Raw genomic sequence first — 53,520 nt, 5'->3', positions numbered from 1 at the left:
GGCGCTACACCTCACCGATCACTGGCGAGGAGAAGGTCATCACCGCCGACAGCCAGCGCGACGATGTCATCTACCGCTACATGAAGACCAGCGCCCAGATCGCCGAGAAGAACCGGGAGACCGGGACTGAACGGATGTCTCGTGAGCTTCGCGTCTTCCGAATGGGAAACAAGAACGACCCCGAGCTGGAGAAGCAAGTCTCTGGCATCTTCCAGATGGCGAACGCCGGCATCAGCCAGGACCCCGAAGCTGAGAAGAAGCTGGTCAGCAAGCTCGAAGCCTACAAGTGGCTCCGCAACGAAAGCACCCAGTCCCTCCTGTCCCACGCTAAGGACGAGAAGGACCGCGACTTCGCTGAGACCTATCTGGCCGGTCAGCAGTACCTCGGCATGGACAGCTCGGAAGCCATCAACTTCGCCACAAGGGCCACCAAGATCAGCTCTGAGGGACTGCCAGGCATATCGCCTAAGCAGCACGAACAGGTCCGCTCGGCGGTCAACAGCCTGGGCTCCAAGCCGGGTTGGTTCTGGGGCACCAACGACACCAAGCCTGCCAATTCCGCGGTGGCCGAGCAGCGGGTCACACAGCTCGCTCTGGGCATCATGAACGCCAACGGCGTCCCGATGGACAAGGCGATCACCATGGCCTCTGAGGCGGTCAAGGCGACCTCTACAACGTACAACGGTGTCCTGCTCGATCTGCAGGGCATGCATGTCCCTGACAACTTCTCTGAGGTCTTGGACGAGCAGCTCGGCGACTACGCCAAGAACCGTCCCCTCGTGATGGAACGCAACGGCCTGTCCCCAAGCGACCTCGCAGTCATCCCCGCAGGTTCCACCAGTGGACCCTCAGGTGGCCGCTTCATCGTCGTGGAGAAGGACACTCTCAGCCCTGTCCTCGACGACCAGGGCAATATGTCGTTCGTCACCACGGGTCAGGTCCGACAGCGCGGTGCCGTCAAAGAGAACGACCGCAAGACCAAGGTGCTGCGAGACAGCGCCGTTGAGAGTGGTGCTGCCTCCAAGGGCTACACCAGACTGCCAGCAGTATCCGGCGAGACCGGGTGGCTGAACGGCAAGACCGGCGAGATCATGAAGTTCGACTTCCCTGACGGGGCATCAGCTCCAGTTTGGAAGTCGACTGGCAGACGCATCTCTTCCCCGCTCACCCAACGATAACTGACACGGCCCCGTTCCCTGCAATGCAAAGCGGGGCCATCTCACCATAACCCCACAAGGAGCCCCATGAGGCTGACAGAAGCTCAAGTCGTCGCTGGCCTTACCAAGCGCGGCGTACCTACCCACGTCGCCCAAGGCGTTGCGATGAACTTCCGCGACGAGAGCGGCTTTGACACGGGCATCGTTGGCGACAACGGCAACGCTATCGGGCTCGCCCAGTGGAATGGTCAGAGGAAGGCCAACCTAGAGAGCTTCGCTGCCTCTCAGGGCAAGTCTGTCGACGACGGGAACACGCAGCTCGACTTCTTCATGAAGGAGAACGCAGGCCCCGAGGCAGCAGCATGGGCGAAAGTCATGGCGGCACCCTCAGCTCAGACCGCTGCGGTCGCCTTCGTGAACCACTGGGAGCGCCCTCGGGCTGACCTCGGTGCTGCACGTGCGGCCAAGTACAACAGCGGCTCCGCTCCTGATCTCAGCTCGGCAGCCATGGAGATTCCTGAGGGTCCCGCTAAGCAGGTCCAGTTGCCCGACCCGGTCGCTCCCTCGCTATGGCAGACCACCAAGGACGCCGTGGCGACCAACGTCACCAACCCCTTCGCCGGCCGTACGGACACCAAGGAAGACCCAGGCTTCGTCCTGACACCCGACCGTATCAAGGCTGACTTTGAAGCTCGTGGCCTCCCGGTCGACGAGACCAATCAGGACTACATCAGCACCAGCCACTCCGAGGCCCACTATCAGGAGAACCTCAACGCAGCCTCAGTCAACAACGATAGGATCGTCCGATTGAGCCAAGCCGGGATGACCGGTGCTGCCCTTCAGATCACCGCTCAGATGCTCGATCCGATTGCCCTTGGCACCGACATCGTGGTGGGCTCATTGGCCCCTGAGCTGGTCCTGGCCAAGCGTGGCTACCGCATCGGGCGTGTCCTGGCGGGTGCCGTAGGTGGCGGTTTGGGTGCCCTGGCGTCGGAAGGCGTCAAGGAAGAGTTCAACCCGAACCACCAGAAGGCCGACCTCTTCTACGGAGCGGTCATGGGCATTGGCATCGGCGGCATGGCTGGCGGTCTCATGCGCAACGCGGCCACCGTATCAGAAGGTGCCATGGTCCAGCGCGCAGCGCAGCGTCAGGTCGCCTCCTACGAGGACAGCGTCTCTGGCTCGGCTCTCAACGCCGGCTCCGTCGGTGCTGCCAAGACCCCGCTCAACGACACCTTCCTCAAGGATGGCGCGTTCGAGTATCTCGACATCAAGGACATGCAGGAGACCGCCTTCGGGAAGGGCCGCGTGTCCCTCTCGGCTTACCTCCACAGCTCTGAGAATGTCGTGACGCGTGGCCTCGCTGGCCTCGTGCAGGACGGCGTGGGCAAGAAGGGTGGCGCGATCAACGCCATCGCCGCGTCTGAGGACAAGGACCGTCTGGTCACCTACTTCTCGACCAACCTCGGCCGCGTCGCTCATCCCCAGCTCAAGGCCTTCATCAAAGAGAAGGGCATCGGAGCGAAGGCAAGGCTTTCCGGCCGCGCTGAACATGACTTCGGCGTCGAGATCAACAAGTACCTGTTCGACAAGGGCAGCGACCGGGCCACCCGCTATCCCAAGTCTGTGGTCATCACGGCCAAGCGCATGCAGGAGCTTTATCACGAGACCCTCGGGCTCATGAAGAACCCCTTCGAGCGTGAGGGCATTGTTGGTAGACCGGTAGCCGGCGCTCTCGACATCAAGGCTGACGCCAACTGGTCTGGTCCCCGCTACTGGGACGAGCAGCGCCTCATCCTGGCCCACGGCGACTATGCTGATGGGACCATCGAGCGGCTCATTGAGGGTTCCATCAAGTCGGCCCAGGCTGACATTGAACCGGGCCTCGCTACCCGCCTCGCGGCTGGCTTCACCAAGGCCATCATCGGCCGCGCCCATGGCCTAGAAGCAATGGCTCACGGCAACGTGGGTCTCGAAGACATGGAAGAGCTGGTCCAGACCCTCATGAACCACGGTGGTCTCGACCGTGCTGACGCCGACGCACTGCTCGAGTCCTACAAGACACCCAAGAGCGATGTCGGCCGTGACGCAACGTTGAAGCGCCGCATGCTCCTCGACGAGACCTACAGGCTGGAAGGTGCCAACGCGCCTATGACCAAGCTGGGCACCGCCGACGAGAAGGGTCTCAGCATCATGGACCTCCTCTCGCAGGACGCCGTGGGCAACTTCAACCGCTACATCCGGCCGACCATGGGCCGCGTGTCGCTGTCCCGCTACCGCTTCAAGGACCCTGTGTCTGGCGAGCTACTGGTCAACGGCATCACCAGTGACGGCGAGTGGCGGCAGCTCATCGACAAGGCAGTCCAGAAGAACGGCGACCTCCGCAAGGCTGGCAAGATCACCCTTCAGCAGGGCGAGGCAGACATCAAGCGCCTGAACTTCGCCTACTCGTCGATCATGGGCCGTCCGGTCAATGACGTCGAGAACACCGCGTTTGGTCACTGGGGTCGTTTGATCCGCAAGTTCAACTTCGCTCGCATCATGAACCAAGTTGGCTTTGCTCAGGTCTCTGAAGTCGGAATGCCTATCGCTCACCTGGGCGTCAAGGCTTCCTTCTCCCAGATGCCGGCCTTCAGGCGCATCGTCAGCCAGGACGGCGAGACCATCCTACGGTCTGGCTTGGCTGATGACATTGAGGTCTGGTCTGGCTTCGGTGGCGAGCGTCTCACGGCAGCCGCTGAGTACCGCTTCGACGACCTGACGGGCATCCACGATGCACCCTCGGGGACCTGGAGAGACAAGGCTGAGCATGCCCTCAACGTGGCCGGAAGGTTCACTTCGGAGACCTCAGGTTTGACCACTGCCAACGTCGCCCTCAACAGGTGGACGGCAGCCTCCATCGTCCAGCGCTTCGCTGACATGGCGCATGGTGGCAAGACCTTCAGCGCCAAGCGGTTCGCCGACCTCGGTGTCGATACCGTGACCAAAGCCACGGAGGGCACATATAAGGGCCTGACGATGTCTGAGCGCATTCTCAAGTCGTTCAAGGACCCCGGCAACTTCGAGTACACGACTGGCCTTCTCACAAAGAAGAAGGTCGCCCGCGCTCACTTCGCTAAGTGGGCCGACAAGGAAGCCGCTGAAGCGTTCCGTCAGGCAGCCTACCGCCTCGGCACGACGATCATCCAGAAGAACGATATCGGCAACATGGCTATGTGGATGTCTCATCCCGCTGCCAAGCTGCTCATGCAGTTCCGATCCTTCATGGTCGGTGCCTACGAGAAGAACACCCTGAAGTCGATGCACATGCGCGACGGCACTGCCGCAAAGGCACTGGCCGCTACCATGGGCTTCGCCGGCCTGTCGTATGTCGTCCAGTCCAAGATCGCCTCAATCGGGCGCTCGGATAGGGACAAGTACCTCGACGAGCGGCTGGGCTGGGACAAGATCGGCGAGGCCGCGTTCGCAAGGGCTGGCGCGTCGTCCATCATTCCTATGCTCATTGACACCGGAGCCTACTTCACCGGGCAGAACGCACTGTTCAGCCACACCCGCACCACCGGTCAGGCAAGCAACATGATGTTCGGCAACCCTACGACGGGTGGCTTGGACGACATAGCGCAGGCCTTCCGTGGCATCGCCGGTTTGGCCGAGGATCGCGCATGGTCGCAGGAGGAAGCTCGGGCGCTCGCTCGGGTCCTTCCATTCGGCAACTCGCTGCCCGTCACCACTGCCATCAGCGGCATGGTTGGGAACCTCCCACGGTTCGCTCCACGCGACAGCAAATAGCTCCACAAACGGTCACCTAAGCAGGTCCTCAGGCTAACCCCTGGGGGCCATTTTCTATTCAAGGATCACAATGACCTCACCAATCAAGTCCTTCGTTTTCTATGATGCCGATGGCGTCACGAGGGACTTCACCTTCAGCTTCCCGTACCTCTCCAGAGACCACGTCAAAGTCTATGTCGATGGTGTCGGATATGGCGACTTCGCGTGGGTTGGGCCTTTCTCCGTCCGTACCAACACCACCCTTCCGACGCTCGCTGGTAAGATCAAGATCGCCCGCGAGACACCCGGCGACAGCCCCCTGGTCACCATTGGCGACGGCACATCTCTCCGCTCGGTGGACCTCAATCGTCAGTCCCTCCAAGCCATGTATGTGGCGCAGGAAGCGGCCGACGCAGCTCTCCTAGTGAAGTCCAGCGCTCTCGTGCCTCCAGACAGTGACGCAGGCCGCGTGGCGCTGGAGTTCCCATCAATCGAAAGCCGCAGGAACAACGCACTCGGCTTCGACGCAGACGGCCAGTTCCGCGCCTACTCCCCGGCGGACATGCCCAAGGGTGAGACCGGTGACAAGGGCGATGTAGGGGCCCCCGGACCAGTGGGTCCTCAGGGTACGCAGGGCCTTCAAGGTCCACAAGGTCCAGCCGGCGACAACTACTCCCCGGATGGCAAAGGTCTGACCGCAGGCCGCTCTGCGTTCAACGCTCAGGCCCTTGGCTTCTCCTATCTCGATATCGAAACGGGCACTCTCTACTGGAAGCTCAGCGCAACCTCAGGAGATTGGTCCGCAGGGATCGCCTTTGGTGCCGGCGCTCAGGGCATCCAAGGCATTCAAGGCCCAGTTGGTGCGCAGGGCGCGGCTGGTGCAACCGGAGCGGCTGGCACCCCAGGGATGATCTGGCGTGGCGCTTACGCAGGCCCGACCGCCTACACCCCGAAGGATGTCGTCGCCTACAACGGCGCGGCCTACATCAACATCCTGGCCTCGACTGGTAACCTCCCGACCAATGCGACCTACTGGAACCTCGTGTCATCTAAGGGTGACCAAGGTATCCAGGGTGTGCAGGGTCCCGTTGGTCCGACTGGCCCGCAGGGTCCACAAGGCACAGCCGGCACAGACGCTACAATAACCTCAGCCGCAGTCGGCTCAGCCATCGCTGGCATTGCATACGGCGCTGTTGGCTCGTCCGTGTTTGGCTACATCTACAACACCGGAATTACCGAAGGTGGGGCCTACGCCGGCTCCTCCATCCAGCCTGCTGGTCTGCAACTGAGTTCTTTCACCGCCATGACGGATGATAACGCTCCTTCGGGCGACCGTACCGTGACGAAGGGTGGGTCCGCTCTGTCTGGCACATGGCGCGCACTGGGTCGGTCTTCCTACAGCACTGGCACCAACTACGCCCGGTTCACTCAATTCGTGAGGATCGCCTAATGGAATACCGCCACCCAAAGTTCAACGCAGCAGGCTCCATCGACGTGGAGGTCAATCACCCAGTCCATGGGTGGGTGCCCTTCACTGCATCCCCGAGTGACCCTGAGGCTCTTGGCAGGCAGCTCTACGCCTCCACCAGGGCCATCGCAGCTCCGTATGCTTCGCCCCCTGAGCCGACGATTGAGGAGCGCCGCGCGGCGATGCCCTCAATCACCCCAAGGCAGCTTAGGCTGACCCTCCAGTCCATCGGGATCACCGAGGATGCCATCGAAGCTGTCCTCGTCAACGACCCTGAGGGCAAGATCGAGTGGAAGTGGGCAACCACATTCTCTCGCAAGCACCCACTCATCAACACCATGGGAGCCGTCTTCTCGATCACCCCCGAGCAGATCGACGACCTCTGGGTGTTCGCTAAGGCCATCTAATGGCTGCCCTCTCTCTCATCACAGGAACCACTACCTTGGACAACACCACAGCAGGCGTGGCGATCTCTGCTGTCGCGAGCCCTGTCTGGCTTCCCATGCTCCAGTCCGTATCTGACGGGGCCGCGATCATCGCCCCAATCCTGGGTACGATCTGGCTCGTTGTTCAGATCATCGGCCGCACCAAAGACATCCTCCACAAGGACCGCAAATGAAGACTGACAACAAGGCCCTCGCGGACCTGTTCGACGCTTTCGCTGGTGAGCTGAACAAGCTCATCACCGAGGGCAAGACAGTCATGGACAAGGAAGGCGAGATCGTTCGGCTAAGCCCCGACGCCGCCTCCTTGAACGTGATCCGACAGTTCCTCAAGGACACCAATACGACCGTCGTTCCGGGCACCAACAAGGTTCTCAACGACATCGCCGCGAGCCTCCCGTTCGACGGCTCTGAACATGACGAGCAAGCGAGACACTAAGTGAACATCACCACACAGAACACCTTCACCCCCGCTGTCCTAATCCAGTCCGGCAACATCTTTGACGTCTCGATCAGCGGCACATTCGTCGCAACAGTGACCGTCCAGCGGTCCAAGGACGCCGCTACATGGTTCGACATCGACAAGTTTACGGCTGCCGCTGAGAAGACGGGCGTGTCCGGCTCGGCTTGGTACTTCCGCGTTGGCGTGAAGACCGCAGAGTTCACGTCGGGCACCATCGTGGCTGCAATCTACTAATGGGCGTCCCTTACATGTTCTTCAGGGGCGTCCTAAGCGACGTCCTGTGGTCCTCTACCTCGGTCGCAGCTCCGTCCGAGCCACCTCCGGTCGTTGTCGATCCGACCTATCTGCCGGTCCTCTCGACAGCCCCAGCAGTCGTCTATGGAACGACGAGGCTTCTCGCCGCCTACTCAGGCCCAGCGATCCGGGTTCAGCGCGCCGTCGATGACGTTGAGCAGGACATCAGCTTCGGCTCGAAGTACTTCGACACCGCAGCCGCCACATCGTTCCGTGGTGCCAGCGCTCTTGGGCTTCGCAAGTGGTACGATCAGACGGGCAACGGCTTCCACCAAGAGCAGGCGACCAAGGTCAACCAGCCGGGCGTCTTCCCCGAGGTTCTGTACAATGGCGCGCCTTCGATCTCGTTCGACAGCTCCGCACTGGTCCAGAACCAAAGCTCGAAGTTCACGGCCTGCACCACCGGCCCGACCATCGCCAAGGAGAACTTCACCGAGTTCTACCTGCTCTCCCCGAACTTCTCGCTCAACGACAACTACTACGGCTCGTTCCCGGCAGACGCGACGACTGTGTCGTTGTTCACCACGACGGCAAACGTCGGTCTGAGGGGCAACAACACGACGCCCTTCAACGACACACGGACGGGTCCCCGAAAGGTACCGCCGCTGAACCAGTGCGTTCTCCGCTGGAGAGGTGGTCCGACAGGTAAGCAGTTCGGCGTCAACGGTTCTCTGTTCCTCGTGGGCACGGCCCCTGTGGCAGGCAACGTGACCGGCAAGGGTTTCGGCAGGTGGAATGCCACCACGCCGTCCAGCTACGACGGTGAGTTCGACATCATCGCCTACGTTGCCTATCCGGCAGCCCTGTCCGATGCCGAATGCCTGGCTGTCGAAGCTGCCCTCAAGGCCCAGTGCAACGTTGTCACCTCATCCACTGTCAAGGTCGTCTTCGACGGCGACAGCAGGACCGAGGGTTCTGGTCACTCCAAGAACCAGACGTGGACGAAGAAGCTGATCCAGTCGGTGTCAACGCCGATCTACGCGGTCAACATGGCCGTTGGTGGTCAGTACCTCAGCAACATGGTGACGAACGTCGCCGGTCGCGTGACCAACCAGTACGACGCTGCGTTCACCAAGAACATCGTCTGCATGGGTGGCCCAGGCATCAACGACATCACCAACGGTAGGACGGACGCGCAGCTCATCGCTGACTTCCAGAGCTACGCGAACGGCATCCACGCCAGCCAGCTCCTCATCGCCGCAACGATCCCTTACCGGGACACCGCGACCACGCAGCAGGAGACCTATCGGACCTCGTACAACACTTGGCTCCGCGCCAACTACGCGACGTATGCGGAGCGCCTCGTGGAACTCGACATCCCGCAGTTCGCCTACTGGTCCGCGAACTACTACATCGACATCGTCCACTTCAACGATGCCGGCCAGCAGCTTTGGGCAGACGCCTTCAAGCCTGCAATCGAGTCGCTCATAGCGGCTTAACGGACGCCTCAGGACGAGCGCTAGGTCGCTCAGCAACCACACAGCCCCCAAGCTCACAACGCTCGTCCTGAGCGCTCCCGCCGGCCTCTACGGCCCCATCCAACTACCGGAGAAGATGACCAAGAAATCCCTGACCTCCTCGACGCACCTGTCGACGGAGCGAGATCCAATTCGCGACGACTTCCGCAACTTCCTATTCCTCGTGTGGAAGCACGTCCTGCCCAATGCGGAGCCCACGAAGCTCCAGTACGACATCGCCTCATTCCTTCAGCACGGCCCGAAGCGCCTCATCATCGAAGCCTTCCGTGGCGTCGGCAAATCCTGGGTCACCTCGGCCTTTGTGTGCTGGCTCCTCTACTGCGACCCGCAGGCCAAAGTCCTCGTGATCTCGGCCTCCAAGCAGCGCTCCGACGACTTCTCGACCTTCACGCTCCGTCTGATCTTTGAGATGGAATTGCTGGCCCACCTGCGGCCAACAGGCGACGATAGGATGTCCAAGGTAGCCTTTGACGTCCATCCGGCCGCTGCCTCCCACGCCCCCTCTGTGAAATCCCTGGGCATCACGTCCCAGATCGCCGGCTCGCGCGCCAACTACATCATCGCCGACGACATCGAAGTCCCGAACAATTCAGACACCCAGCTCAAGCGCGACAAGCTAGCCGAGCAGATCAAAGAGTTCGACGCCGTGCTATCCCCCGGTGGCCGGATCATCTTCCTTGGCACCCCTCAGACCGAGCAGTCGATCTACAACAAGCTGCCCGAGCGTGGCTACGTCGTCCGCATCTGGCCAGCCAGGTATCCCGACGAGGAGCGCCGCGCCAAGTACGGCTCGAGACTTGCCCCGATCATCGGCCGAGACCTCGACCTCGACAGTGGGCGCGTGGGTGACCCAACGGACCCTCAGCGGTTCAATGACGTCGACCTAAGCGAACGTGAGCTGTCCTATGGGCGCTCAGGCTTCTCCCTGCAGTTCATGCTCGACACCAGCCTGTCGGACGAGGACAAGTTCCCGCTGAAGCTGAACGACCTCATCGTCATGGGGTTGAACCCGAAGAAGGCCCCCAGGTCCGTTGTGTGGGGCTCAGGTCCTGAACAGGTCCACGAGAAGCTCCCCAACGTGGGGCTGCCCGGTGACCGCTACAACCGCCCCATCTTCATCGAGAAGGACTACCTCGACTACGAAGGCTCAGCCATGTTCGTCGATCCCTCGGGGCGCGGCAAGGACGAGACCGCCTGGGCCGTCGTCAAGATGCTCCACGGCACCCTCTACCTGACAGCCATGGGAGCTGTGCGCTCGGCCGGCTACGGCGATGACACCCTGACCAAGATACTGACCACGGCCCGCGACCAGGGCGTCAACATCATCAAGGTCGAGCCCAACTTCGGTGACGGCATGTTCGCCCAGCTCCTCAGGGCAAAATCCGCGGTGTTCTACCCGGTCCTGATTGAGGATGCCGAATGGTCGAAGACCCAGAAGGAAGCCCGGATCATCGACACCCTTGAGCCGATCATGAACCAGCACAGGCTGGTGGTCTGCGAGACGGTGATCGAGAAGGACTACGCCAGCACGGAGAACCTCCCGGCTGACGAGGTCAACAAGACCCGGCTGTTCTACCAGATGACCAGGATCACCAGAGCCCGTGGTGCCCTAGCGCATGACGACAGGCTCGATGCCCTGGCCGGCTGTGTGGCCTACTGGCTGGAATGCATGTCTCGGAACACGACCGTGGCTGCTGACCAGCGTAAGGCTGAGCTGCTCGATGCAGAGCTGGCTAGGTTCATGGAGAATGCTCTGGGAGGGTCTGCTGTGTCTGGTCCCAACTGGATGGGGCAACGGTGAGGCTCGGCTAAAGCCTCGCTGTACCCCCTCAGATACCCTCAGATTGAATAGGGACACCACTAGCACTACCCCAAAGGTTCTCCCCCTTAAGGTGACCCTTAAGTGGCACCTGAGAGGGACCTTTAAGGGGACCCTTCAGTGCCACCTGATAGCCACCTGAGCCTGCCTTGGAGTTCTCCCCAGGGTGGGCTTAGGGGGCAGAGGGACCCAGGAGACCCTAGACATCAGGAAGGAACATCTTCTCCTCCTTGGCAGCAGCCAGGAATGCCTTACGGGCCTCCTCAGGGGGAACCTCATCGGCCAGTGCGGCCACACATACGCGCACCGCTAGATTCCACCTCGGGCCACGCTTGGTCCACTTGAGGAGATGCTCGGATGCACCCTCGACGTGAGTGATCCCGTACCTCATGCCGGGCCGATCACCCCTTACGCAGACCGGAGGGTAGAACCAATGGAGGGCCGCCATGAGACGTCCTAATCAGGAAAGAGCATACCCTCCTCCTCGGCAGCCTGCTCGAACGCGTGACGGGCCTGCTTTGGGGACAGCTTACCGCTGATAGCATCCACACAGACGTGCACTGCCTCTTGCCACCTAGGGCCACGCTTGGTCCACAAGACGAGTTCCTCAGCCGCAGAATGAACGTGGTGGACCCCGTAGCGGAAGCCTTTCTGTTCCGTCTTGACGTACACAGGGGGTGAGAACCAAAGGATAGCCATAGGGACCCTAATTGAGGTCGGGTAGTTGGTCAGTTTGGTAAAGGCTTCCGGGATTTCCGTCCAGCCCAAAGACCAGCCGCCGCTCCAAACACCGAATAGCAAAATGTCATTCCAACGACGCGCAGCGCTGCCTCCTTTGACCCGACGTGAAAATCCTCAGCTTGGAGCATTGACCAACCGAGGACCCAGCCTGCGACCCATCCGCAGGTCAGGGCCAAAGCGAACGCAACAGTCCCCCAAATCCATCCACGAAATCGGCGCATGATAAACCAACTGATCATGCCCGAGACGATAGCCGCTACGACATAGGCGACAAGCATTTCCATACCCCTTTGAAGCCACATCGCTGGGATAGCAGATTTCTAGGGGCACCGGAATGTTTGGAACAAAAGTCCGAGCGACCGATCAGATATACGGCAGCGCGCGATCCCCCCGTGCCCCCCTCTTGTGCCCTGTGGTGTGCCTTAGGTCGACCAATTGTCACACGCTTTGGCACATAGCATAGGATTATCCAATGAAATCAATGGTGTTCAAGGGATATAACATCTCATGATTAGCACGTAGGGCGGGACAGATAGGCATGTAGTCCTAACGTGAGGATTGTTCACATCCTTCCCTGCAAATCTATGTGTTTTGCTGTTATGGTATTACATGACGCATGAGCGATAGACCGGGCTCCTATGCATCACAACCATCAGCACAACCTAAGGCCACCTCTACAACCCATGAGGTGCAGCATGCAGGGGCTCGATCTGGCCCGTATATAGCACGAGCGCGGGCAGGCATGGTTTCCACGTAAGCCAAGCGCATGCCGTGGCATTGGTGATCGGCAAGGCACATCGGCAACGCACATCGGCAAGTGAAGCGCGCCGGGCTTGCAAGCCTAATTCAGCCCTAAAGCGGCACGATTTAGGCCACATCGGGCAATCTGTCCGTTTTCCCTAAACTTTGTTTATCAATGATTTCAGCAACTTAGCCTATAAACAGGCCCATAATCCATCTTTTTTCGTGTTTATGTGATTATCCCTATTGCGGGATCATATCAGTTATGAGACAAAGAGACACCGGAGCGGATGGCGCTTCGGCCGGGGCCAAGGGCCAGAGAGATCGCCGACACTGCCCACCAAGGGCTTACCTGAGGTTTGTCGCCTCGGACGCCGGGAAAGACCGGGGTTTACCGAATGGCACCTAAGACCATGAGGGATTGCATCTAGGCCTGTAAATGCTGGCCCGTGCGCTGAATAGTCCTTGAATTGGACACAGCCGAAGCAATCGGAAAGCATATAGCGGCCACCACGTTAGGCCAGCAACAAACACCTAAGGGGAACGCAAGTTTCCCTAATGGTGTTTCTTGGCTTGTCCTAAGGACATGCTTGGAAACATCTTAAGGACCAATCAAATGAAGCCTTTCCACAGTGCAACGGTTCGATCCGGTGGCAACGCCAAGACTATCAAGGGCGATAAAGCTGGCGAGTTTGTAACTGCCATTATGTACTTGGCACCGGCCCGCATGGCTGGCGGCGCTAATCTCTGCAGCATGGCCACGCTGGCCGGCTGTGATCCAAGCCATGGCGGCGGCTGTCTGGTCAAGGCCGGCCGCGCTTCCTACACGCCAAACATCAATCTGGCGCGCATTGCTAAGACGCAACGATACCTTGCCAGCCGCGAAGCCTTCCTAGCTGAATTGGTGCGGGATATCGGTCGCTTTGCCCGCAAGGCTGCCAAGCATGGTCTTAAGCCGGCCGTGCGCCTTAATGGCACGTCGGACATCCTTTGGGAAACCGCGCATCCTTGCTACCGCGACGGCCAGCGCTTCGCGTCCATATTTGAGGCGTTCCCTGAGGTGCAATTCTACGATTACACCAAGGTCTACAAGCGAGCCTATAAGTCGCTGCCGGCGAACTACTCGCTGACCCTTTCCTATTCTGAGGCGTCACCACGCTATCAGGACGCGGTCATTGCTGCGGCGAAAGACACTGGCACAAACATCGCTGTGGTCTACCGCACCAAGGCGCTGCGCGACATCCTGACAGGCGATCACCTCGAAGGCCAGACACGCATGATGAACCGGCCCGTCATCGACGGCGACGAAACCGACATGCGCTTCACGGACGCCAAAGGGGTCATCGTCGGCCTCTACGCCAAGGGTCCGGCTAAGCGCGATAGCTCCGGCTTTGTTATCGGCTAATCGTCCCTAAATCGGGACTGTCCTCTAATCGCCACGAAAGGCACCGCTATGGAAATCGCAATCGCTGCCGCCCTCTGGTCTCTCATCGCCGGCTTTTGTGCCGCCGCGTTCATCGCTGAGGTGCGGTCATGAGCAAGGGACACTTCTGCCTCGCCGTCTACGGCTTCAAGCAATGCAGCCCTGTCCACCTCGAACCCTACACCAAGGCCGACGCTGAGCGCGCCAAGCGCTGGCAGGGCATAGGGCCAGGTGGACAGGGCACCTACCACGTTGTCACAGCGCATCCGACCGAGCGTGGCACGTTCGTCTCAGTCGAGACCGGCGCGCATTTCCCGGCCAGCCGTATGGGCTGGACCGACGAGGCTTGGAACAACTTCCTCAACCGCACATGGGGTCAATCATGAACCGCCACCTATTCCACAAGGGTGGTCGCTCGGTCGCAGTCGGCGACGAGGTCACGTCATTCCGCGACGAGAAGTACATCGTGACGGGCTGGGAGAAGACCGGCCGCAACAGGGTCTACGTCAAGGCCGTGGGCGACAAATACGAGGCCGAGTTCTTCGTCAGCGTGTTCGATCTCTCGTGGGATCAGCCGGCATGAAGAACTGGCGCAACGGGGCGCAAGACGTCGCCCCACCACTCTCTCACCGCGACCTAAGGCCTTGCTACACGGTCCTGAGGTTTGGCCGGCAAGCCACCATCATCGGGCCGGACACGCTGGTCCACGTCACCCAGGCCATGGAAGAGGGCCGAGGCAAATGATCACCAAGCCCAACACCCCAACCATGGACGCGGTGGAGCTTTACCAGTTGCTCACCCGCGCCGCCGCGCTCGCCTCCGTGTCGACTGACACAGTCCTTCGGGAGGTCTTCGAGTGGATCAAGGCTCCAACCTTCGGGGCTGAAGACTTCGAGCGGAAGGCACTCCTCCACCTCATCAACGGGAACATCGGCACATGATCGTCTACAACGTCGCCCGCGCTTGGTTCACCATGAAGGCCGACGCCGAGGCGCACCGCAAGTCCCTCGGGCAGCCACCCAGCGGCACCGCAACCATCCGCATCGACAGCCGCGAGGAACTGGCCGGCCTGCTCAACGGGCTCATGGGGCTCGGCGAGATCGAGGTCATGCAGGCCAACACGGTCGTCGCCGGTCCCGCTCTGGTGCCCACCGAAGTCGTCAAGCGCGCCCAGATCACCAACACGCCACCTGACTGCGTCCCGCTGTTCCTCATCAAGGACTGGGAGCGCCGCAACAAGCGGAAGGCAGAAGACGAATGAGCAAATACGTTTGCCTGAAGCTCGACGCCCACACCGAGCGCGGGAATAAGTGGGCGCTCAAGGTCGAACACGGCGACGGCGGGTCATGCCTCCTCGGCTTCCATCGGACACGCAAGGCCTGCGTCACGGTCGCCCGGCTGCTTGCCGGCTGGAGTGGCAAGGTCGTGGTCCGCGACAAGCCCGTCAGGGTCACCGCGTGGAGGATCGACGCGTGATGCTGTTCAACGGGCGAGATACCGCAGGCCTGAGCCTATGAGTATCCCGACTAGAGCCCAGGCTGCCGCGCCAACCCAGACCGGGTGAGTTAGCCAAAAGCTGAAACTTAGTTCTCTGGCTTCAACGAAGTAGCCAACGAGCACCAACAGAGCCGCCCCGATGAGGGACGCAATCACAAAGTCGACAACGGCTGATTTCTGCATAGCCACGCACTGAACGTCAAAAACGAGAATTTCGCAAGGCCGATCCTCAAGCGTCCAACTCCAGCGGCTCGTGGCCCTTTGCGGCCATCTTCCGGGCCAGCACTGCCACCCCTTTTGTGAACCAGATTTCCTCGACTTCCCTCGCGGCCTCGCGCGGGGTGTCCTCGAACCCTGCGTGGCTGAAGCCTGTGTGCCCGATCATGGCATTCATCGTCCAATACCAGCGGCGACCCTGCGGCCCACCAGCCATTTTGTAGATGCGGCCTACTCCCTGCTCCTCGGCGAAGCCCGAGAAGTCGTCGGGATGGTCATCCCACGTCCGCCTCCACCTCAACTTCAACTCGATCTCGCTCATGCCAGGGCAAATAGGGCCTCGGCGTGAACGGAGCAAGAACAGGAGATCACCATGCACACCATCAACGAGCAGTTCTTCAACGAGGGCAAGGCCCTATCCTTCCTCCGTGGCTACCTTGACGAGTATCGGCCGGCCACCTACGGCACCAAGCTGACCAAGCGGCGCACCCGCTGCGGCCAGTATTGGGAAGTCGTCGGCTCCCGCTTCAACTGATAGTGGCACATTCCTTGCGTCTGGTCGGCTGCCCGGTTCGGGTGGTCTGCCGGCGTCCAAATATTCAGCAACTCTCAAAAGGCAACAGCACAATGTTCAAGCTCAAGAATGAATTTTTCAAAGGCCAGCGCATCCGCATCATCGAGCCGATGTGGGCCGACCATACCGATGGCTTCGCCACTGGCAGCACCGTGACCATCGCCGATCCAGACCTTAACGGGATGGTTGAAGCGGCCAGCTCCACGGGCACCACCGCCTATCTCTACCCTGACGAGTTCGAGGTGATCGACGCCAAGGAGCCGACCGCACCCATGACAAAGTCCGTCCTCGCTCTCCTGCGCCGCAAGGGTGCCATCACGTCGCTCGAAGCCCAGGGTGTGCTGCGGTGTCGCCAGTTGCCGGCCCGCGTCCTCGAACTGAAGCGCCTCGGGCACAAGATCATCACCGAGCTAAAGCTGGACCACACCGGCCAGAAGTACGCCCGGTATCACCTGCAGGTGGCATAGTAGGATAGGCGCGAGACCCTACGAAGGTAACCTCGCGCCTCCTAAATCCGTGCATTACGTCCTTCTAAAGGACCAGTGCAGGGATCACGCCAATGCCAAACATACCAGCCAAGGAAAGATTGAAGCGGGTGGCCGTTATCGAGTTGGTTCTCGGCGTAGCCGCAGAATTTGACAAGCTCGGTGATGGCCGCAACTTGCATCTCGTCCTGATGGCGATCCGCCTCGGGAACTACCAGAAACGACCAATGGATGTGACAGCCCTCGCTGCGGCAACGGGCCTGCCCCGAACCACTGTGATCCGTCACATTCGTGAGCTGGTGGAGTTGGATAGGATCAAGGTGGTGATTTCCGGTCGGCGAGCTATCCCAATCCTGATTGGCGACGACCGACCACTTGTCAAGGGCTTCTACACGAGGCTGGAACAGCTCATCATTCAAGCATCTTCTAACCTGTCCAAAGTGGACAGTTCACGCGTAGACACAAATGTTAACGAACGGTAATGAGCCGGCATGCGCCCCGCCGTGGTCGCTCGCACCCTCAGGAAAGAGTAGAATGATTACCTCAGCGCAGGCATTACAGTTAATTCACCATCTCAAAGAGATCGCGGAGGCCCTTAGCGTGATGTCCGGGGGCTTTATCAGCGCCCCTCCCGCGACGGCCACTGTGCCCACTTCACCTTGGGACAGCCCGAACGTTCCGGCCGGCTACGACACCGTGCTTGGCCATCTAAACAAGACCCACCCGGAAATCATCAGCCTGATGGACGAGCCAGTCTCGGGAACCCAGCGCGATGGCTACTGGTGTACGCATCAGGCGTCCAGGCGTCAGCTTGGCGTTGTCAAGGTCGACGCGCCGCCGTCGATGGTTGAGATGGGGATAGCCACCGTCAACGCCTATCCAATCGAGCTGCTCACCGAGCGCTTCGGCTAATCTCAAATATACAGCGGCGGGATGTTCGAGGGACCGTCCCGCTGTTGCAACTGATGCGGCGAAGAGTTAATCTCCAATTTGTAACTATCACTTGAGGAGGATCGCCATGAACGTTACATCTATGAAGTCCGACAACAAGACCGCTCGCCGCCTGCTCTCCTTCATTGAGGAGTTCCGTAAGCTGAGCCCTAATATCCAAGCAGGCCAGATCGCTGTGTTCCTCCATATTATGGGGGAGCCGGGCATCTCGATGAAGGACATCGAGCGCCGCACTGGCCTGTCGTCCACCGCCGTCAGCCGCAACGTGCTGGCCCTAAGCGAATGGTTCAAGCATCCTCGGCCCGCAGTGGGGGACCATCCGGCAGTCCCAGGCGAGCCCGGCCATGATCTGGTCGAGACCGTCGAGGACCCTGCTGACCGCCGCAACAAGATCGTCAGGCCCAAGCCGAAGGGCGTCCGCGTCTACAACACTCTCATCCAACTCCTAGGGAGCTGATCATGGCGGTCTATCCGCGAGGCAATGGGTTTCAAGCCAAGTTCATGCTGGCCGGCGTGGACCACCGTGAGCAGTTCTCCACCGAGGCCGAGGCCGAGAAGTGGGAGTTCGACACTCGGGCTGCAGCGAAGGCTGGAAAGCCCGCACCGGGCGCACCCTCGGCCGTCTCTAGCGGCAAGGATGTGTCCACCATGGGCGCGGTCATGAAGCTGGCCCGCAAGCGCCACTGGGACGCCCTTGAGGGCTCCAGCCGCACGGCCATGAACGCTGACCTGTTCGTCAACTGGGTGGGGACCAATGCGGTTCCCGCCCAGGCGCTGAGCGGCGACAAGATCAACGAGTTCGTCGACTATCTGATGGACGAGCGCGCCGTGGCCAACGGCACCATCAACCGCTACCTCTCGGCGATCTCCGTCCTGATCAAACAGGCCGGCGTCTTCAAGCCCGAGCTGCCGTGGCGCAAGGGCAAGAAGTCTCGCACCCGGTTCTTCACCGAGGATGAGGTCGCTCTGGTCATCCAGACGCTCAGCCTGTGGGGTCGCCACCGAGAGCGGGACCTGTTCATCTTCCTCGTCGACACCGGAGCCCGGCCATATTCGGAAGGAACCAACTTCCGCTGGACGGACCTGCGCGACCGGATCGTCACCTTCGACGAGACCAAGAACGATGTCACCCGGTCCATCCCGCTCACCACGCGTGCCTTCGAGGCCGTCGAGCGGCAGCGCCAGTACAACGATGAGGGACCATGGCGCGACATATCGCAGTGGTCGATCATCGAGTTGTGGCGTCAGGTTCGGGAGCATATCCCGGGCCTGTCAGACACCGTGGTCTACACCGCCCGGCACACATGCTGCTCATGGCAGGTGATCCGTGGCATCGACATCGCACGCGTCAAGATGTGGATGGGTCACAAGTCGCTGACCACCACCCTCGGGTACGCCCACCTCGCACCTAAGCACCTCCTCGACAACCTCAAGGCCCTGGAGGGTGGAGCCGCGCCGCAGCTCATGCTAATCAACGGCTCCAGCGTGTGACAAACGGCGTGACAATCGTGTGCCAATTCGTCACCGCGTGACAAAGCGGGCGTGGCGAAACTGGTAAACGCAAAGGACTTAAAATCCTTCGCCTTCAATGGCTTACGGGTTCGAGCCCCGTCGCCCGCACCACCACTCTTAGGGGACTTAAAATCCCTCGATCTCTGATCGTACGGGTTCGATTCCCGTCGTCCGCACCACATTGAAATCATTGATTAAAATGGCTTTTGGCGGCGAGCACTCTGGTGCGCCAGAAATGCTCTAGGGTACACGTGGGGGTACATGCCCCCGCTTTCCGTTGCCCTGCCGATCTGGCATCCTTGCCGCATGTCACCGCAGACTCGCCTCCGCGCCGTCACCGTCCCGAACCCGAATTTTGCACGCGCCCATGCCGCCGACGCCTCGAACCCGCCAACGGTCGCGGCTGTCGTCAACATCCGCGAAAGCGCGGTGACGACATTGGCGGCGCGCGGCCAATTGGATGCCTCCCAAGTCGCGGCGGCTGATCGCTTCCGGCGGCACTACGAGGCGCTCGGCGGACGAGGCGTCAAGGCGATCGATCCCGGCCGCTTCCAAGTCGATGGCGGCAAGCCACGGGACCACTTCACCGACGCGCAGATGAACGCCGGCCGGGAGCTTGCGAAATGCCGGGCGCTGCTCGGAGTGCGCGGATACCGGCTTGTGTCTTTGGTGGCCGGCGAAGGCAGATCGCTCTGTGAGATTGCGGCCGGAAAGCGCGAGCGGCTGACGGCGGCGGATATGTTGCGCTGGTTTTTGGACGATCTGGCGGCAATGTGGCATCTTGCATCGCGGCGAGTCGAAGGCCGCTAGTCATACGGGGTTGGCGATCAACCGGGGTTGGGGCATGAACGACAAGATTACACGAATACATACTGCATTTCTGGGTTTCGCAAAGCGTGCCGAAAAGGTCTCTTCCGATATCCTCAGTCACACCTTTGTCGACACAGAGCCATTGACCACTATTTTAGGAACCCGCAACAATCAAATCCTGTATGGACGGAGGGGGACTGGAAAGACCCATGCGTTGTTATACTTGGCAGAGTTGGTAAGAGGCCAAGGCGAAAGCGCGATTTATTTAGATTTGCGCTCGATTGGCTCTGACGGATCAATCTACAATGACCTGTCAAGGTCGCTGGCTGAGAGAAGTGTCCGGCTCGTTCTCGATGTATTGAAAGCTATCGGGAACGAACTCTATGGGATTGCCGTGGAGCGCATCGCAAGCTCCGATTATCCCGACCAACTGACCCTTAGACTAGATGATCTCGAGTCGTCATTTAGCGAAGTGCGGATTGTTGGCGACACCACTGCCGAGGAAAAGCAAACGTCAACCTCAAGCGCGTCTAAATCTTTCGGGGGATCACTCGTCGGCGCTCTTTCAACAGTCACCGGGACCATTTCAGCGTCGTCAAACGTGAGCGCAGGAGAGGAACGTCAGACGGGAAGGACAACATCCGGGCGTGAACAATTCTCGCTGCATTTCGGTAGGGTGCAGAGCGCCTTGAGAAGCCTGCTTGAAGTGCTCGGCAATCCAAGGATTTGGGTGCTAATCGATGAGTGGAGCGAAATTCCTGTCGACCTTCAGCCCCTTCTAGCCGACCTCTTGAGAAGGACATTGCTTCCTATCGACAATTTCATCGTAAAGATTGCTGCCATCGAGCACCGATCTTCTTTCTTCCTACCAAAAGGTCGCGGGGAATATGTCGGCTTTGAATTGGGCGCAGACATATCGACCGATCTAAATCTCGACGACTTCCTTGTCTTCGACAATGATCAGGGCAAGTCAGTAGACTTCTTTAAAAGGCTGCTTTTCAGACACCTAAAGGCCTCAGAGGCCGGGCCGGAATTCTCATCCCCGGAGGAGATGGTGCAAATTGCGTTCACGCAGGCGCCTGCCTTTGACGAGCTTGTGCGAGCTGCCGAAGGTGTTCCGCGCGACGCTCTGAACTTGGCAGCCAAGGTGGCGACAAAGTCGTTCGGCAAGGCGGTTTCGATAACAGATGTCCGCGCCGCCGCTCGCGACTGGTATCAACAAGATAAGGCTGCTTCCGTCCAAGCCAGTACACAATTGTATAAAGCTCTCGAATACATCATCGGCGAAGTCATTGGTAATCGAAGAGCGCGCGCTTTCCTGCTGAAAGCAAACACGAGAAATGAAGTTATAGATCGATTATTCGACTATCGTGTGGTCCATCTTCTGAAGAAGAACATTTCTTCACGCGACGACCCCGGCCAGCGATACGATGCTTTCAAGATCGACTACGGCTGTTACGTTGAGCTGATCAACACACAAAAGGCGACAGAAGGTTTATTTGCACTTGACGATGGCGGCCACACTGACGTGCCACTGGATGACTATCGATCAATTCGAAGGGCAATTCTCAATGTGGAGGAGCTACCCAGCTAGCTCTTTCATAGGGCAGCAGCCTCAGTCAGACACCGACGGCATATATCGGGACCAACCAAAGCGGCATCGGAGCGCGAACATGATCGCCTTCAGTGCTGTGCCATCATTGCCGCCGGCAATGCGCAGAAGGTCGCCGACAAGCTTGGCTTCGACCCGCGCGGCGCCCCGGCGTAGCTCAGGCCGATAGTGCCGATAGAGCGTCGATCGCGGGATTTCGAGCTCCTCGCAGATTTGCGCGATCGGGACGGCGGAACCGGCCAGCACCTCCACCGCCAAACGCCTGGCCTTGGTCGGTTCGTGCGGCGGTCGGCCGCGTTTGACTGGCTGTGTCGTCATTTTTCCATCTACGGTTTCCCAAAAATGCCCGGAAAAACCCTCGGCCGATTTTTTGGCGGCAGAAAAAAATTCCGCGCGTTAGGGCCGCGCAGGCCCGCCGGGGCGGCGGCATTGAGGCTTGACCCTCCCCCCTATGCCTGTTGCATCCAGTGCATCCAGCCGACTTCGAGCCAATCGGTCACAAGGAACGCGGCCGGCGTGATCGCCAATGGCAGCGTTGTCGACGCGCAGAACGTCTGGTCCTCGTCCGCGGTGTGGCCGTAGAAGAACACCGTGCGGTTGTCCTCGCAAAGCACCGCTTCGACCGCAACGATATCGGCGACCGTCGTCATATTTGCCTCCCTGCCGCCTTCACGCGCTTGGTAGGCTTTGCGCCTTTCGCGCTGAGTTGCCACGCATCCAGCGCTTTGCCCGGCTGTTCGCCTTCGGCTGTGTCGCGCAACGCAACCCACATGCCACCTGCGAAGGTGGTGACCATTCCTTTGCGGTAGGCCTGCGCGCGCTGATAGCTGCCGAGATATTTGATGCCGCCGGCTTCGAGTTCGACGACGCGAGCCTGAAGGTCTTTGACCTGTTTGATCAGCCATCCCGCATTACCACGACGAGGTCGGCGATCAGCAGGTGCACGAGGCGCCGGCTGGCCGGCTGCGCGAGCTGCTCAGCAGTGAGATCGCCTGCCATAGCTTTGGCGAGCGCGTCAATCCGTGGCTGGGAGGCCTTGAGAGCGGCGAGGATATCGGGATCGATATCATCCAAACGATCGGTCATGACGGCGCGCCTCCCTTAGTAGGCTGCACCAGTGATCAGCGCGACGCTGCCCGGTCGCGCAACCTGCCAGTTCACTGCGCGCTCGGTAAGGATCGCGGCGCTGTTCGCCTGGAAAAGCGAAGCCATCTCAGTGCCGACGCCAGTCGTGGCGTCTTGCACAAGAGCCGCATCGAGCATTTCGATACTTGCTTGCCGACTGGTGCGAATCTCGGCCTCGGCTTCGCCGAGCGCGATTCCGGCAGCGTCGGCCAAGACGATCGTGCCGGCCGGGGCCGAGCGGCTGGCGAGCACGGGAACGCCGAGCAACTCGCCGCCGCGTGCCCCGACGTTCGGCCGATCTGCGCTTGACAGCGAAGCACCAAGGGCGGGGCTCATGATGAAATAGGCGGTATCAAGATCGCCGGCAAAGGCGGCGGCCAGCGCCTTGAGGTCAGCGCCGGCGTCAGCAGTGGCAGCGATCGGAACGACGCCGTTGGTGATCGAGGCGGGAGAAACGTCAGCCACCCCGGCGTTCGCCGGATCGAGAAAGGCAACGTCGATCGTTTCGACGATCGACCGAGCCATGTCACGGCGAATTGCCATCTCAGAGTCGAGGTCGGGCGATTGCAGTAGCTCATGAGTGACAACGCTCAGACTGGCCACCTTGAGCGCCGCGAGTGTGTCAGCGGCATAGACCGCCTTGGACACTGGCTTCGGCATGCCTTCTCCGACCCAATACGCGGAAGAGCCGGAGACGGTGTTCAACAACCGGACGCGCAACGGCACTCTGCGAATCCCAGCCATGCGACCGACGACGGTCTGCTGAGCGACGAGGGCGAAAAATTCGGTCGTAGCAGCGGCAAACTCGTCGCCAACGTCCCCATAAGTGGCGGCTCCGATTGCCCGTAAGATGACTTCGGGCTGACTTCCTTGGCCCCACCGGCGCACTGCGGCGCTGCGTGCCGCCATGGCGTCATCTTCGGCCAATGCTTTTGCGATCGCGACACGGACGAATTGGAGGCCTCGCGGATTGATGTTGACGGTCATGGCGGTGGTCCTGATTCAGCTGCTGTATGCTGCCAGCGACCGTGACAATCGCGACAGTGCGTTTCGGTACGGGTCAGCAGGTTTTTTCGCGCTCGCAATCGAGGTAAGCGGCCAGATCGATAAGCCGGTAGCTGACGCGGCCGCCGATCTTCGCGAACGGAATCGGCTGATCGGCAAGACGCCGGTTGCGCAAGGTGAGCCTCGATCGGCAAAGCAATCGCGCCGCGTCAGCCTCGGTCACGGTCTCGTTAAACAGCAGCGGAATCGCGAGATCGGCACATGCCTGGCGCAATTGAGCGAGGGTGTTCTGTTCTGCCTCACCGGCCAGCGCCGCCCGCAGCACAAGCAACTGGTCGAGATGCCGGCGCGTGGCCTCGATCAACTGGTCGGCGATGGCGAGCAGATCAGCCATCGATGCCTATTTCCCTCCGCAATGCAGTAGGTAGACAACTCCTCCCGCGTGGCAAACGGAGCCGGCACGGACTAGGTGTCGGCTCCGTCCCCAACACGTCAAGTAGCCTCCCTTGCGGCAGCCGCCAGAACCGGCCTGTCGATCAGTTCGACGACGGCCACAAAGGCGGTCGTCCAGCCCTGCGGAGCTTGAGAACCGGCAAGCAGTTCGCCGGCCTGCGTTGGATCGGCGACAGTCTCTGCTGCGTTCTTGCGGACGTCGCCCGGTCCGCGCCATGTGACGGTAACTCTGTAGCTCATTTTGGTTTCTCCTCTTTTGTGCATGCTGCTCGCCACTTCTGCAGCAGTCCGCCGAGCGGTTCGGCGGTCACGTAGATCACCGGACCGCGCCAGTCAGGACTGCCGAACCATGCCGGCAGCTCGCCGAGATCGGCCAGCACACCCTTGCGGCTGACCACGTGCTGCCGCTGGCCACCCGGCATCCAGCCGTGGTATCTGGCAGTCACTTGCCACGGTCCCGCTAGAAAGGGATGGCGTCATCCGGCAGAGCACTGCTGCCACCATCGGCTGCCGGCGGCCTCGGCGGTGATGCGGGCTCGGCCTTCGGCGGCTCCTTCGGGGGCATCTCAACGCGGATGGCATCGACCATCCTTCCTTGGAAATTGACCTTGGTGGGATAGAGCACGATCTCATGACCCGGCCACTCGTCCGTCTCGTCCGAGATGGCCGCAGCCAGATAGGCACCGTTGGTCTTGTTGCACACCAACGCCTTCTGCTTGCCGCGGAAATACAGGAGGATGTGGTCCTCGCCGCCGATCGGCTCGGTGCCGACCGAAGCGATCACGACATGGTGTCTCTTGCCCGCCAAGTCGTCGGCCTTGAGGTAGTTGGATGCAAAATGTTCGCTGATCTTCATGGTCACTTTACTCCTTGGTTGCGGACCGAAACCGGCCGTCCGCGTCGCCGTTTTCTGAAAGGCGGCTCTCTCCCCCCTTTCAAAGTGTCCAAGTGTCACAAACCCTTGCGGGACAAGGGATTGCGCTGTTTTGCGAAGCGTCACAGAAGCGTCTCGTCGTGACGCTTTGAAAATCCCACAAACCCTTGCGCGATAAGGCTTTGTGACACTTGGACACTTTGAAAGGGGGGTGGAGGCGGCTTCTCATCATAAATACCTCCCGAAGGCTTCTTCGAAGTGCTCTCTCTTGAACCCACGCGCCTGATCGCGGTCATTACCGGGGCCGCCGAAATCCAACCGCTGGGCATGGATGCCGAACCGCCGCAGCAGCCGTCCCAGAGCGTGCTCGCTCATCGGCTTGCCGTGCCGCCACTCGCCCCAGTCACGGTCCGGTCGCTCATGCAGTGCGGCGAGCAGCACACTTGTTTTGATCCTGTCGTGCATGCCGACGATCTCGCGGATATCACCGAGCAGCGTGACAGCCGTGTCCTCTTCGTCCGGCTCGATATTGGAGAGCGCGAGCGCCGCCCTTTCGGCCTTCTGCTTCCAGCCGGTGGAGACGTTCTCGGCAATGGCGATCAATGGCCGCCAATTGTCAGCGGTGCGGTCATCCAGCGCAGCGGGCAGTTCCGGGTCCGCGTCGATCAGCGCTTCGCGGTTATCCGCTGCCCAGCGCGCCGCCCTGGCCGCGCAGGTCCGCAGATCGCCCGCGTGCCGCTCGCGCAGCCGCGCCTTTGCGGTGCCTTTCCGCTTCCTCTGAAGGCGAACGGCAATCGACCTATCGGTAAGCGTCGGCGGCAGATGGCCGATGCCGGCAATGGCAACGGCGCCATAGACGGGGAATTTCGCGACCGTGTGCTCGTCGCCGGTTGTGCGTAGCACGCATCCGCCCGGCCGGTGTCCGGCGTTCAGGATACCGCGCAGATCGTCACGGTCGGCATGGTCGCGTCCGGACAGGAAGCTGTCGGCCTCGTCGATCAGAATTGTCGGCTGCGCCAGCGCGATCAGCCGGAACAGCGCCGCAACGGAGGTGTTCTCCATTGTCTGCGGCTTCGGGACGAGCAGCTTGATGACGTTCAGGAGCACGGTCTTGCCGCAGCGCTTGACCGGCGAGGTCAGATGCAGGCGCGGACTGTGCTCGGCGACATCGGTGAGGTGGGTGTGCATCACCCAGAACGCGACTGCGGTTGCCTCGTGCTCTGTCAGATCGACATAGGTCAGGATGGCCCTGGTCATCTCGTCCAGCAGCGCGGCTCCATCAACCGCTTCCGCCGCTGGCTCGGTCTCGGCATAGAGCGGTGCCTCGCCGCCGCTGGCCGGCTTGCTTCCGTCCTTGCCCCGCTCCCGTTCCTGCCGCCGCTTGCGCCAGGCGCTGTCGATCGTGTTCTCGGTTTCCAGCCGATCCAGTCCAGCCTCGAGCGCCGCCTCGGTGAGCCTGGTCCTGAGTTCTTCGTCCTTGAGGCGGGCGGCAAAGGCGTGCGGGATCAGATTGTAGGCGGCCAGGCTGAGGGTGTCGTTGCGCTTGCCGGCCGGCGCGTTCACGATCTGCTCGCAGGCCGCGTCCAGCAGGGACTGATACTTGTCGCGGTTGAGCCGAGCCATGATCTCAGGCGGCAGCCGGGGCGCGTCCGGGAGCCGGTACCCGTTCAGCCAGTCATAGGAAGGCCGTTTCGGATCGAACCGGGTCGGCGGCAGGACACAGCAGCCGTTGCTGCCTTTCACGTCGATGCCGGCACCGAGGACGCTGGTGCCGCTCTTGACGGTGCGGCCCGGCGGCAGGCGGAAGAGATAGTTGTGACCGTTGGATTGCGTGACGACGCACGGCACGTGGTCGAAATTCAGGCCGTGTTTCTTCTTGAGGTCGCGCAGGCTCTTGAAGCCGTCCACGCCGTGGCCTTCGGCGCTATCGACATCGATCAGCACGAGGCCGGACCGCTCGCCGGTCAGCGCGGCAATGCCGGCGTGCGGGAACTGCTCGCCGAACCAGTGCCGTATCTGGTCGGGATCGGTCGAGGCCAGTTTCGGCCAGTCCTTGATGCAGGGTGTTTTCTTTCCGGTTTTCGGATTCCAGCTGATGGGGAGCAGCGGAAAGCCGGCAGCGGCATAGTCGAGGGCAGCGGCGAGGACATCCCGGCTCATGGTGCATATCCAAAGCGACGGCAGAGGTCGGCCAGCCAGGCGGCCTGTTTCTCGGTCGGCTGGCCGCGCCAGTCCTGCATGGTGGCGAGGAAGTCGAGGTCTTTCGGACGCAGGCGGCGCCAATGCCGCTCGATCAGCCACCCGGCGGCATCCCGGTGATCTTCGTAGAGATCGCCCCCGGCGTCATCAGAGCCGGACCTGCGCTCCGCCTTCTCGGCTCCGCTGTCAGTCAGCTTGCCGGCCAACCAGTGCCAATCGCGGCCGGACGTCGCGAGCACGCGGTTGATCGCCCGTGCAGCCGCCACCACCTCGCCGTCATGCTCGCCGCTAAGCATGAGCAGGCATTGGCGCAGTTTGGCGAGATCGCCGGTCATCCGCCGTCCTCCGCCAGCTCGCGGAGCTTGCGCCAGGCGTAGCCCGCCTCTCCTCGGATGAGGCTAGCCAGATCCTCGATATCGTCGATCAGATCGGCGACATCGGGCGGCAGTTTCTGGTGCCACTCGTAGCCGGCCCCACCCAAGGCGACCGTCGTCTCCTCGCGCAGCCTGTCGGCAAGGTTGACGATCTTCACAGCCACCTCCTTGACGGCGAGCAGATCGGAGCCGACGGCGTCGAGCTCGTCGGCGACATCCTCGGGCAGCACTTGCGGCTGGGCGGTGGATTTCGAAGTATCGGGTTCCATGAAAGTATTCCTTTCATTGGAGCCGACACGCCTGGTTGACGCGGGAAAGCGGAGAGACCATATTTCGGGTGGTTCCACCCCGAAAACACGTCCCTTCGAAGCCGCCGCGTCCCCCGTCGCGACGGCTTCTCAGGTTTCAGTGGCAGACAGCCGATTGGGCGCCTGGGTGTATCGATCGGATGCTGGGATTGGTTCCGGGCTTCGTCGATCGACGAGCGTGTCGGCGAGCCACATGCAAAACAGACTTCTCGGATACAGAACGATTTTGCCGCTGGGCTTCAAGAAGCTGGGTTCTTCGCCTCTGACGCGTCGCTGTTTCACCGAAGCCGGATCGATGTTCAGGATTGCCGCGACATCCTCCTGAAGCAGGTTATCTGGCAGTTCAGAATCGGCGGCAAGTGCGAGATACAAAGCGCGGCCAGTATGTCCCTGGCTCGTCCAGAACGCGCTGCGAGCACCGAAAAGCACGGCAGTGGGGGTCATTTGAAGAGCACCTTCCTCAACGGAAATGAACGGTGCTGATCTAGCTATGCCGAAAAAAACCCGCCTGAAAGACGAGAAAAATCATTCTATTTTTTCGTGGGTCGATAATCTCTGTGAGCTCGCGCAACCTTTTCTCGGGACCAACCCTTCTTTTTCGCAACCATTGCCCGCGCCTCCATCATCGGAATCCCTCGATTGATCCAGAACTCCACAGACCGGCCGGCCATTTGGTAGTCGGTGGATGGACGGCCGCGCGCTTTGAGTTCCAAACGATCGGGAAGAAAGTCGAGCAACCGGCGGCATACGTCCTTGATATCGTCCGGCTCAAGCTGTTTGAGATCGCCGCTGAGGTGCATGCGGCATAGCGTCGACAGAACTTCGTCGGGCAGCGGATGCTTAAAGCCGATACGATCACCGCCCATCACGGCTTGCCTATCGCCGCGACAACCTCGGCCGCTGGCCTGCCGAATATGTTGATCGCGCTTGCAGCCCTTTCAGCGCCGCGCCGTCCAAGACTCTCGCTTTTAGAAACGTAGCGGTTCGTCATGGCCAACGTTTTCCAGCCGAACGCTTCGCGCAATTCATGTGCCTGAGCGCCGCCAACTGCCGCCCATGTCGCAGCGGAGTGCCGTAGAACGTGTGGCGTGATCCCTTTGATCTCGGCGCGCTTGCAGACGTCCCCGAGCACTTCCCGCAAGTGTTTGTATGAGATCGGATAGAGGCCGGATCGGTTGGTGAAAACATAGCCGACGCGACCGTCCTGCCGGTCAATCAGGGCGGCGGCATCGGCCGCCAGCGACCGCGCTTGAGCGCCGGTCTTGGTGTCGCCAAGCTTGGCAACCAGCCGCTGAAGGTCAACCTCATCCCATCGTAGCAGCCGCGCCTCGGAAACACGCCAGCCCGAGACGGCAAGAAAGCGTATCAACTCGCCGGCCGCGCCCTCGACGTCGGTGAGGGCGGTGAGGAATTTCGGCAGATCATGCTCATCAAGCCAGTGATCGCGCGCCGTTTCGGAGTTGCGCTTGACGCCTCGGCAGGGATTGTCCTGTCGGATGCCTTCCTCGATCGCAAAAGTCATCATCGCGGAAAGCACGGCAAGGCCACGATTGGCGTCTGTCGGGTTGGCCCGCTTCTTGCGGTGAAACTCTTTCACCGTCGGCGTGGTAATGTCGACAACCCGCTTGCCCTTGAAGAAGGGCATCAGCACCCGGCGGATGCGCCCCTCATAGTCCTTTTGCGTGCCGGGCTTCTTCCTGTTGATATGGTGGCGGCGAAAATCCGTGACCAGTTCCTCGAATAACGGCTGCGCTTTCTTCGCGGCGCGAATCGCCGCCGGATCGTCTCCAACCTTGACGGCTTGGAGCATCTTCTTCGCTTCCTCGCGTGCGTCCTCGGCGGGGAAAGTGGCATAATCGCCAATAACGACCTTGCGCCGCTTGGGCTTGCTATCGGCCCCGCGCGTAAGGTGTGAGACGAAGAAGGTCTTGGCGAGCGAGCCGTCGGCCCGGCGGCGGACACGGAGTAGAAAGCCGGTGAGTTTGGTGTCGCGGAATAGCGCCTCGTCACGGCCTTCGAGTTTGATGCGGCGGACGAAATCCTCAGAAAGAAATGGCATGTGGACAAAAATCCCTTGAGTCGGCCAGGGTACACGTAGGGGTACACATTTGTTGTACCCGAATATGATTTTATATCAACTCACCCTTACAAAAATCCCTAGCAAAAGCCCGAATTTCCAAGGGTTTCCGACTATAAGGGTACATGAGCGAATACCGCTCGGAAAATTCTTAAAATCCCTCGATCTCTGATCGTACGGGTTCGATTCCCGTCGTCCGCACCAGATTGGTCTCGTTTGATATCCTTCGCCTCTCGGAGCCCAGGACGCTCAACCCAACTCCACCACCCTCACCCCCCGATCGGGTTCAGCTTCAGGTGCTGGATCAGGATGATGGTCTTGGCGTCGATGATGCTGCCGTTGTGGATGCCGGCCAGCGCCTCGTCGAGCGGCATTTCGAGAACCTCGATGTCCTCGCCTTCGTCATGCGCGCCGCCGCCGTCGGAAACGCGGTCGGCGGGCGAATAGCGGGCGACGAAGAACCAGAGCCGCTCGGTCACGCTGCCGGGGCTCATATAGGGCGAAAACAGCCGCTGCACGTCCTTCAACCGGTAGCCGAGTTCTTCCTCGGCCTCCTTGCGGATGCAGGTTTCGGGATCGTCTTCGTCGAGCAGGCCGGCGCAGGCCTCGATCAGTGGCTCGCCGTGGCCGGTGACATAGGCCGGATAGCGGAACTGCCGCACCAGAAGCACCGTCGAGCGCTGGGGATCGAAAGGCAGGATCACCGCGCCGTCGCCGCGATCGTAGGTCTGACGGGTGTGCGTTTCCCATTTGCCGTCGCGCCGGCGATAGTCGAAGACGGTCTTTTTCAAGACCGCCCATTCGTCGGAAAGCACTTCCTCAGAACGGATGCGAATGCGATCTTCCATGGTGGACTCCCTGATGCCGCGGCAAGGCGTAGCCGCGAACGGTGGTTCACGCAATCCGGCCAGCCATTGGTCTAGTGCGCCGGTTCACCCTCTCGTGTCTGGCGCATCTGCAAGTGGCTGCCTAAATAGCGGCAACCCTTTCCGGAGTTTTTTATGACCTCATCTCTTTTCCAGCCGATCACCCTCGACGGCCTCACCTTCCCCAACCGCATCGCCGTCGCGCCGATGTGCCAGTATTCGGCCGAGGACGGCTCGGCCAGCGACTGGCACCTCTATCACTGGATGAACCTGGCGATGTCCGGCGCCGGCATGGTCACTGTCGAGATGACCGACGTCGAACGGCGCGGCCGCATTTCGCATGGCTGTCTCGGCCTCTATTCCGAGGACAACGAGGCGGCGGCGCGACGCACGCTGGATGCAGCCAAGCGCGTCGCCGCGCCGGGCACGAAATTCGGTACGCAGCTTGCCCATGCCGGCCGCAAGGCCTCCAACCGCAAACCTTGGGAGGGCGGCGGCCCGCTGCACGCCGATCAGGATCCGTGGCCGATCGTGTCGGCCTCGGCGATCGCCTACGACACCGGCTGGCAAGTGCCGCGGGCGCTGGAGGATGACGAGATCCTGCAAATCATCGAACGCTTCGCCGAAGCGGCACGGCGGGCCGAGCGCGCCGGCTTCGACTTCATCGAGCTGCATGCCGCGCATGGCTATCTGATCTTCCAGTTCCTGTCGCCGCTCTCCAACCGGCGCACCGACCGGTGGGGCGGCTCGCTGGAAAACCGCATGCGTTTCGCCGTCGAGATCGCCAAGGCGGTGAAGCAGGCGGTGCCCAGGCTGATGCTGGGGGCGCGTCTGTCGATCAAGGAATGGGTCGATGGCGGCTTCGAGGTCGAGGATGCGATCGAAGTGGCAAAAGCGCTGAAGGAGGTCGGCGTCGCCTATCTCTGCTGCTCGAGCGGCGGCAACTCGCCGTTGCAGAAGCTGCCGACCGGCCCAGGCTACCAGGTGCATCTGGCCGAAGCGATGCGCAAGGCCACCGGCATCGCGACGCGGGCGGTCGGCCTGATCGACGATCCGAAACAGGCCGAGGCGATCGTCGCCGATGGGCGCGCCGACATGGTGGCGCTGGCGCGCGCCTTCCTTGCCGATCCGCGCTGGGGCTGGCGCGCCGCGGCCGCCTTCGGCGAGAAGATCCATCCGGCGCCGCAGCTTGCCCGCTCGGTGACGACGATGCAGCATTGGATGCGGGGCAGCACTGGATGAAGGCGGCGAACCGACGGCGGCGGGTTCGTCTCACTGGATAGGGCACCATAGCTTCGCTTTAATCCTCTGCCGGTGTAGAGTGGCCAGGGCTGCGGCTGAGCGCGGCGGGTCGGGGGAGCAGAGACATGTCGTTCAGGGGGACTTCCATTGCGGTCGTAGCCGCGGTTTTGGCCGGGCTGTCGTTCGCCGCATCGACGCCGGCCGGGGCGCAATATTGCGAAGGTACGGTGCACGGTCTTTCCAGGCACTACAGTCTGGCAACGGGAAGCGGCTTTCTCGCCGTTCGGGCGCGACCGAACTCGTCGTCGCGCATGATCGGGCAATTGTTCAACGGCGACCAAACCGAGATCTTCGACCGCCGCGGAAACTGGTACCAGGTCGATTTCGGCGGCCGCACCGGCTGGGCGAACGCACGCTGGCTGCGCAACGATTGCGACTATTGAGCTATTTTCGCCTGAGCTAAAATAGCTGCAACCAAATCGGCCGTTCCGCGTTGGCGGCGATGATGGACAGCAAGCCATTTGAAAAGCCTGTCGTGGTCGAGCTCGGCCATGTCGGCAAATATCGCCATATCCGCAGCGCCCAGGAGGCGGCGGAGTGCCTGATGACGGTCTGGCCACTCAATCGTGGGCCGCGTCATCGTGATGCCCTCGACACTTGCCTAAAAGTGCTGGAAGGTTATCGTTCGACGGCGGATGCGCGCCGGGCATTGATCGAAGCCGCCAGGGAATCGGACGTGCTGGTCGCAGACGACAGGCTGCCAGACGACAGACTGGCCGACGATAGGCTGCATTGAGGCAACGGGCTTTCAACCGGAGGGTTTCATGGCGAAACTGACCTACAAGATCGTCGAGCATGACGGAGGCTGGGCCTACAAGGTCGGCTCGACATTCTCCGAAACGTTCCCCACCCATCAGGACGCGTTGCGCGCCGCCGAGATCGCTTCGGCCGAACAGCAGGTCGCCGGCAATACCGACGGCATCCAGTACGAGGACGCCGACGGCAAATGGCACGACGAGCTCGCCGATGGCCGTGACAGGCCGCAAACCGAGGTTTCGGATTAGGACGAGGTCTTCAATTAGACTTGGGTCGCTTTACAGGCCGGTTTGGTAGCGCTACCGTTTTACGTCGCGCGTGACCAGGGAGGAGCTTGGTCGCGGTCCAGACAGGAAGCGGTTTCCTTCGAAGTCGTCGCAGGAATCAGTCGGGAGGAAATCGATGGCGTCTGTCGCGATCGGCGATGTCTACAAATCATTTGGGACCGTCGAGGTCCTGCACGGGGTCAGCGTCGATATAGACGACGGCGAGTTCGTCACGCTGGTCGGGCCTTCGGGTTGCGGAAAGTCGACCCTGCTCAGGATGATCGCCGGCCTGGAAAAGATCTCGCGTGGCCAGATCGCGATTGGGAAACGTGTCGTCAACAACGTTGCGCCAAAAGAACGCGACGTCGCCATGGTCTTCCAGAACTATGCACTCTACCCGCATATGACGGTCGCCGAGAACATGGCGTTCTCGCTGATGCTCAAGGGTGTTTCCAAGACAGAGAGCGATGCCGGCGTGCAGCGCGCAGCCGAAATTCTCGGGCTGGTGCCGCTGCTGTCGCGCTATCCGCGCCAGCTTTCCGGCGGCCAGCGCCAGCGCGTCGCCATGGGCCGGGCGATCGTGCGCGACCCGCAGGTCTTCCTGTTCGACGAGCCGTTGTCCAACCTCGACGCCAAGCTCAGGGTGCAGATGCGCGCCGAGATCAAGGAGCTGCACCAGCGCCTGAAGACGACGACGGTGTACGTCACCCACGACCAGATCGAGGCGATGACCATGGCCGACAAGATCGTCGTCATGCATGACGGCATCGTCGAGCAGATCGGGCCGCCGCTCGAACTCTACGACCGGCCGAACAACCTCTTTGTCGCCAGTTTCATCGGCTCGCCGGCCATGAATATGCTCAGGGGCGAGATCGCAACCGACGGTTCGCCGTTTTTTCGCGGCGCCGGAGGGATTTCAGTCCCGTTGGCCTCAGCACTTTCCATCGGCAATGGTGAGCCGGTAGTGCTGGGAATACGGCCCGAGCATTTACGGCTGTCCGACCATCAGGGCATTCCGGTCACCGTCGCGGTGGTCGAGCCGACAGGGTCCGAAGTGCAGCTCATCGGCCGCACCGCCGGCGGCGAAGAGATCGTCGCAAATTTCCGGGAACGCCATTCCTTCACGCCGGGCGAAACCATCCGGCTTACGGCCGAGCCTGGCCTCATCCATCTCTTTCACGGCGAAACCGGACAGCGATTCGAAACACTCATCGAGCAGTAGGACTGCACGGCAGGGACAATAAGCAGGAGGAAGCGAGCATGAAATTCACCAGACGCGACGTGATCCGCACCACCGCCGGCGCTGCGGCGGGAGCCTTGGGAAGCCGGCTCATCGGCTCTCCGGCCTTTGCCCAGGATGGATTGAAATACAAGCCCGAGGACGGCGCCAAACTCAGGCTGCTGCGCTGGTCACCTTTCGTGCAGGGCGACGAGGATCAATGGCTGGCCAACACCAAGCGCTTCACCGAAGCGACCGGCGTCGAGGTTCGCGTCGACAAGGAAAGCTGGGAGGACATTCGCCCCAAGGCGGCGGTCGCCGCCAATGTCGGCTCCGGCCCGGACCTGATGTTGGTCTGGTTCGACGACCCGCATCAATATCCCGACAAGCTGCACGACGTGACGGAGCTGGGCGAATATCTCGGCTCGAAATACGGCGGCTGGCACGACGGACCGCACCAATATGCGACACGCGAGGGCAAATTCATCGGCCTGCCGCTGGCCACCATCGGCAATGCCATAGTCTATCGTGAAAGCTGGGTGAAAGAGGCCGGCTTCTCCGAATTTCCGAAGGACACGGCAGGCTTGCTCGAGCTTTGCAAGGCGTTGCAGGCGAAGGGGCACCCGGCCGGCTTCACGCATGGCCACGGCGTCGGCGACGGCAACAACTACGCTCACTGGCTGCTGTGGAGCCATGGCGGTCAGATGGTCGACGAGAGCGGCAAGGTGACGATCAACAGCGCCGAGACGCTCAAGGCGATCGAATACGCGCAGCAACTCTACAAGACTTTCATTCCGGGCACCGAAAGCTGGCTCGACGTCAACAACAACCGCGCCTTCCTGGCCGGGCAATTGAGCGTCATCGCCAACGGCATTTCCGCCTACAACACCGCCAAGATCAACAAGGACAAGGATCCGAAGCTCACTGAGATAGCCAAGGACATCCGCACCACCAACCTGCCTATCGGTCCGGTCGGAAAATCCGTCGAGCTGTTCCAGGTGACCACGGCCGTCATCTTCGACTACACGCCCTACCCCAACGCGGCCAAGGCCTACCTGCAGTTCATGTTCGAGGATCCGCAAATGTCGCAGTGGATCACGTCCTCGGCGGGCTATTGCTGCCAGACGCTCAAGGCCTTCGACAACAACCCGGTGTGGACGGCCGATCCGAACAATGCCGCCTACGCCAAGGCCTCGGCGACGCTGCGGCCCAACGGCTATGCCGGGCCGCTCGGCTACGCCTCGGCGGCGACCATGGCCGATTATGTGCTGGTCGACATGTTCGCCAAGGCGGTGACCGGCCAGGCAACGCCGCAAGAGGCGATGGAAGAGGCCGAAAAGCGCGCAAACCGCTACTATCGCGTTTGAGCCGAGCTCAACCGGGCAGCCGCGACCGCGCTGCCCGGTTCGGCAATCGTGCACGGCCGCCCGGCCGATCAATGAGACCTTAGAGGAGCCGACCCATGGCCGTGACCTCCGCTGCCGCTCAGCCACGCCGGTCGACGCTGTCGCGCATTCTGACGTTTGTGTCTGAAAGTCATAACGCGCTTGGCTTCGGCTTCATGCTGCCGGCGGCGGCGTTGCTGCTGGTTTTCCTGACTTATCCGCTCGGGCTCGGCGTCTGGCTCGGCTTCACCGATGCCCGCATCGGCCGCCCCGGCATCTTCATCGGCTTCGAGAACTATGAATATCTATGGGATGACGCCGTCTTCTGGCTCTCCGTCTTCAACACCTTGCTCTACACGATCAGCGCCTCGATCCTGAAATTCGCGCTCGGCCTCTGGCTGGCGCTTATCCTCAACCAGAACCTGCCCTTCAAGTCGTTCTTCCGCGCGATCGTCCTGCTGCCATGGGTGGTGCCGACGGTGCTGTCGGCCATCGCCTTCTGGTGGATCTACGATTCGCAGTTCTCCATCCTGTCCTGGGCGCTTATGGAAATGGGCCTGATCGACCATCGCATCAATTTCCTCGGCGATCCGGAGAATGCGCGGGCTTCGGTCATCGCCGCCAATGTCTGGCGCGGCATTCCTTTCGTCGCCATCACGCTGCTTGCCGGCCTGCAGACGATTCCGCAGTCGCTCTACGAGGCCGCCACGCTCGACGGCGCCAGCCGCTGGCAATTGTTCCGCTATGTGACGCTGCCGCTGCTGACGCCGATCATCGCCATAACCATGACGTTTTCGGTGCTGTTCACCTTCACCGATTTCCAGCTGATCTATGTGCTGACACGCGGCGGGCCGGTGAATGCCACCCATCTGATGGCGACGCTGTCGTTCCAGCGCGGCATTTCCGGAGGCCAGCTTGGCGAAGGCGCCGCGATCGCAGTGGCCATGATCCCGTTCCTGTTGGCAGCAATCCTGTTCAGCTATTTCGGCCTGCAACGCCGCAAATGGCAGCAGGGCGGCGGAGATTGATATGACCGCGATCGAAACGAGCAAACGCCCGGAACTCGACGAAGGCGGCATGGGCTACCTGCAGAGCGTGCCGCGCCGCGTGGTGACGGTCTATCTGCCGCTGCTGGTATTCGTCATCGTGCTGTTGTTTCCATTTTACTGGATGACGATCACGGCGGTTAAGCCCAATCTCGAGATGACCGACTACGCCAATTTCAATCCGTTCTGGGTGGTGCATCCGACGCTCGAGCATATCCGTTATCTTCTCTTCGAGACGTCCTATCCGGGCTGGCTGCTCAACACGATCATCATCTCGACCGCCGCCACTTTCCTGTCGCTGCTGGCTGCGGTGTTCGCTGCCTATGCGATCGAGCGCTTGAGGTTTTCCGGGGCGCGGCAGGTCGGCCTCGCGGTCTTCCTTGCCTATCTCGTGCCGCCCTCGATCCTGTTCATTCCGCTGTCGGTGATGGTGTTCAACCTTGGGCTTTACGACACGCCCTTCGCTCTCATCCTCACCTATCCGACCTTCCTGATCCCGTTCTGCACATGGCTGTTGATGGGGTACTTCCGCTCGATCCCGTTCGAGCTGGAAGAATGCGCGCTGATCGACGGGGCGAGCCGCTGGCAGATCCTCACCAAGATCGTGCTGCCGCTGTCGGTGCCGGGCCTGATTTCCGCCGGCATTTTTGCATTCACCCTGTCATGGAACGAGTTCATCTACGCCTTGACTTTCATCCAGTCGTCCGAAAACAAGACTGTGCCGGTCGGCGTGCTCACAGAGCTGGTGCGCTCGGATGTCTATGAATGGGGGGCGCTGATGGCGGGAGCGCTAATCGGTTCACTGCCGGTGGTGGTGCTCTATTCGTTCTTTGTCGAACACTATGTTTCCTCGATGACCGGAGCCGTGAAGGAATAGCCGACATCGTGATTAGGTTGAGGTATTCCCGGCGGCCGGGATGCCCGAGGCGGGCACCCTGCCGGCCGAGATCGCGGCCGATTACTTGCCGCAGTATTGATCGTTGACATTGGTGTTGGCGTTGGCGTCGGGGCCAGGCGTGTGCGATGCGCAAGGACCGAGCGGGCTTGGAATGACCTGAGTGCCCGGACCCGAGTTCCCGCCATAGATGCTGCCGGTGGTGTTCCGATCGACCGGCTGCTCGTTTTCGTAGACCGGGCGATGACGGGTCTGGGAGGAGTATGTGTCCGACGATTGGGCCATCGCCGAACTGGCGATGCCGAGTGCGAACACCGAGGCAGCAAGAATTTTCGTAATCATAAAGTCTTCTCCGTTTCGGGGGAGGTTTCAGATGTCGTCGCCTTTCTGCGACGGGTCTACAACCTGTGGCTCGGCCCGAGGTTGCATTAAAAATTGTTAAGGTGGGCAGGCTTGGACACCTTTGCGTGAGGAATGCGTGAGGTTCCGGGAGCGTGTCAGCTGCTGGTGTCGGACTTCGGCGCAAATGCGCGGTCGGCAATGCGTTCGATGAAAGCGACGACCCGTTCCGGCTCGACGAATTGCGGCATGTGGCCAAGCCCCTCGACAGCCTCGAAATCGAGCCCCCTGATCTTTTCCACCACCGGCCAGCCATGGATATCGATGCCCAGCACGAGATCGGAAGCACCAAACAGAATGCCGGCCGGCATGGTGATCTCACCATAGCGTTGCTCGATGCGGCCAAGGTCGTGCTCGATGGCCACGACATCGGTCGATGTCGCGTAGAAATGGCTGGGCCTCAGCCCGCACCAGCCGCCGCCCTCGACCATATAGTCGGCCGGCGCCGTCTCCGGCGCGAAGATGAAGGCCAGCGTGCGTTCTGCATATTTGAGAGCCGCCGGGATCGCCACCGTATGAGCCATGATTCGGCGCCGCAACGGCGACTTAATGTATAGCGGGCCGAACTTCTCGCGCGCGTCCGGCTCCATATGGGTCAGCGGCGCCAGCAAGGCGATGCCGGAAATCGCCTCGGGATGCTCGACAGCCAGCGTCAGCGCGATGGCGCCACCCAGTGAATGGCCGACGATCAGCGGCTTTTCCAGTCCCAGCATTTCGATGAGGCGCCGCACGATTTCGGCCTGCTCGGGCAGCCGCCCGCTGGCGCCCCTGGCCCGCACCGAATAGCCGGAGCCCGGGCGGTCGAGCGCGATCAGCCGATAGTTCAGGCCGAAACGTCCGAACAGCGTGTGGCGGAAATGATGAAGCTGCGCGCCGAGGCCGTGCAGGAAGACGATCGGCCGCCCCTCGCCCGTCTCGACATAATGGATGCGGTTGCCGTCGATCTCGATGAATTTGCCGCTGGCCGGCACCAGCCTTTCGGCTTTCGCCGCAATCCGCCGCGTCGCCAGCAGCGGATAGGCTGCCACGACCAGCACCAGCAGAAATAGCGCGCCGAGCAGCAATAGCAGAATTAATACCGGCATTTTTCACTCAGCGCCCGAACCAGCGCGCAGCATCACCCGCCGCAGGTTCCACCGCAAGAGAGGTGGCACAGGTGGATCCGTCGTTTGGCGGCATTGCCGCCGGCGGTCCGCCGCGCTATCTCAGGCGACCCGTTTGCCGGAGCCCGCCATGACCGAAATCGTCACCGCCGCCATGCTCGTCATCGGCGACGAGATTCTGTCCGGCCGCACCAAGGACAAGAACATCGGCCACCTCGCCGACATCATGACGGCGATCGGCATCGACCTGAAGGAAGTGCGCATCGTTCCGGACGAGGAAGACGAAATCGTCGCTGCGGTGAATGCGCTGCGCGCCCGCTACACCTATGTTTTCACCACCGGCGGCATCGGCCCGACGCATGACGACATCACTGCCGATTCCATCGCCAAGGCCTTTGGTGTGCCGTGCGAATACGACGCCAAAGCCTACGCCCTGCTAGAAGCAAGCTACGCCGCCCGCGGCATCGAATACACCGAAGCGCGCAAGCGCATGGCGCGGATGCCGCGTGGGGCCGATCACATCGACAATCCGGTGTCGGTTGCGCCGGGCTTTCGCATCGGCAACGTCCATGTCATGGCCGGCGTGCCGGCGATTTTCCAGGCGATGCTCGACAATGTCGTGCCGACGTTGCGGGCCGGCACCAAAATGCTGTCGGCCACCGTGGAATGTCCGTTCGGCGAAGGCCTGATCGGCGGACCGCTGGGTGACATCCAGAAGGCGCATCCGGACACGATCATCGGCTCCTATCCTAAATATGGCGACGGCAAATTCTGGACCGAACTCGTGGTACGCGCCCGCAGCCAGCAGGCGCTGGATGCCGCACGGATCGACGTCCAGGCTATGGTGGCGGGTTTGACCAAGGCAAGCAGGGTGGGCTGATCGGCCGGTGTGTCGGAACCAAGCATCGCGCAGTGACGTTTGTCACGGGTAGGATCGCCGTAAGAAATGAGGGACTGCCATGCGATTCAAGACCATCGTCGCCATATTGCAGAATGAACCGGACGCCGAGCGCGTCCTCGACTGCGCGATTCCACTGGCCAGCCGGTTCCAGAGTCATCTGATCGGCATTCATGCCGAGGCGCTGCCCGTGCCCTACACCTCGGCCACCGGCTTTCCGGACACCGAGTTCCTGCAGGTTTCCGCCGACATGAACCGGGAGCGCGCCGAGAAATTGCAGGCGGCCTTTCTCAGGCGCGTCGAGAATTCCGGCCTCTCCTTCGAATGGCGCAGCCTCGAGAGTTTTTCCGGCGACAGCGCGCTGACCGGCATCTCGACCGTTCGCACCGCGGACCTGATCATCGCCGCGCAGCTCGAATCGAGCGGCGATCCGAGCGCCGACGTCGACACGCTGGTCTACGATGCCGGCCGGCCGGTGCTGGTGGTGCCGCATTCGGGTCCGCTGGTCACCAGCTTCAAGCACGTGCTGCTCGCCTGGAACGGCAGCAAGGAAGCCGCGCGCGCGGCCTTCGATGCCCTGCCCTTCATCATCGAGGCCGAGAAGACGGACATTGTCGTCATCGACCCGCCGGACACGCTCGAAGAGGCGCCGGAAACGGCCGGCGCCGAGATCGCCGCCTCGTTGTCCAGGCACGGCGCGACCGTCAGCGTCTCGGTGCTGAGGTCCGGAGGCGCCTCAGTCGACGACATCATCCAGACCAGGGTCGCCGAATCGGGTGCGGACTTGCTTGTGCTCGGCGCCTACAGCCATTCCTGGCTGCGCCAGCTGCTGTTCGGCGGGGTGACGCGAACGGTGCTGCGCACCGCGCCGGTGGCGGCCTTCCTGTCGCGTTAGAGCATGATCCCGAAAAGTGGAATCCGGTTTTCGGAAAGATCATGCTCAAGAAAAAAGAATAGAGCCCCATCCCGATTATGTCGGGATGGAACAGGCTCTAGGTCCACAGGGATCGCTGGCAGGACAATCGCTTTGCCGCGCCCTTGCCAAGGCCAAGCCTTTCCAGTTAATTCCGCGCGCATTCCACCATGTTCTAGCGCGCAATGCGCGCTTGCGGAGTGCGCGAGAGATGTCCCTGCCCGAAAAAGCCTTCCCGGTCTCCTGGGACCAGTTCCACCGCGACGCGCGCGCGCTCGCCTGGCGGCTTGCCGGCGCCAACAAGGGGCAATGGAAGGCGATCGTCTGCATCACGCGCGGCGGCCTGGTTCCGGCCGCCATCATTTCGCGCGAGCTCGGCATCCGCATCATCGAGACGGTCTGCGTCGCCTCCTACCACGACTACACCAGCCAGGGGCAGTTGCAGGTGCTGAAGGAGGTCACGCCGGCGCTGCTCGTGGATGACGGGGCCGGCGTGCTGATCATCGACGACCTTACCGACACCGGCAAGACGGCAGGCATCGTGCGCGCGATGATGCCCAAGGCGCACTTCGCCACCGTCTACGCCAAGCCGAAAGGCAGGCCGATGGTCGACACCTTCATCACCGAGGTCAGCCAGGACACCTGGATCTATTTTCCCTGGGACATGGGCTTCACCTACCAGAAGCCGATCGCCGACGACCACGCCGGCTGATTCGCGGCACCGCCGCTCATTGCAACCAGCCCGCCCAAGGCACCATCCGCAGCCGAGAAATGCCGGCTTGATGCTCGCGCGGCCGCCCCATTTGGGCGAGACCGGCGCAAATCGGCAGAATCTCGCTGGTCCATGAAACATTTTTTACTTTTATTGCTTATAATTAGCCGTAAGATTCATGAGACGGCAAATGATTCTGGAAGCTGGGGCAAGCTTCTCCGATGTTGACGAGGCCAACGACGCACAACCATCTGGCCGAAAGGGTCCAGCGACTCTTCGGCGCGGTGCCGAGTCGCCTGCAGGTTGCAGCGCTGCCTTGGCGCGATAGCGAGGACGGCGTGGAGGTCATGTTGATCACCAGCCGCGATACCGGCCGCTGGGTGCTTCCCAAGGGCTGGCCGGAAGCAAAGGAGCCGCTTTGCGAAGCAGCGGCACGCGAAGCCGGCGAGGAGGCCGGCCTGAGCGGCACGATCTCGCATCACGAGGCCGGCCGCTATTTCTATGCCAAGGTGCTGGCTACCGGCGAGGAAGTGCCATGCGAGGTCCTGGTGTTCCCGCTGCAGGTCGACAAGGTCGCCGACCGGTGGAAGGAAAAGCGGGCACGCACCCGCAAATGGGTCAGGGCCGCCGAGGCAGTGCGTATGGTCAACGAACCTGACCTCTCCCAGGTCATCGCCCATTTCTGCACGGATCCGCACCGGTTCTCCTGAGCCCGAGTCGCGCATAGCCGCGGTCAGGTGCCGCGAAGGCGGCGGCCGAAGCGCCTCCACGCAGAGCCGAACCTCCTCCGTTGCGCTCCGCTTCTATCCCCGTTATCCACATATGTGACACACAAGATGTTGGGGTCATAAAAGCTACGCAAACGAATCCTTGACGCCGCAAAACGAGTCGCCTTTTATAGGCCATGCGCTCCTGTTGAGAGCGCGACCGGAAAAGTTTCGAGCCCGGTCTTTTTCCCGGAATATGTGCGTTTTACCCGCATTCCTGCCTGTTCACGAGGCCGGCGGAGGCGTGGAATTTCGAAGCCTTTTTGGGGCGAAAGGGAGGATTGTCGGACTTGAATAAATTGTCTGTTAATACTATATTTAGTGTTTGCAGGTAGGTTCGACGCTAGATAATGTGAATTTCCCTCGATTGAGGGTGTTGCAAAAAGTTTTCAGTTTTTGAGGGACCCACAGGGTCCGTCAGCGCGTTGGACAGCGACCTCGCAAGAGGTTCGACCGGCAGGGCGGCGGAGACTGTGAAGATGAGAGCCGGCGGTTTTCGAACGCCGGCAGACGGCGGACATGCGCGTTTCGTCAAGAGGGCAGAAATCCTCTGGGAAAAGCGCTATATGTAGACAAAAGGGACCGGACCAATGCGCATCGAGCGTCGTTTCACCAAGCCAGGACAATCTGCCTACGCGGAGATCGAATTCCGCAAGGCGCTTTCCGAGATCAAGAATCCGGATGGCTCGGTGGTGTTCCGCTTGGACAACATCGATGTGCCGGCTCAGTTCTCCCAGGTTGCCGCCGATATCCTGGCGCAGAAATATTTCCGCAAGGCGGGCGTGCCCGCACGGTTGAAGAAGGTCGAAGAAACGCAAGTCCCCTCGTTCCTGTGGCGCTCCGTCGCCGACGAGGCGGAACTGGCCAAGCTGCCGGAAGCCGAGCGCTACGGTTCCGAGACCGATGCCCGCCAGGTCTTCGACCGGCTTGCCGGCACCTGGACCTATTGGGGCTGGAAGGGCGGCTACTTCAAGTCGGAGGATGACGCGCGCGCCTTCCGCGACGAGCTCGCCTATATGCTGGCCACCCAGCGCGTCGCGCCGAACTCGCCGCAATGGTTCAACACCGGCCTGCACTGGGCCTATGGCATCGACGGCCCGAGCCAGGGCCATTTCTATGTCGACCCGTTCACCGGCAAGCTGACCAAGTCGAAGTCTTCCTACGAGCATCCGCAGCCGCATGCCTGCTTTATCCAGGGCGTGCAGGACGACCTCGTCAATGAGGGCGGCATCATGGATTTGTGGGTGCGTGAGGCGCGGCTGTTCAAATACGGCTCCGGCACCGGCTCCAACTTCTCGATGCTGCGCGGCGAAGGCGAAAAGCTGGCCGGCGGCGGCCGCTCGTCCGGCCTGATGAGCTACCTGAAGATCGGCGACCGCGCGGCGGGCGCCATCAAATCGGGCGGCACGACGCGCCGCGCCGCGAAAATGGTCATTGTCGACGCCGACCATCCCGATATCGAGGAATTCATCGACTGGAAGGTCAATGAGGAGCAGAAGGTAGCCTCGCTGGTCACCGGCTCGAAGATCGTCAAGAAGCACCTCGAAGCGATCATGAAGGCCTGCATCAACTGCGAAGGCAATGGCGACGATTGCTTCGACCCGGCGGTCAACACCGCGCTGAAGCGCGAGATCAAGGCGGCCAAGAAGGACGCGGTGCCGGAGAACTACATTTACCGCGTCATCCAGTTCGCCAAGCAGGGCTACACCTCGATGTCGTTCAAGACCTACGACACCGACTGGGATTCGGACGCCTATCTCACCGTTTCCGGCCAGAACTCCAACAATTCGGTGTCGCTGAAGGACGATTTCCTGCGCGCCGTCGAGCAGGACGGCGACTGGCATCTCACCGCCCGCAAGGACGGCAAGGTGCTGAAGACACTAAAGGCGCGCGATCTCTGGGAAAAGATCGGCTATGCCGCCTGGGCGTCGGCCGATCCGGGCCTGCACTTCAACACGACGATGAACGACTGGCACACCTGCGCCTCGGCCGGTGCGATCCGGGCGTCCAACCCGTGCTCCGAATATATGTTCCTCGACGACACTGCCTGCAATCTGGCCTCGATCAACCTTCTGCCCTACCGCAACGCCGACGGCACCATCGACATATCAGCCTACGAGCACACGGTGCGGCTGTGGACCATGGTGCTGGAAATCTCCGTCATGATGGCGCAGTTCCCGTCGAAGGAGATCGCCAGGCTTTCCTACGAGTACCGCACGCTCGGCCTCGGCTACGCCAATATTGGCGGCCTGCTGATGACCTCGGGCATTCCCTACGATTCCGACGAGGGCCGCGCCATCTGCGCCGCGCTCACCGCGATCATGACCGGCACCGCCTATGCCACTTCGGCCGAAATGGCCGCCGAGCTCGGCGCCTTCCCCGATTATGACCGCAATGCGCAGAACATGCTGCGCGTCATGCGCAACCACCGCCGCGCTGCCTATGGCGAAAGGGACGGCTACGAGAAGCTTGCCGTCAACCCGGTGCCGCTGGTCGCATCGGATCTCAAGCAGCAGGAGCTTGCCGACCATGCCAAGGCCGCCTGGGACCGCGCCATTGAGCTTGGCGAGGAGCATGGCTATCGCAACGCACAGGCAACGGTGATCGCACCGACCGGCACCATCGGCCTGGTGATGGATTGCGACACCACCGGCATCGAGCCCGACTTCGCGCTGGTAAAGTTCAAGAAGCTCGCGGGCGGCGGCTACTTCAAGATCATCAACCGTGCCGTTCCGGAAGCGCTGCGCACGCTCGGCTATTCCGAGAGCCAGATCGCCGAGATCGAGGCCTATGCCGTCGGCCACGGCAATCTCAACCAGGCGCCTGCCGTCAACCCCGGCTCGCTCAAGGCAAAAGGTTTTACCGACGACAAGATCGCGGCGCTCAACGCCGCGCTGAAGTCGGCCTTCGACATCAAGTTCGTCTTCAACCAGTGGACGCTGGGCGCCGACTGGGTGAAGGAGACGTTTGGCTTCACCGACGAGCAGCTCAACGATTTCTCGTTCGAGATGCTGCCGGCGCTGGGTTTCTCGAAGAAGGACATCGAGGCCGCCAATATCCATGTCTGCGGGGCGATGACGCTGGAAGGCGCACCGTTCCTGAAGGCCGAACACCTGCCGGTGTTCGACTGCGCCAGCCCGTGCGGCAAGATCGGCAAGCGTTCGCTGTCGATCAACAGCCACATTATGATGATGGCGGCGGCGCAGCCCTTCATCTCCGGCGCCATTTCCAAGACCATCAACATGCCGAACGACGCGACGGTGGAAGACGCCAAAGGTGCCTACATGCTGTCGTGGAAGCTGGCGCTGAAGGCCAACGCGCTCTATCGCGACGGCTCGAAGCTCTCGCAGCCGCTCAACGCCTCGCTACTCGCCGACGGCGAGGAGGACGAGGACGAAGCCGTCGAGCAGCTGATCGCGGCACCGGCCGCGCAGCGCGCCGTGCAGGTGACCGAGAAGATCGTCGAGCGCGTCGTCGAGCGTCTCTACCGCGACCGCGAAAAACTGCCGAACCGCCGCAAGGGCTATACCCAGAAAGCGGTCGTCGGCGGCCACAAGGTCTATCTCAGGACCGGCGAGTTCGATGACGGTCGTATCGGCGAGATCTTCATCGACATGCACAAGGAAGGTGCGGCCTTCCGTGCGATGATGAACAACTTCGCCATCGCCATCTCGCTCGGCCTGCAATATGGCGTGCCGCTCGACGAATATGTCGAGGCCTTCACCTTCACCAAATTCGAGCCGGCCGGCATGGTGCAGGGCAACGACGCCATCAAGAACGCCACGTCGATCCTCGATTACGTGTTCCGCGAACTGGCCGTCTCCTATCTCGGCCGCCATGACCTCGCCCATGTCGACCAGTCGGACTTCGACAAAACCGCGCTCGGGCGCGGCATCAACGAAGGCAAGGCGACGCCCTTCTCCAAGGGCCTGACCCGCGGCGCCTCGCCGGTCAAGCTGGTGTCGGGTGCCGAGCCGAAAGGCTTTGCGGGTTCGGGTTCCGGAACTCCAGTCCGTACCGCCCCGACCGCCTTCTCCGGTTCCAACGTGCTGACGTTGAAGCCGGCCAGCGACGAAGCCATCGCCTACAAGCGCGACTACGAGGAGCGCGCCAGGGAACTGGTCGAGGACATCGTCTACGCGGAAGCGTCCGACCCGACGGAGCTGTTCACCGACGAAGCCGCGAAAGAAGCAGCCGAGGCCAAAGCGCTTGCCGCCAACCGGCGCCAGCAGTCGTTAATGCAGGGCTATACCGGCAACGAATGCTCGGAATGCCACAATTTCACGATGGTGCGGAACGGCACGTGTGAGAAGTGCGATACTTGTGGGGCGACGAGCGGGTGTAGCTGAGGAGCTGATGCCACCTCGGCTTACGGTCCGCGAGATTATTCGCCTGCTGGAGACCGACGGCTGGTACCTGGTTGCAACCAAGGGCAGCCATCGCCAATATAAGCATCAAATCAAAGCCGGCCGCGTCACCGTGGCCGGCAAGCCGTCTGAAGAGGTTGCGCCAGGAACCCTGAACAGTATCCTCAAGCAGTCCGGTTTAAAGGAGTGATGACATGCGCTACGCGGTGGTGATCGAAAAAGCCGGAAACAATTTTTCCGCTTACGTGCCGGACCTGCCTGGCTGCATCGCGACTGGTGCCACGGTGCCCGAAGTGGAAACTGAAATTCGCGCCGCAATACGCTTTCACATCGAAGGCTTGCGCGCCGATGGACTGGATGTGCCCAAAGGTGTCAGCCTGGCGGAATATGTCGAGGCATAGCGGGACGCCCTCCCTTCTCCCCTTGTGGGAGAAGGTGGCCGAGCGAAGCTCGGTCGGATGAGGGGTGTTCCAGCTTGGCAGCGACGCACTCCGTCCAACACCCCTCAACCGTCTTGGCGCAGCGCGCCAATCCAACTTCTCCCACAGGGGGAGAAGGGAAGACCGCGCTACCGCCACGGCTGCAAACTTTCATCTCGTACATAAGCGATGATGGTGTCACAGACGGCGTTTCAAATCCCGCAATACGTCGTCGTTCCAGAAGCGCAACACGCGAAAGCCCCTCGCCTTCAATTCGGCGTCTCGCTCTCCATCATGGTGCGAATCCGCGTGCTGGCTGCCATCGATCTCGACAATCAGTCTGGCCTCGGCGCAAATGAAATCGGCGATGAATTTGCCGACCGGAACCTGGCGCCGGAATTTGATGCCATCGAGCCTGCGTCCGCGCAGTTCATGCCACAGGCGGCCTTCCGCTTCCATCGGCTCGCGTCGCATCGAGCGGGCGAAACGACGTTTGGTCGGAGCAACGGGCTGATGCGGCATGGGACGACGTTATCCAATCCTGGGGACGACCTCCAAGGAATCCTCAGATAAGGGCCGACGTTCGAGACCAACCAAAGGGGGGATAGCGCGGCGCCCTCCCTTCTCCCCTTGTGGGAGAAGGTGGCCGAGCGAAGCTCGGTCGGATGAGGGGTGCTCCAGCTTGGCACCGACGCACTTCGTCCAACACCCCTCAACCGTCTTGGCGCTGCGCGCCAATCCACCTTCTCCCACAAGGGGAGAAGGGAAGAGCTGCCTCACTCCGCGTCGGCCACGTCCTGCCGTCCGCCAACCCAATCCCGCCAGGCCCTCTCGTCGCCATGGAACACGTTGAGGTCGATGCGGCCTCTTACCCCGTGCGACAGGCCGGAGCCGGAATATTGCCAGAACAGCCATTTGCGGCCGGGATAGACCTTTGACGGGTGCGCGGCCACGGCGCGTAGCCAGAAGGGGTAATCGGGGAAGGCGCCCCTGAGATTATCGCGGTAGAAATCAGGCGCGGTGTAGATGATCGGCCGCTGGCCGTAATGGCGTTCCAGCCTGTCCATGAACACCTGCATCTTCTCCAGCACTTTTTGGCGCGACGGGCGCCGCTTGCAGCTGGATTCGCCGTTCCACTCGACATCGATCACCGGCGGCAGCGCACCCTCGACCCGCGGCACGTTGCGGATGAACCAGTCGGCTTGCTCGCCGGCGGTGCGGCACCAGTAGAAGAAATGGTAGGCGCCGCGCTTCAGGCCCGCGGCGTCGGCATTGCGCCAGTTCCTGGTGAACATCGGGTCGAGATGGTCGCCCCCGTCAGTCGCCTTGATATAGGCGAAGTTGGCGCCCTGGGCGCGCAGCTTTTGCCAGTTCACATTGCCCTGCCAGCGCGAGACGTCGACGCCGTGGATGGCAAGGCGCCTGGGCGAGGATGCCTTGCCAAAATTGATCGGCTTGGCATCGCGAAAACCATAGCGCGTGACCGGCCCGGCAAGCATTGCTGGCGCTGCGCGTGTCAGCCGCCTCGGCGGCGATACCAGCGCGATCACCTCGGCCGGTGGCTCGACGCTTTGGTCGGGCTCCGCGATAGCGACCGGCTGTTCGTCCTGCTCCTGTTCCGCAAAAGCGGGCGCAGCATCGACTTTCGCCGCAGAGGCGATCGGCGCGGGTGGCCGCACAACCGAGCTGGTGGTCTCGCTGGACGGCACTTGCAGCGCATCGACGCCGGAGGTCGACGTGCAGCCGGCAAGGCACAGCGCTGCGATCGAGAAGATGACGACGCCTGATAACCGCATCTGGACCTGTACGCAAAACACAACAGACCGAAGGCAGGACAACGCCGCCGGACAAACCAAGCTGGATTCCTAACAAGAAACTACCAACAAAGTTTGAATCGAATTGTTAGGGCTTGCATCGGGACGTCGGCCGGCCCTCCAACGTTCGGCCACGTCGCTGCCTCGCAATCCCGCTTGACAACTCACGGCATGAGATTAATCTCCGCTAATCTTACAGTGTAAGGCCATACTTGGGAGGAAGACATGCAGCCCGCCGCCCTGTCAGAGTTGCCGCCCTTAGTCCCGCCGGAGCCACACTCGCCCGCCATCGGAATCAACGAGATATCCCGCGATCTCAGCCGCGCCATCGAAAGCGCCGAGGTCGATGCCTGGCTCGATCTTTATCGTGCCGCCCCGGCAGACTTTGCCGAAAGGCAAGGCCTGGCGATCGCCGAAGATGGCGATCTCGTCTGGACCACCTGCACGAAGATCCCGTTCATCCATTTCAACTGTGTCAAGAATTTCGGTGTCGATAGCGCTGCTACCGAGAGCCGGCTCGACGCGCTTCTGGCGCATTATCGCGACGCCGGCATTCTGCGGCCCTGGTTCTACACCAACCCACACACCGAGCCCGCGACGCTCAGCTGCTGGCTCGAGGCGCGCGGCCTGCAGCGTCAGGGCGGCTGGGAGCGCATCTTTCGCGACGGCACGCCATTGCCCGCTGAGCCGCTTTTCCCGACGGAGGATGTCTCGGTCGAGCGGGTGACGCCGGCAACGGCAAGGGAATGGGCTGGGTTCATCGACAGCCAATATCGGTTGCCGACCTCACCGTGGTTGCTGGCGCTGGCCGGTCGACGCGGCTGGCATCATTACATGCTGCGGCGGGAAGGCGCGGTGGCAGCGGTGCGCTCGATGTTCATCGGCGCCGACGGCATGGCCTGGAGCGGCATCGACGCGCCGGTGCCCGGCATCATGGCGCCGAGCTTCGACCTCGATGCAATGCTCGGCGAAGCGATGGTGCGCGACGGACTTGCGGCCGGTGCAAAACTGTTCGTGGCCGATATCGAGGCGCCGCGAGCCGAACGCGACGGGCCAGCCTATCGCAACTATGCACGCCTCGGCTTCAAGCTTGCCTATTTCCGCAGCCATTACAGCTATTTGCCGGCAAATTCCGGCTGACCGCTTGAAGACCCTAGCTGCACAGCCACAGCTTGTGGCAGGTCGTGGCCATCATGTGGGCCGGCGGTACAAAGCGATCGTTGACCGGCGCATCATCGTCTACCCGGCGGACCTTTTCTTCGAGCAGCGTGCGAAGTTCCGCCGGTTGCACGCGGTCGCGCTCCATCACCAGCTTGACCATCGGATCGCTCAAGAGTTCATCCAGGGTGTTGATGCTATCGTTCATCCGTCGCCTCCTCGACTGCCCGCCCGCCCGCCATAGATAGGCAGCAATGATGGCCCGCCAATGACGCTTTGCCGGCTATCTCGTGTCGCTCCGGATTAAATTTTGGACAGATTTCGCCTCATGCCGGCGGCGGCGCGCCTTCATATTGCGGCAGGCCGTCGTCGATCTGCACCCAGGGCTGCTTCGAGGCGGTCCAGATATGCATTTCAGGCCTGAACACCGAGGGATCGTCGAGCGAGCCGGTGGTGACGCCGATGATGCCGGCGGAATCGCGCCGGGAAAACATCGTCGTGCCGCAGCGCGGGCAAAAGCCGCGCTTGAGATCGGGCGAGGAATTCACCGTCGCCAGCGGTCCGTCGACCGTCACATCATCGATGCGGAACAGCACGCGCGCGTTGAAGGCGGCACCCAGCGCCTTCTGACACAGCCGGCAATGGCAGATGCGCTCATTGATCGGTGCCGCCTCGGCGCGGTAGCGCACCGCCCCGCACAAACACCCGCCCTGATACCCAACCATCGCCCGAGTCCCTTCCCTGTGAGAATGGGTGGCATACCTATCGATAGGCGTGGCAGCGTCAATTGAAAAGCTTTGATGGCGCCATCTATAGCTCTGATCCGGCCGACATGCGATTGGCCCGATGCGTCGGCCAAGGCCTCATAGATGAAAACCGGCCATCTCGCAGGAGACGGCCGGCAGACAATTGACTGGGCGTCAGTTCGTTTCGTTGACAACCTCGTCCCAGGTCTTGACCTTGGTCTCGCCATTGAGGAACGGCAGCGCGGCGGCTGTCAGTTCCGGCGCGAAGAACACATCGTAGTGGGTGCGGTTGGACAGGATCGCCAGGCGGTTCTGCGACAGGTTCTCGCGCATCCAGCCGGCGTCCTTCAATCCGCCGCCGAGCAGCTGGTAGAACTTGATCTCGTGCTCGGGCCGGTACATGTCGCCGTCAGCGAAAACCAGCATCACCGGCATTTTCAGCTTCTGCACGTCGGCGGAATAGTCGTAGTCCTTGCGCATATGGGCGCCGAGCTGGTCGAGCAGTTTCGGAAAATCCTCCGGATGCGGCGCAACCGCGACGTAGGATTTGTACATCGGCGTGTCCTTCATCATGTCGGCCATCGCCGCGCCGACCTGTGCCTGCTGGCCACGCATCTCGGCATAGAAGCCGTCCGCGGCGTAGCCGGTCGAGACCAGCACCAGCCAGCGCACCGTTTGGGGATGCTGGACGGCCATGCGGAAGGCGACGCCGCCACCCAGCGAATAGCCCATGACGTCGACCTTGTGGTAGCCGAGCGCCTTGACGATCGCCGCCACGTCGTCGCCCATCGCCTCCAGGCTGAGCGGCCGGTCGCCGAGTGCGGTGCGGCCATGGCCCTGCAGGTCAATGCCGATAACGGTGCGGTTTTCGGCAAGTTTTGGCAGGATCGGCGCGAACATGTCGGTCGTGCCGAGGCCGCCATGCAGTAGAAGCAGCGGCTCGCCCTTGCCGTAGACGGCGTAATAATAGTTCAGACCGTTGATCGGCAGCAGGCCGGATTTTTCCGGCTTCGGCAATGTTGCGGTTGCGGTCGTCATGGCGGGCTTGGCCTCCTCTGCGTTGATGGTGCCCGGCGCGGCAAACAGCGCGGCGGCCGAGGCGAAAATGGCGAAAAACATCGATCTGGACATATCAACCTCCCTCTCCCGTTTGCATCAAAGTCGCTTGGCGACCTCCTCAAGCTGTTCGGCGCACTGGCCCCAGCCCTCGTGAAAACCCATTTTCTCGTGCTGTTCGCGGTCGGCGACCGACCAATGCGCAACCCGGGCGATATAGCGGGTCTTGCCCTCGCCCACGTCCTCGAGTGTCACAACGCCAGTCATGAACGGTTTTGCGGAAGGCTCCCACGCCTTGGTATAGGCATCGGTGAAGACGAGCTTCCTGCCCGGCACGACTTCGAGGAAGACGCCAGGGTTCGCAAATTCGTTGCCGTCGGGACCGGCCATGACGACCAGGCTGGTGCCGCCGGCGCGAACGTCCATCTCTGCGCGTGGCGTCGTCCACGGCTTCGGCGCGAACCATTGCGTCAAGAGCTTGGGCTCGGTCCAGCAGCGATAGACGTTCTCGCGCGGCGCATCGATGATGCGGGCGAGTACCAGTTCGCGGTCGGAGTCGGGGGCGATATCGAGCTTGGTGGTCATGGTGTTTCCTCACATGTCGGTTTTGGCTTTCGTGTCTAGGACGAACCGACAAGACGCAAGCCGACACGGTCCGCGAAAAAATCCGCGGGACCGGCGATTCGAACGACCAAACTGGGAGCCTAGTTGTTTGATCTCAGGCTTTAATGGCGCACCATTGTCGTCCGAATCAAAGGACGCGCTATGGGACAGATTCTACACGGCCGCGCCACGACGACAGAGGCGGTCCGTCGAGCAATACAGCATAGTCAAGAGAGCCTGAGGGCACTGGCCAAGCGCTATGGCATCGATCAGAAGACGGTTGCGAAGTGGCGGAAGCGGCCGTCGACCGCCGATCTTCCGACCGGCCCGAAGGAGCCGAGGTCGACAGTGCTGTCCCTCGAAGAGGAAGCGGCCATCGTCGCCTTTCGCAAGCACACGCTGCTGGCGCTGGATGATTGTCTGCATGCGCTTCAGCCGACGATCCCGCATCTGACGCGCTCGTCATTGCATCGTTGCCTTCAGCGTCATGGCATTTCGAGGCTGCCGCAGCTGGATGCTGACAAGCCGGCCAAGAACAAGTTCAAAGCCTATCCGATCGGCTATTTCCACATCGACATCGCCGAGGTGCAGACCGCCGAGGGCAAGCTGCGTCTCTTCGTTGCCATCGATCGAACGTCCAAGTTCGCTTATGTGCAATTGCACGAGACGGCGGGCAAAATGGCGATGGCCTAGTTCCTTCGGGATCTGATCGCGGCCGTGCCCTATGCCATCCATACCATTCTGACCGACAACGGCATCCAGTTCACCAACCGGAGCTGCGATCGGCACGCCTTCGAGCACATCTTCGACGGCGTCTGCGACGAACATGGCATCGAGCACAGGCTCACAAAGATCAACCATCCCTGGACCACTGATGTGATCGACAAGAGCCTTTTTGATAAATCTGCGCTATTCTCCTGTCGCGCACGGACGACCGCGTGGCGAAGAGCAGGGTCCGAGGTG

Annotated in this window: 65 protein-coding genes, 1 tRNA gene and 1 pseudogene (1 of these 67 only partly in view); 42 read left to right on the top strand and 25 right to left on the bottom strand. The window is 61.4% G+C overall.

The genetic code is table 11. The features are described 5' to 3' along the window. From NKJ08_RS14710 to terL, 9 genes are all read left to right on the top strand, one after another. Positions 1-1,178 carry the 3' portion of a hypothetical protein gene (locus NKJ08_RS14710; protein WP_352782096.1) on the top strand. Its footprint begins 853 nt before the window's first position, so the window shows 1,178 of its 2,031 coding nt (coding positions 854-2,031); its start codon lies off the left edge, out of view; it ends in the stop codon at positions 1,176-1,178. Between the two features lie 66 nt (positions 1,179-1,244). Beyond that, positions 1,245-4,946, top strand: a complete 3,702-nt coding sequence (locus tag NKJ08_RS14705; RefSeq protein WP_352782094.1) for a phage tail tip lysozyme — start codon at positions 1,245-1,247, stop codon at positions 4,944-4,946. 70 nt (positions 4,947-5,016) lie between these two features. After that, on the top strand, positions 5,017-6,375 hold the full coding sequence (locus NKJ08_RS14700) for a phage tail fiber domain-containing protein (protein WP_352782092.1): 1,359 nt from the start codon (positions 5,017-5,019) through the stop codon (positions 6,373-6,375). Then, a complete protein-coding gene (locus tag NKJ08_RS14695; RefSeq protein ID WP_352704392.1) occupies positions 6,375-6,800 on the top strand; it encodes a hypothetical protein in 426 nt (141 codons plus the stop codon). Before NKJ08_RS14700 ends, NKJ08_RS14695 begins: the two co-directional genes overlap by 1 nt. A gap of 35 nt (positions 6,801-6,835) precedes the next feature. Further along, positions 6,836-7,012 (top strand): hypothetical protein, encoded by a 177-nt coding sequence (locus NKJ08_RS14690; protein ID WP_352704394.1) that lies wholly within the window; start codon positions 6,836-6,838, stop codon positions 7,010-7,012. Beyond that, the gene (locus NKJ08_RS14685) at positions 7,009-7,275 is read left to right on the top strand and encodes a DNA packaging protein (protein ID WP_352704396.1); all 267 of its coding nucleotides are present in this window, start codon (positions 7,009-7,011) and stop codon (positions 7,273-7,275) included. The genes NKJ08_RS14690 and NKJ08_RS14685 overlap by 4 nt, the downstream gene beginning before the upstream one ends. Further along, positions 7,276-7,533, top strand: coding sequence for a hypothetical protein (locus NKJ08_RS14680; RefSeq protein WP_352782090.1), 258 nt, complete (start codon positions 7,276-7,278; stop codon positions 7,531-7,533). A gap of 14 nt (positions 7,534-7,547) precedes the next feature. Beyond that, on the top strand, positions 7,548-9,032 hold the full coding sequence (locus NKJ08_RS14675; protein WP_352782088.1) for an SGNH/GDSL hydrolase family protein: 1,485 nt from the start codon (positions 7,548-7,550) through the stop codon (positions 9,030-9,032). Positions 9,033-9,147: 115 nt separating this feature from the next. Further along, positions 9,148-10,872 (top strand): phage terminase large subunit, encoded by a 1,725-nt coding sequence (gene terL / locus NKJ08_RS14670; RefSeq protein WP_352782086.1) that lies wholly within the window; start codon positions 9,148-9,150, stop codon positions 10,870-10,872. Between the two features lie 217 nt (positions 10,873-11,089). On the opposite strand, the gene NKJ08_RS14665 is transcribed toward terL, so the two are convergent. Further along, positions 11,090-11,281: a DUF982 domain-containing protein gene (locus tag NKJ08_RS14665; RefSeq protein WP_352782156.1), complete on the bottom strand. Its 192-nt coding sequence runs from the start codon at positions 11,279-11,281 to the stop codon at positions 11,090-11,092. A gap of 65 nt (positions 11,282-11,346) precedes the next feature. Further along, a complete protein-coding gene (locus NKJ08_RS14660) occupies positions 11,347-11,589 on the bottom strand; it encodes a DUF982 domain-containing protein (protein ID WP_352782154.1) in 243 nt (80 codons plus the stop codon). A 1,369-nt stretch (positions 11,590-12,958) separates the two neighbouring features. On the opposite strand from NKJ08_RS14660, the gene NKJ08_RS14655 reads away from it, so the two are divergent. The 6 genes from NKJ08_RS14655 to NKJ08_RS14630 all read left to right on the top strand — a co-directional run bounded on the left by NKJ08_RS14655 (position 12,959) and on the right by NKJ08_RS14630 (position 15,271). After that, entirely contained in the window at positions 12,959-13,777 is an 819-nt protein-coding gene (locus NKJ08_RS14655; RefSeq protein WP_352782084.1) for a GP88 family protein, read from the top strand. A 128-nt stretch (positions 13,778-13,905) separates the two neighbouring features. Then, a complete protein-coding gene (locus tag NKJ08_RS14650) occupies positions 13,906-14,181 on the top strand; it encodes a ricin-type beta-trefoil lectin domain protein (protein ID WP_352782082.1) in 276 nt (91 codons plus the stop codon). Next, on the top strand, positions 14,178-14,378 hold the full coding sequence (locus tag NKJ08_RS14645) for a hypothetical protein (protein WP_352782080.1): 201 nt from the start codon (positions 14,178-14,180) through the stop codon (positions 14,376-14,378). Before NKJ08_RS14650 ends, NKJ08_RS14645 begins: the two co-directional genes overlap by 4 nt. A gap of 157 nt (positions 14,379-14,535) precedes the next feature. Continuing rightward, a complete protein-coding gene (locus tag NKJ08_RS14640) occupies positions 14,536-14,736 on the top strand; it encodes a hypothetical protein (RefSeq protein ID WP_352782078.1) in 201 nt (66 codons plus the stop codon). Continuing rightward, on the top strand, positions 14,733-15,056 hold the full coding sequence (locus NKJ08_RS14635) for a hypothetical protein (RefSeq protein WP_352782076.1): 324 nt from the start codon (positions 14,733-14,735) through the stop codon (positions 15,054-15,056). The genes NKJ08_RS14640 and NKJ08_RS14635 overlap by 4 nt, the downstream gene beginning before the upstream one ends. After that, complete coding sequence (locus tag NKJ08_RS14630) at positions 15,053-15,271, top strand: hypothetical protein (RefSeq protein WP_352782074.1); 219 nt, start codon at positions 15,053-15,055, stop codon at positions 15,269-15,271. The genes NKJ08_RS14635 and NKJ08_RS14630 overlap by 4 nt, the downstream gene beginning before the upstream one ends. A gap of 250 nt (positions 15,272-15,521) precedes the next feature. Here the strand turns inward: NKJ08_RS14630 and NKJ08_RS14625 are convergent, their stop codons facing one another. Next, a complete protein-coding gene (locus NKJ08_RS14625; protein WP_352782072.1) occupies positions 15,522-15,830 on the bottom strand; it encodes a hypothetical protein in 309 nt (102 codons plus the stop codon). A gap of 51 nt (positions 15,831-15,881) precedes the next feature. Here NKJ08_RS14625 and NKJ08_RS14620 point away from each other — a divergent pair, with 51 nt between their 5' ends. The 9 genes from NKJ08_RS14620 (at position 15,882) to NKJ08_RS14580 (ending at position 21,434) form a co-directional block, all read left to right on the top strand. Further along, positions 15,882-16,043, top strand: a complete 162-nt coding sequence (locus NKJ08_RS14620) for a hypothetical protein (protein ID WP_352782070.1) — start codon at positions 15,882-15,884, stop codon at positions 16,041-16,043. A 92-nt stretch (positions 16,044-16,135) separates the two neighbouring features. Next, complete coding sequence (locus tag NKJ08_RS14615) at positions 16,136-16,549, top strand: helix-turn-helix domain-containing protein (RefSeq protein WP_352782068.1); 414 nt, start codon at positions 16,136-16,138, stop codon at positions 16,547-16,549. A gap of 92 nt (positions 16,550-16,641) precedes the next feature. Then, entirely contained in the window at positions 16,642-17,049 is a 408-nt protein-coding gene (locus NKJ08_RS14610) for a helix-turn-helix domain-containing protein (RefSeq protein ID WP_352782066.1), read from the top strand. A 52-nt stretch (positions 17,050-17,101) separates the two neighbouring features. Then, a complete protein-coding gene (locus NKJ08_RS14605; protein ID WP_352782064.1) occupies positions 17,102-17,479 on the top strand; it encodes a hypothetical protein in 378 nt (125 codons plus the stop codon). Positions 17,480-17,585: 106 nt separating this feature from the next. Beyond that, entirely contained in the window at positions 17,586-17,975 is a 390-nt protein-coding gene (locus tag NKJ08_RS14600) for a MarR family winged helix-turn-helix transcriptional regulator (protein ID WP_352782062.1), read from the top strand. Positions 17,976-17,977: 2 nt separating this feature from the next. After that, on the top strand, positions 17,978-19,009 hold the full coding sequence (locus NKJ08_RS14595; protein WP_352782060.1) for a tyrosine-type recombinase/integrase: 1,032 nt from the start codon (positions 17,978-17,980) through the stop codon (positions 19,007-19,009). 45 nt (positions 19,010-19,054) lie between these two features. After that, positions 19,055-19,141, top strand: a tRNA-Leu gene (locus NKJ08_RS14590). A 150-nt stretch (positions 19,142-19,291) separates the two neighbouring features. Then, the gene (locus tag NKJ08_RS14585) at positions 19,292-19,840 is read left to right on the top strand and encodes a hypothetical protein (protein ID WP_352782058.1); all 549 of its coding nucleotides are present in this window, start codon (positions 19,292-19,294) and stop codon (positions 19,838-19,840) included. A 34-nt stretch (positions 19,841-19,874) separates the two neighbouring features. Further along, entirely contained in the window at positions 19,875-21,434 is a 1,560-nt protein-coding gene (locus tag NKJ08_RS14580) for an ORC-CDC6 family AAA ATPase (protein ID WP_352782056.1), read from the top strand. Between the two features lie 21 nt (positions 21,435-21,455). On the opposite strand, the gene NKJ08_RS14575 is transcribed toward NKJ08_RS14580, so the two are convergent. From NKJ08_RS14575 to NKJ08_RS14505, 15 genes are all read right to left on the bottom strand, one after another. Then, complete coding sequence (locus NKJ08_RS14575; protein ID WP_352782054.1) at positions 21,456-21,770, bottom strand: RNA polymerase subunit sigma-70; 315 nt, start codon at positions 21,768-21,770, stop codon at positions 21,456-21,458. A gap of 131 nt (positions 21,771-21,901) precedes the next feature. Then, a complete protein-coding gene (locus NKJ08_RS14570; RefSeq protein WP_352782052.1) occupies positions 21,902-22,102 on the bottom strand; it encodes a hypothetical protein in 201 nt (66 codons plus the stop codon). 247 nt (positions 22,103-22,349) lie between these two features. Continuing rightward, complete coding sequence (locus tag NKJ08_RS14565) at positions 22,350-22,538, bottom strand: hypothetical protein (protein WP_352782050.1); 189 nt, start codon at positions 22,536-22,538, stop codon at positions 22,350-22,352. A gap of 15 nt (positions 22,539-22,553) precedes the next feature. Then, positions 22,554-23,564 (bottom strand): phage major capsid protein, encoded by a 1,011-nt coding sequence (locus NKJ08_RS14560; protein ID WP_352782048.1) that lies wholly within the window; start codon positions 23,562-23,564, stop codon positions 22,554-22,556. A 73-nt stretch (positions 23,565-23,637) separates the two neighbouring features. Further along, positions 23,638-23,976, bottom strand: a complete 339-nt coding sequence (locus NKJ08_RS14555) for a hypothetical protein (protein ID WP_352782046.1) — start codon at positions 23,974-23,976, stop codon at positions 23,638-23,640. Positions 23,977-24,074: 98 nt separating this feature from the next. Beyond that, positions 24,075-24,275: a hypothetical protein gene (locus tag NKJ08_RS14550; protein WP_352782044.1), complete on the bottom strand. Its 201-nt coding sequence runs from the start codon at positions 24,273-24,275 to the stop codon at positions 24,075-24,077. Continuing rightward, complete coding sequence (locus tag NKJ08_RS14545) at positions 24,272-24,481, bottom strand: hypothetical protein (RefSeq protein ID WP_352782042.1); 210 nt, start codon at positions 24,479-24,481, stop codon at positions 24,272-24,274. Before NKJ08_RS14545 ends, NKJ08_RS14550 begins: the two co-directional genes overlap by 4 nt. A 14-nt stretch (positions 24,482-24,495) precedes the next feature. Beyond that, positions 24,496-24,891 (bottom strand): hypothetical protein, encoded by a 396-nt coding sequence (locus NKJ08_RS14540; protein WP_352782040.1) that lies wholly within the window; start codon positions 24,889-24,891, stop codon positions 24,496-24,498. Between the two features lie 246 nt (positions 24,892-25,137). Then, positions 25,138-27,069 carry a DUF3631 domain-containing protein gene (locus NKJ08_RS14535; protein ID WP_352782038.1) on the bottom strand — a complete coding sequence of 644 codons (1,932 nt, stop codon included), beginning with the start codon at positions 27,067-27,069 and terminating at the stop codon, positions 25,138-25,140. Then, positions 27,066-27,443 carry a hypothetical protein gene (locus NKJ08_RS14530; protein ID WP_352782036.1) on the bottom strand — a complete coding sequence of 126 codons (378 nt, stop codon included), beginning with the start codon at positions 27,441-27,443 and terminating at the stop codon, positions 27,066-27,068. Before NKJ08_RS14530 ends, NKJ08_RS14535 begins: the two co-directional genes overlap by 4 nt. Then, positions 27,440-27,751, bottom strand: a complete 312-nt coding sequence (locus tag NKJ08_RS14525; protein ID WP_352782034.1) for a hypothetical protein — start codon at positions 27,749-27,751, stop codon at positions 27,440-27,442. Before NKJ08_RS14525 ends, NKJ08_RS14530 begins: the two co-directional genes overlap by 4 nt. 129 nt (positions 27,752-27,880) lie before the next feature. Further along, positions 27,881-28,234, bottom strand: a complete 354-nt coding sequence (locus NKJ08_RS14520; protein ID WP_352782032.1) for a hypothetical protein — start codon at positions 28,232-28,234, stop codon at positions 27,881-27,883. Between the two features lie 86 nt (positions 28,235-28,320). After that, complete coding sequence (locus tag NKJ08_RS14515) at positions 28,321-28,656, bottom strand: hypothetical protein (protein WP_352782030.1); 336 nt, start codon at positions 28,654-28,656, stop codon at positions 28,321-28,323. Continuing rightward, positions 28,656-29,849: an integrase family protein gene (locus NKJ08_RS14510; RefSeq protein ID WP_352782028.1), complete on the bottom strand. Its 1,194-nt coding sequence runs from the start codon at positions 29,847-29,849 to the stop codon at positions 28,656-28,658. Before NKJ08_RS14510 ends, NKJ08_RS14515 begins: the two co-directional genes overlap by 1 nt. 287 nt (positions 29,850-30,136) lie before the next feature. Next, entirely contained in the window at positions 30,137-30,715 is a 579-nt protein-coding gene (locus NKJ08_RS14505; RefSeq protein WP_352526551.1) for an NUDIX domain-containing protein, read from the bottom strand. Positions 30,716-30,868: 153 nt separating this feature from the next. On the opposite strand from NKJ08_RS14505, the gene NKJ08_RS14500 reads away from it, so the two are divergent. From NKJ08_RS14500 to NKJ08_RS14465, 8 genes are all read left to right on the top strand, one after another. Further along, entirely contained in the window at positions 30,869-31,975 is a 1,107-nt protein-coding gene (locus NKJ08_RS14500; RefSeq protein ID WP_352526553.1) for an NADH:flavin oxidoreductase/NADH oxidase, read from the top strand. A gap of 125 nt (positions 31,976-32,100) precedes the next feature. After that, the gene (locus tag NKJ08_RS14495) at positions 32,101-32,418 is read left to right on the top strand and encodes an SH3 domain-containing protein (RefSeq protein ID WP_352526554.1); all 318 of its coding nucleotides are present in this window, start codon (positions 32,101-32,103) and stop codon (positions 32,416-32,418) included. Positions 32,419-32,477: 59 nt separating this feature from the next. Beyond that, positions 32,478-32,771 (top strand): DUF982 domain-containing protein, encoded by a 294-nt coding sequence (locus NKJ08_RS14490; RefSeq protein WP_352467305.1) that lies wholly within the window; start codon positions 32,478-32,480, stop codon positions 32,769-32,771. Positions 32,772-32,799: 28 nt separating this feature from the next. Continuing rightward, the gene (locus NKJ08_RS14485) at positions 32,800-33,039 is read left to right on the top strand and encodes a DUF2188 domain-containing protein (protein WP_023674770.1); all 240 of its coding nucleotides are present in this window, start codon (positions 32,800-32,802) and stop codon (positions 33,037-33,039) included. 154 nt (positions 33,040-33,193) lie between these two features. Further along, positions 33,194-34,279: an ABC transporter ATP-binding protein gene (locus NKJ08_RS14480; RefSeq protein WP_352777598.1), complete on the top strand. Its 1,086-nt coding sequence runs from the start codon at positions 33,194-33,196 to the stop codon at positions 34,277-34,279. Between the two features lie 38 nt (positions 34,280-34,317). Next, positions 34,318-35,643, top strand: coding sequence for an ABC transporter substrate-binding protein (locus tag NKJ08_RS14475; protein WP_352777596.1), 1,326 nt, complete (start codon positions 34,318-34,320; stop codon positions 35,641-35,643). 194 nt (positions 35,644-35,837) lie between these two features. Continuing rightward, positions 35,838-36,689 (top strand): carbohydrate ABC transporter permease, encoded by an 852-nt coding sequence (locus NKJ08_RS14470; protein ID WP_502896011.1) that lies wholly within the window; start codon positions 35,838-35,840, stop codon positions 36,687-36,689. Between the two features lies 1 nt (position 36,690). Then, a complete protein-coding gene (locus tag NKJ08_RS14465; RefSeq protein WP_352782024.1) occupies positions 36,691-37,584 on the top strand; it encodes a carbohydrate ABC transporter permease in 894 nt (297 codons plus the stop codon). Between the two features lie 81 nt (positions 37,585-37,665). Here NKJ08_RS14465 and NKJ08_RS14460 read toward each other — a convergent pair whose 3' ends face one another. Both NKJ08_RS14460 and NKJ08_RS14455 read right to left on the bottom strand, forming a co-directional pair. Next, entirely contained in the window at positions 37,666-37,944 is a 279-nt protein-coding gene (locus NKJ08_RS14460; RefSeq protein WP_352777593.1) for a hypothetical protein, read from the bottom strand. Positions 37,945-38,099: 155 nt separating this feature from the next. After that, a complete protein-coding gene (locus NKJ08_RS14455; RefSeq protein ID WP_352777590.1) occupies positions 38,100-39,086 on the bottom strand; it encodes an alpha/beta fold hydrolase in 987 nt (328 codons plus the stop codon). A gap of 148 nt (positions 39,087-39,234) precedes the next feature. Here NKJ08_RS14455 and NKJ08_RS14450 point away from each other — a divergent pair, with 148 nt between their 5' ends. The 8 genes from NKJ08_RS14450 to NKJ08_RS39030 all read left to right on the top strand — a co-directional run bounded on the left by NKJ08_RS14450 (position 39,235) and on the right by NKJ08_RS39030 (position 47,753). Continuing rightward, complete coding sequence (locus tag NKJ08_RS14450; RefSeq protein WP_352526566.1) at positions 39,235-39,984, top strand: competence/damage-inducible protein A; 750 nt, start codon at positions 39,235-39,237, stop codon at positions 39,982-39,984. A 79-nt stretch (positions 39,985-40,063) separates the two neighbouring features. After that, complete coding sequence (locus NKJ08_RS14445; protein WP_352782021.1) at positions 40,064-40,897, top strand: universal stress protein; 834 nt, start codon at positions 40,064-40,066, stop codon at positions 40,895-40,897. A 229-nt stretch (positions 40,898-41,126) separates the two neighbouring features. After that, positions 41,127-41,627: a xanthine phosphoribosyltransferase gene (gene gpt, locus NKJ08_RS14440; protein ID WP_352526569.1), complete on the top strand. Its 501-nt coding sequence runs from the start codon at positions 41,127-41,129 to the stop codon at positions 41,625-41,627. A 221-nt stretch (positions 41,628-41,848) separates the two neighbouring features. Next, the gene (locus NKJ08_RS14435; RefSeq protein WP_352526571.1) at positions 41,849-42,337 is read left to right on the top strand and encodes an NUDIX hydrolase; all 489 of its coding nucleotides are present in this window, start codon (positions 41,849-41,851) and stop codon (positions 42,335-42,337) included. A 647-nt stretch (positions 42,338-42,984) separates the two neighbouring features. Continuing rightward, positions 42,985-46,743 (top strand): vitamin B12-dependent ribonucleotide reductase, encoded by a 3,759-nt coding sequence (locus NKJ08_RS14430; RefSeq protein ID WP_352782019.1) that lies wholly within the window; start codon positions 42,985-42,987, stop codon positions 46,741-46,743. Positions 46,744-46,750: 7 nt separating this feature from the next. Beyond that, positions 46,751-46,951 carry a type II toxin-antitoxin system HicA family toxin gene (locus tag NKJ08_RS14425; RefSeq protein WP_352526575.1) on the top strand — a complete coding sequence of 67 codons (201 nt, stop codon included), beginning with the start codon at positions 46,751-46,753 and terminating at the stop codon, positions 46,949-46,951. Between the two features lie 4 nt (positions 46,952-46,955). Then, positions 46,956-47,162 carry a type II toxin-antitoxin system HicB family antitoxin gene (locus tag NKJ08_RS14420; RefSeq protein ID WP_352526576.1) on the top strand — a complete coding sequence of 69 codons (207 nt, stop codon included), beginning with the start codon at positions 46,956-46,958 and terminating at the stop codon, positions 47,160-47,162. Positions 47,163-47,369: 207 nt separating this feature from the next. After that, a complete protein-coding gene (locus NKJ08_RS39030) occupies positions 47,370-47,753 on the top strand; it encodes a hypothetical protein (protein WP_502896010.1) in 384 nt (127 codons plus the stop codon). Between the two features lie 203 nt (positions 47,754-47,956). Here NKJ08_RS39030 and NKJ08_RS14410 read toward each other — a convergent pair whose 3' ends face one another. Beyond that, positions 47,957-48,976 (bottom strand): GH25 family lysozyme, encoded by a 1,020-nt coding sequence (locus tag NKJ08_RS14410; protein ID WP_352526580.1) that lies wholly within the window; start codon positions 48,974-48,976, stop codon positions 47,957-47,959. Positions 48,977-49,219: 243 nt separating this feature from the next. On the opposite strand from NKJ08_RS14410, the gene NKJ08_RS14405 reads away from it, so the two are divergent. Then, complete coding sequence (locus NKJ08_RS14405; protein WP_352777585.1) at positions 49,220-50,134, top strand: hypothetical protein; 915 nt, start codon at positions 49,220-49,222, stop codon at positions 50,132-50,134. A gap of 13 nt (positions 50,135-50,147) precedes the next feature. Here the strand turns inward: NKJ08_RS14405 and NKJ08_RS14400 are convergent, their stop codons facing one another. The 4 genes from NKJ08_RS14400 to NKJ08_RS14385 form a co-directional block, all read right to left on the bottom strand. Continuing rightward, complete coding sequence (locus NKJ08_RS14400) at positions 50,148-50,360, bottom strand: hypothetical protein (protein WP_352526584.1); 213 nt, start codon at positions 50,358-50,360, stop codon at positions 50,148-50,150. A 118-nt stretch (positions 50,361-50,478) separates the two neighbouring features. Further along, complete coding sequence (locus tag NKJ08_RS14395) at positions 50,479-50,877, bottom strand: GFA family protein (protein ID WP_352526586.1); 399 nt, start codon at positions 50,875-50,877, stop codon at positions 50,479-50,481. 195 nt (positions 50,878-51,072) lie between these two features. Continuing rightward, positions 51,073-52,029, bottom strand: coding sequence for an alpha/beta fold hydrolase (locus tag NKJ08_RS14390; RefSeq protein WP_352782016.1), 957 nt, complete (start codon positions 52,027-52,029; stop codon positions 51,073-51,075). A 24-nt stretch (positions 52,030-52,053) separates the two neighbouring features. Beyond that, entirely contained in the window at positions 52,054-52,539 is a 486-nt protein-coding gene (locus NKJ08_RS14385) for an SRPBCC family protein (RefSeq protein WP_352777582.1), read from the bottom strand. Positions 52,540-52,719: 180 nt separating this feature from the next. Here NKJ08_RS14385 and NKJ08_RS14380 point away from each other — a divergent pair. After that, positions 52,720-53,445: pseudogene (locus tag NKJ08_RS14380) on the top strand (DDE-type integrase/transposase/recombinase); the annotation flags it as partial. Positions 53,446-53,520 lie beyond the last annotated feature (75 nt).

This window comes from Mesorhizobium sp. M0244 (assembly GCF_040321795.1).
Taxonomy (GTDB): Bacteria; Pseudomonadota; Alphaproteobacteria; order Rhizobiales; family Rhizobiaceae; genus Mesorhizobium.
This window is presented reverse-complemented; position numbering and strand designations above follow the sequence as displayed.

Excerpts from the sequence above, each read along its gene's own strand:
- NKJ08_RS14705 (WP_352782094.1), top strand. The coding sequence starts at position 1,245 with ATGAGGCTGACAGAAGCTCAAGTCGTCGCTGGCCTTACCAAGCGCGGC.
- NKJ08_RS14700 (WP_352782092.1), top strand. The coding sequence starts at position 5,017 with ATGACCTCACCAATCAAGTCCTTCGTTTTCTATGATGCCGATGGCGTC.
- NKJ08_RS14695 (WP_352704392.1), top strand. The coding sequence starts at position 6,375 with ATGGAATACCGCCACCCAAAGTTCAACGCAGCAGGCTCCATCGACGTG.
- NKJ08_RS14685 (WP_352704396.1), top strand. The coding sequence starts at position 7,009 with ATGAAGACTGACAACAAGGCCCTCGCGGACCTGTTCGACGCTTTCGCT.
- NKJ08_RS14675 (WP_352782088.1), top strand. The coding sequence starts at position 7,548 with ATGTTCTTCAGGGGCGTCCTAAGCGACGTCCTGTGGTCCTCTACCTCG.
- terL (WP_352782086.1), top strand. The coding sequence starts at position 9,148 with ATGACCAAGAAATCCCTGACCTCCTCGACGCACCTGTCGACGGAGCGA.
- NKJ08_RS14665 (WP_352782156.1), bottom strand. The coding sequence starts at position 11,281 with ATGAGGTACGGGATCACTCACGTCGAGGGTGCATCCGAGCATCTCCTC.
- NKJ08_RS14660 (WP_352782154.1), bottom strand. The coding sequence starts at position 11,589 with ATGGCTATCCTTTGGTTCTCACCCCCTGTGTACGTCAAGACGGAACAG.
- NKJ08_RS14655 (WP_352782084.1), top strand. The coding sequence starts at position 12,959 with ATGCTTGGAAACATCTTAAGGACCAATCAAATGAAGCCTTTCCACAGT.
- NKJ08_RS14650 (WP_352782082.1), top strand. The coding sequence starts at position 13,906 with ATGAGCAAGGGACACTTCTGCCTCGCCGTCTACGGCTTCAAGCAATGC.
- NKJ08_RS14645 (WP_352782080.1), top strand. The coding sequence starts at position 14,178 with ATGAACCGCCACCTATTCCACAAGGGTGGTCGCTCGGTCGCAGTCGGC.
- NKJ08_RS14640 (WP_352782078.1), top strand. The coding sequence starts at position 14,536 with ATGATCACCAAGCCCAACACCCCAACCATGGACGCGGTGGAGCTTTAC.
- NKJ08_RS14635 (WP_352782076.1), top strand. The coding sequence starts at position 14,733 with ATGATCGTCTACAACGTCGCCCGCGCTTGGTTCACCATGAAGGCCGAC.
- NKJ08_RS14630 (WP_352782074.1), top strand. The coding sequence starts at position 15,053 with ATGAGCAAATACGTTTGCCTGAAGCTCGACGCCCACACCGAGCGCGGG.
- NKJ08_RS14625 (WP_352782072.1), bottom strand. The coding sequence starts at position 15,830 with ATGAGCGAGATCGAGTTGAAGTTGAGGTGGAGGCGGACGTGGGATGAC.
- NKJ08_RS14620 (WP_352782070.1), top strand. The coding sequence starts at position 15,882 with ATGCACACCATCAACGAGCAGTTCTTCAACGAGGGCAAGGCCCTATCC.
- NKJ08_RS14615 (WP_352782068.1), top strand. The coding sequence starts at position 16,136 with ATGTTCAAGCTCAAGAATGAATTTTTCAAAGGCCAGCGCATCCGCATC.
- NKJ08_RS14610 (WP_352782066.1), top strand. The coding sequence starts at position 16,642 with ATGCCAAACATACCAGCCAAGGAAAGATTGAAGCGGGTGGCCGTTATC.
- NKJ08_RS14605 (WP_352782064.1), top strand. The coding sequence starts at position 17,102 with ATGATTACCTCAGCGCAGGCATTACAGTTAATTCACCATCTCAAAGAG.
- NKJ08_RS14600 (WP_352782062.1), top strand. The coding sequence starts at position 17,586 with ATGAACGTTACATCTATGAAGTCCGACAACAAGACCGCTCGCCGCCTG.
- NKJ08_RS14595 (WP_352782060.1), top strand. The coding sequence starts at position 17,978 with ATGGCGGTCTATCCGCGAGGCAATGGGTTTCAAGCCAAGTTCATGCTG.
- NKJ08_RS14585 (WP_352782058.1), top strand. The coding sequence starts at position 19,292 with ATGCCCCCGCTTTCCGTTGCCCTGCCGATCTGGCATCCTTGCCGCATG.
- NKJ08_RS14580 (WP_352782056.1), top strand. The coding sequence starts at position 19,875 with ATGAACGACAAGATTACACGAATACATACTGCATTTCTGGGTTTCGCA.
- NKJ08_RS14575 (WP_352782054.1), bottom strand. The coding sequence starts at position 21,770 with ATGACGACACAGCCAGTCAAACGCGGCCGACCGCCGCACGAACCGACC.
- NKJ08_RS14570 (WP_352782052.1), bottom strand. The coding sequence starts at position 22,102 with ATGACGACGGTCGCCGATATCGTTGCGGTCGAAGCGGTGCTTTGCGAG.
- NKJ08_RS14565 (WP_352782050.1), bottom strand. The coding sequence starts at position 22,538 with ATGACCGATCGTTTGGATGATATCGATCCCGATATCCTCGCCGCTCTC.
- NKJ08_RS14560 (WP_352782048.1), bottom strand. The coding sequence starts at position 23,564 with ATGACCGTCAACATCAATCCGCGAGGCCTCCAATTCGTCCGTGTCGCG.
- NKJ08_RS14555 (WP_352782046.1), bottom strand. The coding sequence starts at position 23,976 with ATGGCTGATCTGCTCGCCATCGCCGACCAGTTGATCGAGGCCACGCGC.
- NKJ08_RS14550 (WP_352782044.1), bottom strand. The coding sequence starts at position 24,275 with ATGAGCTACAGAGTTACCGTCACATGGCGCGGACCGGGCGACGTCCGC.
- NKJ08_RS14540 (WP_352782040.1), bottom strand. The coding sequence starts at position 24,891 with ATGAAGATCAGCGAACATTTTGCATCCAACTACCTCAAGGCCGACGAC.
- NKJ08_RS14535 (WP_352782038.1), bottom strand. The coding sequence starts at position 27,069 with ATGAGCCGGGATGTCCTCGCCGCTGCCCTCGACTATGCCGCTGCCGGC.
- NKJ08_RS14530 (WP_352782036.1), bottom strand. The coding sequence starts at position 27,443 with ATGACCGGCGATCTCGCCAAACTGCGCCAATGCCTGCTCATGCTTAGC.
- NKJ08_RS14525 (WP_352782034.1), bottom strand. The coding sequence starts at position 27,751 with ATGGAACCCGATACTTCGAAATCCACCGCCCAGCCGCAAGTGCTGCCC.
- NKJ08_RS14520 (WP_352782032.1), bottom strand. The coding sequence starts at position 28,234 with ATGACCCCCACTGCCGTGCTTTTCGGTGCTCGCAGCGCGTTCTGGACG.
- NKJ08_RS14515 (WP_352782030.1), bottom strand. The coding sequence starts at position 28,656 with ATGGGCGGTGATCGTATCGGCTTTAAGCATCCGCTGCCCGACGAAGTT.
- NKJ08_RS14510 (WP_352782028.1), bottom strand. The coding sequence starts at position 29,849 with ATGCCATTTCTTTCTGAGGATTTCGTCCGCCGCATCAAACTCGAAGGC.
- NKJ08_RS14505 (WP_352526551.1), bottom strand. The coding sequence starts at position 30,715 with ATGGAAGATCGCATTCGCATCCGTTCTGAGGAAGTGCTTTCCGACGAA.
- NKJ08_RS14500 (WP_352526553.1), top strand. The coding sequence starts at position 30,869 with ATGACCTCATCTCTTTTCCAGCCGATCACCCTCGACGGCCTCACCTTC.
- NKJ08_RS14495 (WP_352526554.1), top strand. The coding sequence starts at position 32,101 with ATGTCGTTCAGGGGGACTTCCATTGCGGTCGTAGCCGCGGTTTTGGCC.
- NKJ08_RS14490 (WP_352467305.1), top strand. The coding sequence starts at position 32,478 with ATGATGGACAGCAAGCCATTTGAAAAGCCTGTCGTGGTCGAGCTCGGC.
- NKJ08_RS14485 (WP_023674770.1), top strand. The coding sequence starts at position 32,800 with ATGGCGAAACTGACCTACAAGATCGTCGAGCATGACGGAGGCTGGGCC.
- NKJ08_RS14480 (WP_352777598.1), top strand. The coding sequence starts at position 33,194 with ATGGCGTCTGTCGCGATCGGCGATGTCTACAAATCATTTGGGACCGTC.
- NKJ08_RS14475 (WP_352777596.1), top strand. The coding sequence starts at position 34,318 with ATGAAATTCACCAGACGCGACGTGATCCGCACCACCGCCGGCGCTGCG.
- NKJ08_RS14470 (WP_502896011.1), top strand. The coding sequence starts at position 35,838 with ATGCTGCCGGCGGCGGCGTTGCTGCTGGTTTTCCTGACTTATCCGCTC.
- NKJ08_RS14465 (WP_352782024.1), top strand. The coding sequence starts at position 36,691 with ATGACCGCGATCGAAACGAGCAAACGCCCGGAACTCGACGAAGGCGGC.
- NKJ08_RS14460 (WP_352777593.1), bottom strand. The coding sequence starts at position 37,944 with ATGATTACGAAAATTCTTGCTGCCTCGGTGTTCGCACTCGGCATCGCC.
- NKJ08_RS14455 (WP_352777590.1), bottom strand. The coding sequence starts at position 39,086 with ATGCCGGTATTAATTCTGCTATTGCTGCTCGGCGCGCTATTTCTGCTG.
- NKJ08_RS14450 (WP_352526566.1), top strand. The coding sequence starts at position 39,235 with ATGACCGAAATCGTCACCGCCGCCATGCTCGTCATCGGCGACGAGATT.
- NKJ08_RS14445 (WP_352782021.1), top strand. The coding sequence starts at position 40,064 with ATGCGATTCAAGACCATCGTCGCCATATTGCAGAATGAACCGGACGCC.
- gpt (WP_352526569.1), top strand. The coding sequence starts at position 41,127 with ATGTCCCTGCCCGAAAAAGCCTTCCCGGTCTCCTGGGACCAGTTCCAC.
- NKJ08_RS14435 (WP_352526571.1), top strand. The coding sequence starts at position 41,849 with ATGTTGACGAGGCCAACGACGCACAACCATCTGGCCGAAAGGGTCCAG.
- NKJ08_RS14430 (WP_352782019.1), top strand. The coding sequence starts at position 42,985 with ATGCGCATCGAGCGTCGTTTCACCAAGCCAGGACAATCTGCCTACGCG.
- NKJ08_RS14425 (WP_352526575.1), top strand. The coding sequence starts at position 46,751 with ATGCCACCTCGGCTTACGGTCCGCGAGATTATTCGCCTGCTGGAGACC.
- NKJ08_RS14420 (WP_352526576.1), top strand. The coding sequence starts at position 46,956 with ATGCGCTACGCGGTGGTGATCGAAAAAGCCGGAAACAATTTTTCCGCT.
- NKJ08_RS39030 (WP_502896010.1), top strand. The coding sequence starts at position 47,370 with ATGATGGTGTCACAGACGGCGTTTCAAATCCCGCAATACGTCGTCGTT.
- NKJ08_RS14410 (WP_352526580.1), bottom strand. The coding sequence starts at position 48,976 with ATGCGGTTATCAGGCGTCGTCATCTTCTCGATCGCAGCGCTGTGCCTT.
- NKJ08_RS14405 (WP_352777585.1), top strand. The coding sequence starts at position 49,220 with ATGCAGCCCGCCGCCCTGTCAGAGTTGCCGCCCTTAGTCCCGCCGGAG.
- NKJ08_RS14400 (WP_352526584.1), bottom strand. The coding sequence starts at position 50,360 with ATGAACGATAGCATCAACACCCTGGATGAACTCTTGAGCGATCCGATG.
- NKJ08_RS14395 (WP_352526586.1), bottom strand. The coding sequence starts at position 50,877 with ATGGTTGGGTATCAGGGCGGGTGTTTGTGCGGGGCGGTGCGCTACCGC.
- NKJ08_RS14390 (WP_352782016.1), bottom strand. The coding sequence starts at position 52,029 with ATGTCCAGATCGATGTTTTTCGCCATTTTCGCCTCGGCCGCCGCGCTG.
- NKJ08_RS14385 (WP_352777582.1), bottom strand. The coding sequence starts at position 52,539 with ATGACCACCAAGCTCGATATCGCCCCCGACTCCGACCGCGAACTGGTA.